The 44,038-nt window shown below is 61.0% G+C and carries 50 protein-coding genes (1 of these 50 running past the window's edge); 26 read left to right on the top strand and 24 right to left on the bottom strand.

Annotated elements, in window-relative coordinates:
* Both SFU85_03915 and SFU85_03920 read right to left on the bottom strand, forming a co-directional pair.
* A protein-coding gene (locus tag SFU85_03915; GenBank protein MDX6765916.1) for a cation acetate symporter crosses the window boundary here: on the bottom strand, positions 1 to 78 show its start. 1,653 nt of this gene lie to the left of the window's left edge; 78 of the gene's 1,731 nt are visible here — the first part of the coding sequence; its start codon is at positions 76 to 78; its stop codon lies beyond the left edge, outside the window.
* Complete coding sequence (locus tag SFU85_03920; protein MDX6765917.1) at positions 75 to 398, bottom strand: DUF485 domain-containing protein; 324 nt, start codon at positions 396 to 398, stop codon at positions 75 to 77. The genes SFU85_03915 and SFU85_03920 overlap by 4 nt, the downstream gene beginning before the upstream one ends.
* A gap of 123 nt (positions 399 to 521) precedes the next feature.
* Between SFU85_03920 and SFU85_03925 the strand changes: the two genes are divergently transcribed.
* The 3 genes from SFU85_03925 to SFU85_03935 are packed head-to-tail and all read left to right on the top strand — an operon-like array spanning position 522 to position 3,083.
* Entirely contained in the window at positions 522 to 1,112 is a 591-nt protein-coding gene (locus SFU85_03925; protein ID MDX6765918.1) for a DUF1287 domain-containing protein, read from the top strand.
* Entirely contained in the window at positions 1,109 to 1,852 is a 744-nt protein-coding gene (locus tag SFU85_03930) for a phosphodiester glycosidase family protein (protein MDX6765919.1), read from the top strand. Before SFU85_03925 ends, SFU85_03930 begins: the two co-directional genes overlap by 4 nt.
* Before the next feature lie 58 nt (positions 1,853 to 1,910).
* On the top strand, positions 1,911 to 3,083 hold the full coding sequence (locus tag SFU85_03935) for an aminotransferase class V-fold PLP-dependent enzyme (GenBank protein MDX6765920.1): 1,173 nt from the start codon (positions 1,911 to 1,913) through the stop codon (positions 3,081 to 3,083).
* Positions 3,084 to 3,086: 3 nt separating this feature from the next.
* Here SFU85_03935 and SFU85_03940 read toward each other — a convergent pair whose 3' ends face one another.
* Positions 3,087 to 3,533, bottom strand: a complete 447-nt coding sequence (locus SFU85_03940; GenBank protein ID MDX6765921.1) for a peptidoglycan-binding domain-containing protein — start codon at positions 3,531 to 3,533, stop codon at positions 3,087 to 3,089.
* 61 nt (positions 3,534 to 3,594) lie between these two features.
* The gene (locus SFU85_03945) at positions 3,595 to 5,613 is read right to left on the bottom strand and encodes a UvrD-helicase domain-containing protein (protein ID MDX6765922.1); all 2,019 of its coding nucleotides are present in this window, start codon (positions 5,611 to 5,613) and stop codon (positions 3,595 to 3,597) included.
* 64 nt (positions 5,614 to 5,677) lie between these two features.
* Here SFU85_03945 and aat point away from each other — a divergent pair, with 64 nt between their 5' ends.
* Positions 5,678 to 6,352: a leucyl/phenylalanyl-tRNA--protein transferase gene (gene aat, locus SFU85_03950; GenBank protein ID MDX6765923.1), complete on the top strand. Its 675-nt coding sequence runs from the start codon at positions 5,678 to 5,680 to the stop codon at positions 6,350 to 6,352.
* Between the two features lie 140 nt (positions 6,353 to 6,492).
* Here the strand turns inward: aat and SFU85_03955 are convergent, their stop codons facing one another.
* Entirely contained in the window at positions 6,493 to 7,191 is a 699-nt protein-coding gene (locus SFU85_03955; protein MDX6765924.1) for a cation diffusion facilitator family transporter, read from the bottom strand.
* Positions 7,192 to 7,306: 115 nt separating this feature from the next.
* On the opposite strand from SFU85_03955, the gene SFU85_03960 reads away from it, so the two are divergent.
* From SFU85_03960 to SFU85_03970, 3 genes are read left to right on the top strand one after another with little or no spacing between them, the layout of a single operon-like run.
* Positions 7,307 to 8,791 (top strand): DUF4388 domain-containing protein, encoded by a 1,485-nt coding sequence (locus tag SFU85_03960; protein ID MDX6765925.1) that lies wholly within the window; start codon positions 7,307 to 7,309, stop codon positions 8,789 to 8,791.
* 46 nt (positions 8,792 to 8,837) lie between these two features.
* Positions 8,838 to 9,353 (top strand): 5-(carboxyamino)imidazole ribonucleotide mutase, encoded by a 516-nt coding sequence (gene purE / locus SFU85_03965; protein ID MDX6765926.1) that lies wholly within the window; start codon positions 8,838 to 8,840, stop codon positions 9,351 to 9,353.
* Positions 9,354 to 9,389: 36 nt separating this feature from the next.
* The gene (locus SFU85_03970; protein MDX6765927.1) at positions 9,390 to 10,523 is read left to right on the top strand and encodes a 5-(carboxyamino)imidazole ribonucleotide synthase; all 1,134 of its coding nucleotides are present in this window, start codon (positions 9,390 to 9,392) and stop codon (positions 10,521 to 10,523) included.
* On the opposite strand, the gene cofG is transcribed toward SFU85_03970, so the two are convergent.
* On the bottom strand, positions 10,520 to 11,482 hold the full coding sequence (gene cofG / locus SFU85_03975; protein ID MDX6765928.1) for a 7,8-didemethyl-8-hydroxy-5-deazariboflavin synthase subunit CofG: 963 nt from the start codon (positions 11,480 to 11,482) through the stop codon (positions 10,520 to 10,522). The two genes, SFU85_03970 and cofG, sit on opposite strands and share 4 nt — an antisense overlap.
* Before the next feature lie 50 nt (positions 11,483 to 11,532).
* On the opposite strand from cofG, the gene SFU85_03980 reads away from it, so the two are divergent.
* From SFU85_03980 to SFU85_04000, 5 genes are all read left to right on the top strand, one after another.
* Positions 11,533 to 12,171: a phosphatidylserine decarboxylase family protein gene (locus SFU85_03980; GenBank protein ID MDX6765929.1), complete on the top strand. Its 639-nt coding sequence runs from the start codon at positions 11,533 to 11,535 to the stop codon at positions 12,169 to 12,171.
* A 4-nt stretch (positions 12,172 to 12,175) separates the two neighbouring features.
* Entirely contained in the window at positions 12,176 to 13,021 is an 846-nt protein-coding gene (gene pssA, locus SFU85_03985; GenBank protein MDX6765930.1) for a CDP-diacylglycerol--serine O-phosphatidyltransferase, read from the top strand.
* Positions 13,022 to 13,096: 75 nt separating this feature from the next.
* Positions 13,097 to 13,510: a hypothetical protein gene (locus tag SFU85_03990; protein MDX6765931.1), complete on the top strand. Its 414-nt coding sequence runs from the start codon at positions 13,097 to 13,099 to the stop codon at positions 13,508 to 13,510.
* A 25-nt stretch (positions 13,511 to 13,535) separates the two neighbouring features.
* The gene (locus tag SFU85_03995; GenBank protein MDX6765932.1) at positions 13,536 to 14,201 is read left to right on the top strand and encodes a hypothetical protein; all 666 of its coding nucleotides are present in this window, start codon (positions 13,536 to 13,538) and stop codon (positions 14,199 to 14,201) included.
* A complete protein-coding gene (locus SFU85_04000; GenBank protein MDX6765933.1) occupies positions 14,191 to 14,982 on the top strand; it encodes a hypothetical protein in 792 nt (263 codons plus the stop codon). The genes SFU85_03995 and SFU85_04000 overlap by 11 nt, the downstream gene beginning before the upstream one ends.
* 12 nt (positions 14,983 to 14,994) lie before the next feature.
* Here SFU85_04000 and SFU85_04005 read toward each other — a convergent pair whose 3' ends face one another.
* The 5 genes from SFU85_04005 to SFU85_04025 are packed head-to-tail and all read right to left on the bottom strand — an operon-like array spanning position 14,995 to position 17,505.
* A complete protein-coding gene (locus SFU85_04005; GenBank protein ID MDX6765934.1) occupies positions 14,995 to 15,411 on the bottom strand; it encodes a SufE family protein in 417 nt (138 codons plus the stop codon).
* Positions 15,412 to 15,442: 31 nt separating this feature from the next.
* Complete coding sequence (locus SFU85_04010; GenBank protein MDX6765935.1) at positions 15,443 to 15,820, bottom strand: hypothetical protein; 378 nt, start codon at positions 15,818 to 15,820, stop codon at positions 15,443 to 15,445.
* Between the two features lie 49 nt (positions 15,821 to 15,869).
* Complete coding sequence (locus tag SFU85_04015; protein ID MDX6765936.1) at positions 15,870 to 16,634, bottom strand: MBL fold metallo-hydrolase; 765 nt, start codon at positions 16,632 to 16,634, stop codon at positions 15,870 to 15,872.
* A 5-nt stretch (positions 16,635 to 16,639) separates the two neighbouring features.
* A complete protein-coding gene (gene tadA, locus SFU85_04020) occupies positions 16,640 to 17,167 on the bottom strand; it encodes a tRNA adenosine(34) deaminase TadA (protein ID MDX6765937.1) in 528 nt (175 codons plus the stop codon).
* Positions 17,164 to 17,505 (bottom strand): DUF971 domain-containing protein, encoded by a 342-nt coding sequence (locus SFU85_04025; protein ID MDX6765938.1) that lies wholly within the window; start codon positions 17,503 to 17,505, stop codon positions 17,164 to 17,166. Before SFU85_04025 ends, tadA begins: the two co-directional genes overlap by 4 nt.
* Positions 17,506 to 17,553: 48 nt before the next feature.
* Between SFU85_04025 and msrB the strand changes: the two genes are divergently transcribed.
* Positions 17,554 to 18,090, top strand: a complete 537-nt coding sequence (gene msrB / locus SFU85_04030; GenBank protein ID MDX6765939.1) for a peptide-methionine (R)-S-oxide reductase MsrB — start codon at positions 17,554 to 17,556, stop codon at positions 18,088 to 18,090.
* Between the two features lie 27 nt (positions 18,091 to 18,117).
* On the opposite strand, the gene SFU85_04035 is transcribed toward msrB, so the two are convergent.
* Genes SFU85_04035 through yidD form a run of 3 tightly spaced genes read right to left on the bottom strand, consistent with a single transcriptional unit; the run spans position 18,118 to position 19,286 of the window.
* Positions 18,118 to 18,609, bottom strand: coding sequence for a nucleoside deaminase (locus SFU85_04035; protein MDX6765940.1), 492 nt, complete (start codon positions 18,607 to 18,609; stop codon positions 18,118 to 18,120).
* Positions 18,590 to 19,030: a nucleoside deaminase gene (locus SFU85_04040; GenBank protein MDX6765941.1), complete on the bottom strand. Its 441-nt coding sequence runs from the start codon at positions 19,028 to 19,030 to the stop codon at positions 18,590 to 18,592. Before SFU85_04040 ends, SFU85_04035 begins: the two co-directional genes overlap by 20 nt.
* Before the next feature lie 19 nt (positions 19,031 to 19,049).
* The gene (yidD, locus tag SFU85_04045) at positions 19,050 to 19,286 is read right to left on the bottom strand and encodes a membrane protein insertion efficiency factor YidD (GenBank protein MDX6765942.1); all 237 of its coding nucleotides are present in this window, start codon (positions 19,284 to 19,286) and stop codon (positions 19,050 to 19,052) included.
* A 166-nt stretch (positions 19,287 to 19,452) separates the two neighbouring features.
* On the opposite strand from yidD, the gene mazG reads away from it, so the two are divergent.
* Positions 19,453 to 20,229 (top strand): nucleoside triphosphate pyrophosphohydrolase, encoded by a 777-nt coding sequence (gene mazG / locus SFU85_04050; protein ID MDX6765943.1) that lies wholly within the window; start codon positions 19,453 to 19,455, stop codon positions 20,227 to 20,229.
* On the opposite strand, the gene SFU85_04055 is transcribed toward mazG, so the two are convergent.
* Both SFU85_04055 and SFU85_04060 read right to left on the bottom strand, forming a co-directional pair.
* Complete coding sequence (locus SFU85_04055; GenBank protein MDX6765944.1) at positions 20,222 to 20,587, bottom strand: DUF4870 domain-containing protein; 366 nt, start codon at positions 20,585 to 20,587, stop codon at positions 20,222 to 20,224. The genes mazG and SFU85_04055 overlap by 8 nt on opposite strands.
* Before the next feature lie 38 nt (positions 20,588 to 20,625).
* On the bottom strand, positions 20,626 to 20,871 hold the full coding sequence (locus tag SFU85_04060) for a TM2 domain-containing protein (protein MDX6765945.1): 246 nt from the start codon (positions 20,869 to 20,871) through the stop codon (positions 20,626 to 20,628).
* Positions 20,872 to 20,960: 89 nt separating this feature from the next.
* On the opposite strand from SFU85_04060, the gene SFU85_04065 reads away from it, so the two are divergent.
* The 3 genes from SFU85_04065 to murA are packed head-to-tail and all read left to right on the top strand — an operon-like array spanning position 20,961 to position 24,517.
* Complete coding sequence (locus SFU85_04065; GenBank protein ID MDX6765946.1) at positions 20,961 to 22,445, top strand: hypothetical protein; 1,485 nt, start codon at positions 20,961 to 20,963, stop codon at positions 22,443 to 22,445.
* Positions 22,429 to 23,145 carry a hypothetical protein gene (locus tag SFU85_04070; protein MDX6765947.1) on the top strand — a complete coding sequence of 239 codons (717 nt, stop codon included), beginning with the start codon at positions 22,429 to 22,431 and terminating at the stop codon, positions 23,143 to 23,145. Before SFU85_04065 ends, SFU85_04070 begins: the two co-directional genes overlap by 17 nt.
* Before the next feature lie 49 nt (positions 23,146 to 23,194).
* Entirely contained in the window at positions 23,195 to 24,517 is a 1,323-nt protein-coding gene (gene murA, locus SFU85_04075) for a UDP-N-acetylglucosamine 1-carboxyvinyltransferase (protein ID MDX6765948.1), read from the top strand.
* 53 nt (positions 24,518 to 24,570) lie between these two features.
* Here murA and SFU85_04080 read toward each other — a convergent pair whose 3' ends face one another.
* Positions 24,571 to 26,100 (bottom strand): hypothetical protein, encoded by a 1,530-nt coding sequence (locus SFU85_04080; protein ID MDX6765949.1) that lies wholly within the window; start codon positions 26,098 to 26,100, stop codon positions 24,571 to 24,573.
* Positions 26,081 to 27,250: a hypothetical protein gene (locus SFU85_04085; GenBank protein ID MDX6765950.1), complete on the bottom strand. Its 1,170-nt coding sequence runs from the start codon at positions 27,248 to 27,250 to the stop codon at positions 26,081 to 26,083. The genes SFU85_04080 and SFU85_04085 overlap by 20 nt, the downstream gene beginning before the upstream one ends.
* Positions 27,251 to 27,444: 194 nt before the next feature.
* Between SFU85_04085 and SFU85_04090 the strand changes: the two genes are divergently transcribed.
* Together SFU85_04090 and SFU85_04095 are read left to right on the top strand one after the other, a co-directional pair.
* Positions 27,445 to 28,317 (top strand): mechanosensitive ion channel, encoded by an 873-nt coding sequence (locus SFU85_04090; GenBank protein MDX6765951.1) that lies wholly within the window; start codon positions 27,445 to 27,447, stop codon positions 28,315 to 28,317.
* On the top strand, positions 28,314 to 28,919 hold the full coding sequence (locus SFU85_04095) for an MBL fold metallo-hydrolase (GenBank protein ID MDX6765952.1): 606 nt from the start codon (positions 28,314 to 28,316) through the stop codon (positions 28,917 to 28,919). The genes SFU85_04090 and SFU85_04095 overlap by 4 nt, the downstream gene beginning before the upstream one ends.
* A 42-nt stretch (positions 28,920 to 28,961) precedes the next feature.
* On the opposite strand, the gene trpD is transcribed toward SFU85_04095, so the two are convergent.
* The 6 genes from trpD to SFU85_04125 all read right to left on the bottom strand — a co-directional run bounded on the left by trpD (position 28,962) and on the right by SFU85_04125 (position 35,859).
* Positions 28,962 to 29,993 (bottom strand): anthranilate phosphoribosyltransferase, encoded by a 1,032-nt coding sequence (gene trpD / locus SFU85_04100; protein MDX6765953.1) that lies wholly within the window; start codon positions 29,991 to 29,993, stop codon positions 28,962 to 28,964.
* Between the two features lie 71 nt (positions 29,994 to 30,064).
* Positions 30,065 to 31,144 carry a PilT/PilU family type 4a pilus ATPase gene (locus SFU85_04105; GenBank protein MDX6765954.1) on the bottom strand — a complete coding sequence of 360 codons (1,080 nt, stop codon included), beginning with the start codon at positions 31,142 to 31,144 and terminating at the stop codon, positions 30,065 to 30,067.
* Between the two features lie 20 nt (positions 31,145 to 31,164).
* Positions 31,165 to 32,544 carry a type IV pilus twitching motility protein PilT gene (locus SFU85_04110; protein MDX6765955.1) on the bottom strand — a complete coding sequence of 460 codons (1,380 nt, stop codon included), beginning with the start codon at positions 32,542 to 32,544 and terminating at the stop codon, positions 31,165 to 31,167.
* 5 nt (positions 32,545 to 32,549) lie between these two features.
* Positions 32,550 to 33,872, bottom strand: coding sequence for an ABC transporter permease (locus tag SFU85_04115; GenBank protein MDX6765956.1), 1,323 nt, complete (start codon positions 33,870 to 33,872; stop codon positions 32,550 to 32,552).
* A gap of 14 nt (positions 33,873 to 33,886) precedes the next feature.
* On the bottom strand, positions 33,887 to 35,131 hold the full coding sequence (locus SFU85_04120) for an ABC transporter permease (protein MDX6765957.1): 1,245 nt from the start codon (positions 35,129 to 35,131) through the stop codon (positions 33,887 to 33,889).
* Positions 35,128 to 35,859 (bottom strand): ABC transporter ATP-binding protein, encoded by a 732-nt coding sequence (locus SFU85_04125; GenBank protein ID MDX6765958.1) that lies wholly within the window; start codon positions 35,857 to 35,859, stop codon positions 35,128 to 35,130. The genes SFU85_04120 and SFU85_04125 overlap by 4 nt, the downstream gene beginning before the upstream one ends.
* A 159-nt stretch (positions 35,860 to 36,018) precedes the next feature.
* Between SFU85_04125 and SFU85_04130 the strand changes: the two genes are divergently transcribed.
* The 7 genes from SFU85_04130 to SFU85_04160 all read left to right on the top strand — a co-directional run bounded on the left by SFU85_04130 (position 36,019) and on the right by SFU85_04160 (position 43,308).
* On the top strand, positions 36,019 to 36,510 hold the full coding sequence (locus SFU85_04130) for a TadE family protein (GenBank protein ID MDX6765959.1): 492 nt from the start codon (positions 36,019 to 36,021) through the stop codon (positions 36,508 to 36,510).
* Positions 36,511 to 36,515: 5 nt separating this feature from the next.
* Entirely contained in the window at positions 36,516 to 37,565 is a 1,050-nt protein-coding gene (locus SFU85_04135) for a pilus assembly protein TadG-related protein (protein ID MDX6765960.1), read from the top strand.
* The gene (locus SFU85_04140) at positions 37,552 to 39,285 is read left to right on the top strand and encodes a CHASE4 domain-containing protein (protein ID MDX6765961.1); all 1,734 of its coding nucleotides are present in this window, start codon (positions 37,552 to 37,554) and stop codon (positions 39,283 to 39,285) included. The genes SFU85_04135 and SFU85_04140 overlap by 14 nt, the downstream gene beginning before the upstream one ends.
* Positions 39,282 to 40,010, top strand: a complete 729-nt coding sequence (locus tag SFU85_04145) for a response regulator transcription factor (GenBank protein MDX6765962.1) — start codon at positions 39,282 to 39,284, stop codon at positions 40,008 to 40,010. Before SFU85_04140 ends, SFU85_04145 begins: the two co-directional genes overlap by 4 nt.
* Positions 40,011 to 40,627: 617 nt before the next feature.
* A complete protein-coding gene (locus SFU85_04150; protein ID MDX6765963.1) occupies positions 40,628 to 41,077 on the top strand; it encodes a TadE/TadG family type IV pilus assembly protein in 450 nt (149 codons plus the stop codon).
* A 35-nt stretch (positions 41,078 to 41,112) separates the two neighbouring features.
* Positions 41,113 to 42,225, top strand: a complete 1,113-nt coding sequence (locus SFU85_04155) for a pilus assembly protein TadG-related protein (protein MDX6765964.1) — start codon at positions 41,113 to 41,115, stop codon at positions 42,223 to 42,225.
* A complete protein-coding gene (locus SFU85_04160) occupies positions 42,226 to 43,308 on the top strand; it encodes a hypothetical protein (GenBank protein MDX6765965.1) in 1,083 nt (360 codons plus the stop codon).
* Positions 43,309 to 44,038 lie beyond the last annotated feature (730 nt).

The following is a 44,038-nucleotide window of genomic DNA, read 5'->3' on the forward strand; positions in this document are numbered from 1 at the left end:
AGTGGCCGCCACCGTCACAAAGGAAAAGGCCAGAATCCAAGGGTCGGTCGCGCGGAGGATGGCAAGGATCTCGTTCATACCTGTTCTCCACGCCGGGACGCTTCAACTTCCCGCACCTCGTCCTCCTCCAGCGCGATGGAACGCCGGATAAAAACCGCGGAAATGATCCATACCAAGGGAAAGACCAGAACGCCCAGGAACAACCAGGTCATGGTGAAACCGAATATCGAGGTCGCCATGAAGTCGGGCAGGAAATAATTCAACAGGGGCAGGCCGAACAGGATGAGGACAAAGGCAAGGGCACAACCGGTCGACAATTTCAGCTGGCGCCGCATCAACTCGTGCAGAAAAGATTCACTGTGGATATCGATGGGTTCCCGCGTTCGCTTGTCGGCCATCCAAGGCAATTATCAGAAACCCGCATCGGGCGCAACCGGGATTGACGGAACCTGCCTCGCGGGCGGATGATTCCGTCCAACGGGTCTCCCATGTCGTTTCTGCCCAAAATGCTTCTTCCTGCCTTGATCTCCCTGGTTGGGGTCGCCACGACCGCACTGTCCCAGTCCCCGGCCGGACGATTTCCAGCACCCGGGGCCTGGATCGAAGCCGCCCGGGCACAGATCGGTGTCACCGTCTCCTACGATCCGGCCTACGTGGCCCTCGAATACCCCGGCGGTGATGTCCCGCGCGACCGCGGGGTCTGCACCGACGTCATCATCCGGGCCCTGCGCGACTGTGGCGGACCCGACCTCCAGCAGGCGGTCCATGAGGATATGCGGACCCACTTTGGCGACTACCCCCAGATTTGGGGACTTCGAAAACCGGACAAAAACATCGACCACCGCCGGGTACCCAACCTTCAAACTTGGTTCCGCCGCCGGGGCTCCGCTCTTCCGGTGACTTCCTCGGCGGGAGACTACCGACCGGGCGATATCGTCACCTCCCGGCTTCCCGGAAACCTGCCCCACATCATGATTGTCAGCGACCGGCGCACCACCACGGGCGTGCCTTTTGTGATCCACAATATCGGCCGCGGCTCACAGGAGGAGGACCGGCTCTTCGCCTTTCCCCTTACGGGCCACTACCGCCTTACCCCCTCTGTTACACCATGAAGATGGTTCCTCTCGTCATTTTATTCCTCGTGGCATCCACCGCCCGCGCCGCGGATGCCCCGCCCATCCTATCGGTGACCACCCACTCAGGGAAAAAACAGCGGGAGGTCCGCCTGGTCCGCTTCGACAACGCCGCTTACACCCTCCGGGTCGTGGTGGATGCGGACGCGAACGGCCGCGTCGTTTCGGGCAATCTGGCCCGCGTGCTGGAAGCGACCGGGGGTCTGGCCGGCTGCAACGGCGGTTTTTTCAATCACCAACCCTTCGAGCCCTGTGCCCTGCTCATCCGTGGGGGAAAAACGCTGCGCGGGCCCATCAACGATGCGGCCAATTGGATGCATGGCGTCATCGCCGCGGAAGCCGGTCGCTTGCGTTTGATCCCCGTGACTTCCTTCGATCCCGCCCACCCTCCGGATGAGGCCCTCCAATCCGGGCCCTGGTTGATCCGGAACGGACGTCCTGTGGCCGGCCTGGACCGGCAGCGTTCGGCCCGTCGCAGCTTCATCCTCCATGATGGCGCAACCGGCTGGGCCCTGGGTGTGGCCGACGCCTGCACCCTGGCCGAACTTCCCGATGTTCTGCTCGATCCCGCGGTGACGGCCGTCCTGCCCACCCAATCGGCCCTCAATCTCGACGGCGGCCCCTCCTGCGCCCTCTGGAGCCGTGACCCCGCCTCGGCTCCGCTCCGCATCCGGTCCTTCGACTCGGTCCACAATTACCTGGTCATCTTCCCCCGCTGATTCCCCGGCTATTTCATCATTTCCGTGCCTTCCGGGAGAACGGCGTTAAAATCCCCTCATGTCGTTATCCATCGCCGATCTCGCCCGCGACGAATCCCTGCGGCGCACCCATTTTCCAGTCACCGCCCACCGCACCTTCCTCTCCCACGCCGCCGTCTCCCCGCTGCCCGCCTGCGCCACCCAAGCCCTGGACTGGTTCGGCCAACAGGCTTCTGAAGACCAACAGGAAGGACCGGCCGTTTTCCACCGCGTCCTCGGCACCCGGGTCGTCGCCGCCCAACTGCTCGGCTGCCAGGCTCAGGAAATCGCCCTCCTCGGCCCCACCGCCATGGGACTCAACCTCGTGGCTGACGGCCTCGACTGGCAACCCGGCGACGAAGTGGTTTATTACCGCGACGATTATCCCGCCAATGTCTACCCTTGGACCAAGCTGGCCGCCCGCGGGGTCCGGCCGGTTTCCGTCCGGCCGGAGCGTCCCGGGGAAATCACCTGGGAGGTGGTCGAGGCTTCCCTCACACCCCGCACGCGCTTGGTCGCCCTGGCCTCGGCCCACTTCCTCACCGGCTTCCGCATCGATGTCGACACCATCGGCCGCCGCCTCCACGAACGCGGCATCCTCTTCTGCCTCGACGCCATCCAAACCCTGGGGGCCTTCCCGCTCTCGGTGGAACACGTGGACTTCCTCAGCGCCGACTCCCATAAGTGGATGCTCGGCCCGCTCGGGGCCGGGATTTTTTATGTTAGGGAAAGCCTCTTCGACCGCCTCCGCCCGACCCACCTCGGGTCCTGGAATGTCTGGTCACCGAACTTCATCGCCCAGGAGGATCTGAACCGCTTTTATGAAGGCGGGAGACGGTACGAATGCGGTTCGCTCAACCTCCCCGGCATCCTCGGGATGCGAGCACCGTTGGAAATGATCCTCGCTCTGGGGGTGGGGGCGATCGCCGCGCGCATAAGGGAATTACGAAACCACACCCTGCTCAGGCTCGGCGCGGCGGATTGGCACCCGGTCTGGGGACCGGATCTGCCGGAGGCACATGTTTCGGGGATCATCACATTCCCCCTCGATGGCCGAAACCCCGAAGCCCTGGTGGCGAAGCTGGCAGCGGCCAGGGTCAGTGTGGCCGTGCGCCACAATCGCGAGGGCGCACCCCACCTGCGTGTGGCCCCGCATTTTTATTCCACCGAGGCCGAAATTGACCGTCTGGCCGAAGTGCTCGAGAGCTCCTGAACCTCAAATCAAACCAAGGGCGCGCAGGGTGGCGTGGTTGATTTCGCCTGTCGGGCGGAGGCCGCGGTCGTATTGGAATGCGGCCAAGGCAGCGCGGGTCCGGGGACCGGCCACTCCATCGACCCCGCCCACCACATAGCCCCGGCGGGACAAAGCCACCTGCACATCGGCGACCAGATTGGTGCGATAGACTGGCGCCCGCCGCACGGGAACGGCGTAATAGGGCTGCGGCGCCAGATTGAAGAAAAGGGAAAATCCCGAAGACCGGTGGTGGTCTCGGTCGCGGTCCCGGCGATGGCACTCTTGGTGACCATGACGACGTCCATCCCCACGGTGATCCTTGCCGTCCCGATCGCGATCTCCGTCGCGGCCCGCCTGGAGCGGGGAGGCGGGGAGCAGCACCAGGGCAACAATCGACAGAACCAAGGCCAGAGTGGATAGGGGTTTCACAGGTTGTATGACGCCGGCAGTGCTTCGGTGATTCACTCCTTACGGAAGACAGCCGCCCGGCTCAGGTTTCGGCTGGGGCCGCTCCCAGCCGCGCACGCAATGCGCTCAACCGGCTGGAAGCCACCTCCCCTTCCACCTTGACCCGTGTCGAGGCGGTGGTCTGGTGCTCGACGCCCTCTTCGGGCAGCTCATCCAGGAAGACCGAAGGATGGCGGGGCTCCTCCTTGCCATAACGACGGCGTGACTGGCAACGGGTCAGGGTCAGCCATTTCTTGGCCCGGGTGATGCCGACATAAAACAGGCGCCGTTCCTCTTCCAGATTGCCTTCCAGCTTCACGCGGTCATGCGGCAGCAACCCCTCTTCAACCCCGACCAGATAGACCCGGGTGAACTCCAGTCCCTTGGCCCCGTGCAGGGTCATGAGGGTGACGCCATAGCCGTCGTCTTCTTTTTCCTCCTCCTTGTCCGCACTGTCCAACAACATGGTGTCGATAAAGGCGTTCAGGTCGCCCAATTCCTTGGCCTGGTGTTCGGCCAGGGCGTTGACCAGGCCCTGCACGTTCTCACTGCGCGAGGCGTGTTCTTCGGGATCTTTGCTCGTGCGCTTGAGGTCCTCCTCGTAACCGATGTCCTTGAGCAGGGCTTTGAGCACCCCGGCCCAATCACCGGGCAGGGCGAATTTTCCCTGGTACTCATGGATGATGGTGCGGAACGAGGTCAGGCCGGGATAGGCCCGCGGGAAAACCAGGGAAAGGTCGCCCTGCATGACCCGCCAGATGGAACTTCCGGCCTCGCGGCTGCGCCGGGTCAGTTCTTCCATGGTGGTCGTGCCCACGCCCCGCGCGGGAAGGTTGACCACCCGCAGGAGGGCGCCGTCGTTGTCAGGATTGGCGATGACCTGGAGATAGGCCAGGATGTCCTTTACTTCCCGGCGTTCGTAGAAGTTCTGTCCACCGATGATGCGGTAGGGGATGCGGAGCTTGCGCAATTCCATTTCAAACAACCGCGACATGTGGTTGGCGCGGTAAAGCAGGGCCATGTCCTCCCAGCGCAGGACATGTTCCTCGCGCGCGCGCAGGATGTCCGCGGCCACCCAGGAGGCCTCATCCTCGTCGTTCTGCGCCAGCATGACCCGGATGGGGTCGCCCGGAAGCCCTTCGGCCCAGAGTTTTTTGTCGTGCCTCCGGGCGTTGTGGGCGATGACCTGGTTGGCCGCGGCCAGAATCCGCGGGGTGCAGCGGTAGTTCTGCTCCAGCTTGATGGACTTCCCCCCCGGAAAACGCTGGGAAAACTCCATGATGTGGCTGTTTTCCGCCCCGCGCCAGCTGTAGATGCTCTGGTCGTCGTCACCGACCACGCAGACATCGTGGTCGTCGGAAGCGAGCTGGCGGACGATGTCGAACTGGAGCCGGTTGGTGTCCTGATACTCGTCGACCATGAGAAAACGGTGCCGGGCCCGCAGTTCCCCGCGCACCTCCGGGAAGCCCTCCAGGAGATCGACCATCAACAAAAGCAGGTCGTCGAAGTCCACGGCGTTGCGCGCCTTGCACTCTTCCTGGTAGCGGCGGTAGACCCGGGCCAGCAGGGCATCACTCCCGGCGGTCTGTTCGGGACGCAGCCCGCGGTTCTTGGCCAGGCCGATGAGGAATTTGATCTTGTTCATCTCCTGGTCGCCGCCCTTGACCGCGGCCCCGAGGATTTTTTTGAGGATGCCCGCCTGGTCGCCCTCGTCGAGGATGGTGAAGTTCTTTTTGTAATCCAGCTTCTCAATGTGCTCGCGCAACACCCGGACGCAGAAAGAATGGAATGTCCCCGCGAACAACAACCGGGTTTCCTCCGGCGGGCGCATCCCCTGGACCAGCTTCTGGTAGCGTTCCTTCATCTCCCGCGCCGCTTTGTTGGTGAAAGTAAGCGCCAGAATATGCCGCGGCTCCACACCCTCGGCGATGAGGTGGGCCATGCGGTGGGTGATGACTTTGGTCTTGCCCGTGCCCGCCCCGGCCAGGATCAGGACCGGGCCGCGCAAGGTCGTCACGGCTTCACGCTGCTGGGGATTGAGGCCTTGGAGGAGTCGGGACACGCGGCGAGGCTAAGGGCAGGCAAGCTCTTGTCAAAAGGCGAGTGGACGATAAAATCCCCTTCGCATGAAGCGGAGCCGTGGCATCGCCATCATCGACTCCCGCTTGGATTTCCCCCCGGTGGAAGAAGCGCGACCCGATGGGCTCCTGGCCGTCGGGGGCGACCTCTCTCCCGAGCGCCTGCTGTTGGCCTACCAAAGCGGAATTTTCCCCTGGTCATCCGATCCCATCACTTGGTGGTCGCCCAATCCCCGTTCCATCCTGCCGGTCGGTGGCTTGCACGTCTCCCGTTCGCTGGCCCGAACCCTGCGCAGGCAAATTTGGCAATACACCTTTGACACCGCTTTCGAATCCGTGGTGCGGGCCTGCGCTTCCCCGGCCCCCGGCCGGGAAGAAACCTGGATCGAGGAAGCCATCATCCGGGCCTACACCGCCCTGCACCACCGGGGACATGCCCACAGCATTGAAGTCTGGCAGGACAGAACGCTTGTCGGCGGCATCTATGGCGTGGCCTTGGGTGGTTTTTTCGCGGGCGAGTCCATGTTCCACCGTGCCGACGATGCCTCAAAGGCCGCTTTGGTGGTGCTCATGGAACATCTCGAGAAACTGGGGTTTTCTTTGTTCGATACCCAGGTCGCCAGCCCGCTGACCCGACAGATGGGGGCGGTTGACATCCCACGACCGGAGTACCTCGTCCGTCTCCAACAGGCCCTGACGGCTAACGTGGCCTTCCGGGCCTGATCCTAGCCTCCCCGAGCCGTAAGTATGCAGTTGCTCACCGCGAAGAGATTCGGGGTTGGATCACTTCTTAAGATCTTCAATGCCAAAAGTTTCTGCTTCGTGCTCTTCGCGTCCTTTGCGGTGAACGGCTTTGATCCGGCTCAGACGTCATCCTCCCGGCGGATGTCGTCGACCGACTCGGCCACGCGCCGCATTTCATCCGGAGCCAGACGGCCGGCATCGGCCACCCTGTCCACGGTTTCAGAAATGATTTGATAGGCCGAGCGGGCGATCAAGCACACGATCAAAACCGCGCAGACGGTGTCCAGCATGGGCCATCCCAACTTGGGCGTGAACAGACCGAGACAGGCCAGCAATGTGGTCAGGATGTCCGAGCGGGTATGGGCGGCATCCGCGGCCAGGATCGGACTGTCCAGTTCGGCCGCACGCGAAGACTCGAAGCGCGACAGCCAGAAATTCACCCCCAGGGTAGACAGGAGAAAGAGAACGCCCCCCCAGGAAAAGTGCGGCATCGGCGAAGGACGGGTCAGACGGGTGAAGGCCGATCCCAGGATTTCCCAGCAACTCAACAACAACAATCCGGCCAGCAACAATGTACCCAGCACCTCGAATTTGCGGTGCCCGCAGGGATGCCGCGGATCGGGCGGCAACGCCGCCACGTGGATGGCAATGAGCCCGACCACGCTTCCGGCCCCGTCCATCACCGAATGCAGACCGTCGGACATCACCCCCAGACTACCCAGGCTCCATCCCAACAGCAGTTTGCCCGCGGCCAGGACGAGGTTGACCGCCAGCGCGATGAAAAGCACACGCTGGATACGCGGATAGCGGGCCTCCATGCCCCGATCTTTCCGAGCCCCGGGCTGGCTGGCAACCTTATTCCAAACCCATCCCTCCCGGCCCCACTCCCATCTCGCCTTGAATCCTGCACAACCCCCTGTGTAGGCTCCCTCCGTGGCTTCCGTCAGCAGCACCCGCGCCCAGGATCTGGTCTACACTTCGAATTACGTCGAAGGCGAGATGACCATCGGCGATGTGAAATCGTGGTTCCAAGCCCAGATCTCCGTGGTCAGCCTCGGCGTCATCACCAAGAGCGGTGGATTCGGCCTCATCACCCGCAGCCACCTAGGCCAACAACTCATCGGCCAGTCCCAAAAACCCGCATTCCTCCAGCAGGCGATTTCCGAAATCATGATCACCTCGCCCCTCGTGGTCAACGCCTCCCACGAACTCGACACGGTGGTCATGAGGCTGTTCACCGAAAAATCACGCGATGAGGAGTTTTTCCACGACATCCTGGTGCGCGAGGGCAACCGTTTCATCGGCCTGATCTCGGTCCGCGACCTGCTGGTCAGTCACTTTGAGAACCTGGCCCACAAACTCACCGCCATGGAGGCCCAGCTCCAGGCGCTGGCCCAAAAAAACAAGGAACTCTTCGCCAACAGCTTCCGCGTCGGCCACCAAGAGGGTCTTTACAAACAGGCGCTCGAGTCCGTCCCTGTCCCGGTTGCCCTTTTTTCCGAGGAGGGAAAAATCGTCCTCTGCAATCCGCGTTTCCTCGAACTTCTGGAATACACCCCCAAGACCCTCGAACCCGGCATCCGTTTCAAGCAACTCTTCGACGAACAGTTCAGCACCATCTACGACAAGGCGGTCAAGAATTGGGAGGACGCCGTGCACGACGACCAGAGCGGAAGCATCCAGTTGACCGCGCGCAACCGCAGCGGGGAAAGCATCCCCGCTGGAGCCTACGTCGAATTGATGCCCGACGGGCGCAATCTCAGCATCAGCCTCATCAGCCTGGCCGGGGGAACCATCGCCCTCACAGCCAGCTCGCCAGCAAACATCACCTCCCCCACCACCCCGGGAGGCAAGCCCATGGGCAAGGTCACGCAGGCCATCCGCATGAAACTGACCAACGAAAACGCCATGGGCCTGGCCCGCACCGTGGCGACCAACCTCATCGACCGCGACGAATCCCTCGACCGCCTGATGAAAAAGGTCGATGCCATCATCAAAGTCAGTGAACAGATCGAGGAATCCGACGCCGCCTCCGGCCCTCTTCCCACCACTCTGGCCAGCGCACTGCATGCCCCCGCCCCCACGCCCGAACGCCCCCCCTTGCGCGGCAATCTGGCCGACTTCTCGGTCATCGATCTCTGCCAGATCCTCGTCCAAGGCACCAAGACCGGCCATCTCCGCCTAGAGGCCCCTTCGACCGAGGTCGCAGGCGATATCTTTTTCTATTGTGGTTCCATCATCCACGCCATGACCGATGCCGGCTACCAGGGCCCCGACGCCATCCCCGATCTCTTGCGCGCCCAAAGCGGGAACTTCGAATTCCACTTCGATGTGCCCAGCCCGGTCAGAACGATTGAAGGGGACGCCATGGGCATCCTCATGGACGCCTGCCGCCTGGCCGACGAACGCCGGCACTGAGGCGCATTTTTTTCTCAACACTCATTTCTATTCTCCCACTATTCTTATGCCCCCCAAAAACAAACGCCCCGTCGTCGGCCTCATCATGGGCAGCACCTCCGACTGGGATACCATGCAACACGCCGCCTCCACCCTCGACGATTTCGGCATCCCCTACGAAAAGAAAGTCGTCAGCGCCCACCGCACCCCCGGCCTCCTGTTTGAATATGCCGAGTCCGCACTCGGCCGCGGCCTCAAGTGCCTCATTGCCGGCGCGGGCGGTGCCGCCCACCTGCCGGGCATGACCGCGTCCCTGACCACCCTCCCGGTCCTCGGGGTGCCCGTGGAATCCAAGGCCCTCAAAGGCCTCGATTCACTCCTCTCCATCGCCCAGATGCCGGCAGGCATCCCCGTGGCCACCTTCGCCATCGGCAAGGCCGGCGCCATCAACGCCGCCCTCTTCGCCGCCTCCCTCCTCGCCAACGACCACACCCCCACCGCCGGCAAACTCCGCCGCTTCCGCAAATCCCAGACCGCCAAAGTCCTCAAGGCCAAACTGCCAAACGGACTCCGCCTACCGTAATCTGTCTTCTGTCATTTGCTGGCATCATCCATTCCCATGATCCTCCCCCCCTCCAACCTTGGCGTCATCGGCGGAGGACAACTCGGGCGCATGATCGGCCTCGCCGCCCGGCGCCTCGGATACGGATTCCAGGTCTACGAACCCACCCCGGGTTGCCCCGCCGGTCAGATCGCCGACCGCCAAAGCAACAGACCGTACACCGATCTGGAGGCCTTGACCGCTTTCGCTTCGGCGGTTGACGTCGTCACCTTCGAGTTCGAGAACATCCCCGCCGATGTGCTCCAGCACGTCGCCCGCTCCGCGCCCATCTACCCCGACTGGACCGTCCTCCATACCTGCCAGAACCGCGAGCGGGAAAAAAACTTCCTCAAAATCCGCGGCTACCCCCACGCTCCCTTTGCCGTGGTCGATTCCGCGGAAAGCCTGGCCCGCGCCATCGACACGCTCGGCAAACCCTGCGTGCTCAAAACCGCCGACTTCGGCTACGATGGCAAAGGCCAGTGCAAAATCACCGCTGACACCCTCCCTGCCTCCGCTTGGGCCGCCCTCGCCGCCCCGCGCGGCGTTCTTGAGGGCTGGATCGACTACGCGTGCGAACTCTCCGTCGTCTGCGCCCGCACCCGGAACGGCGAGGTCCGCACCTTTCCCGTTTCAGAAAACATCCACTCCCACCACATCCTTGACCTCTCCATTGTGCCCGCCCGCATCGATCCCCGCATCGAGAAGGAAGCCCTGCAAATCGCCTCTTCCATCGCGGATGACCTGAAGGTCGTCGGCCTCCTGGCGGTCGAACTCTTCCTCCAGCGCGATGGGAAACTCCTCGTCAATGAAATGGCCCCCCGCCCCCACAACTCGGGCCATTACACCCTCGACGCCTGCGCCACCAGCCAGTTCGAACAGCAGATCCGCGCCGTTTGCGGACTGCCTCTGGGTTCGACAGAATTGTTAAGTCCCGTCGTCATGGCCAACCTGTTGGGTGATCTCTGGTCCGGCGGCACTCCGGCCTGGGACGCCATCCTGGCCCACCCCACGGCCAAACTCCACTTGTACGGCAAAGCCGAGGCGCGCCCCGGACGCAAGATGGGCCACTTCTGCGTCCTGGGGAACACCGCGGAATCCGCCCTGGCGGAAGCGCGCGTCATCCAACGGGAACTGGCTGCCCATTCCTAACTTTCCCGCACCGCCCGCAGCATTTCCCCATCCAACCAGACCGGATCGATGAACCGGGGATAAACGGCCAACCGCTCCCTTAATTCCCTCCCCGCCGCTTCCGCCGCATGGCGGTAGGCTTCCGCCGCCCTCCACGGACTCTGCGGGTTCACCTCGTCCCGCTCCGTTGATATCCCCCCGAAGTCATCGGCCCAGGGGATCAACTCTCTCCAGCAAGGATTCAGGTTCGGTGGGATTTGCACCGGCACATCGGGACAAAGTCCGCGCCAGACTTCGATCAGACGGATGTATTCATCCAAGCCCAACGGCACTTTCGCCAGGCGTGCGGCGGAGCCGTTGTTGGGGACGTAATTCTGGATGAGGATTTCCTGCAAATGACCGTATTTCCGGTGCAGGGCGGCCAGCGCCTCCAATGAGCGCACCCGGCTGTCCGGGCCCTCCCCGAGTCCGATGAGGATGCCACTGGTGAAGGGAATGCGGCAGCGACCCGCTGCGGCCAGGGTGGCCAGCCGGCCTGCGGCCTTTTTTTCCGGAGCCACTTCCGGCAGGTCCTCGACATTCTCCAACATCACCCCCATGGAGACATGCACCGGTCGCAGCCGCCGGAGCACCGGTTCTGGGATGGCCCCGTAATTCCCATGCGGCAGCAGGCCGGCCTCGAGGACACGGCGGGCCACATGGATGGCAAAATCCCAGAAGTCCCCGAATCCGCGCGCCGCCAGTTCCTTCCGGATGTGCGGCATCGTCCCCGGATGTTCCCCGCTGATCAGCAGGGCCTCTTTCGCTCCCTGCGCCATTGCCACCGCAATCAGACGGTCGACTTCTTCCTCTGAAATCAACCCTTCCCGGTCCGTACGAAAGCCGCAGTAGGCACAATGCCACGGGCAGTCATGGGTCAGCGTGAAGGTGACCGACGAGGACCAAGTCAGTGGGCGCTTATGGTGGGCATCGGAAGCCATGGTGCGGAAAGCCTTTCCAAAGTGGCCCGGGACGGCTATCCCGTCAAACCATGGCATTGCACGAAGCCAGACCCTTCCTCATCGTCACCGGACTCATCACAGTGCTGGCCGCTTGGATCAGCCTGCCTTTCGCCCTCCTGCCAGGGCTGGCTTTCGCCTACATTCTCTACTTCTTCCGCGACCCCGAACGCCCCATCCCCCCCGACCCTCTGGACATTGTCAGCCCCGCCGACGGCCGGGTCATTTCGGTCGAAATTCTGGAAGAGACCGCCTTCCAACACGGCCCGATGCGACGTATCGCCGTCTTCCTCTCGGTCTTCGACGTCCATGTCAACCGCATGCCTGTGGCCGGCCGCATCATCAAATCCCACCACCATGCCGGAGAATTCCTCGACGCCCGCAATCCGGAGATCGACGTCCGCAATGAAGCCCAGAACTGGCTCATCGAAACCGATCGCGGCCCGGTGGTCGTCCGCCAGATCGCCGGGCTCATCGCCCGCCGCATCGTCGCCTGGGCCCGCGAGGGCGATAGCCTGGATAAGGGCCAGCGCTTCGGCATGATCCGCTTCGGCTCCCGCACCGATGTCTATCTGCCAGTGGATTGCGAGGTGGCGGTCAAGGCCGGCGACCGCGTCCAGGGCGGTTCCTCGGTCATCGCCCGTTGGCCCGCCGCCCCGCAAAAGTCCTGACACCATGAACGAATCCAACAAGAAGAAGGTTTACGTCTACCTCCTGCCCAACCTCATGACGGCGGGCAACCTGTTCTTCGGCTTCATGGCCATTCTCAACATCTTTGAAGGCACCATCATCCGCCGGGCCGGCGACACGGGTTGGGAACACTATTACGAGATGAGTCTCTACTGCATCCTCGGCGCTTTCATCTGCGACATGCTCGACGGCCGCCTGGCCCGGCTGGGCGGCCAGGAAAGCCCCTTCGGGCGGGAATTCGACTCCCTGGCCGATGTCGTTTCCTTCGGGGTGGCGCCCGCTCTTCTTCTCTTCAAGATCGTCCTGTACGAATTGCCCAATCGTGTGGGCTGGTTCATCGCCTTCATTTATCTGGCCTGCGGGGCTCTGCGCCTGGCCCGTTTCAATGTCCTGGCCGCCGATCCGGAAAACAAATCACTCAAGGAATTCAAGGGCTTCCCCATCCCCGCCGCCGCCGGCCTCATCGCTTCGATCACGCTCCTTCTCCTCCACATTTACGAGAAAGTGGACCAGATCGGGAATTGGAAATACCTGCTGGCCGTGCTGATGATCTTTCTCAGCTTCATGATGTTCAGCGGGGTCTCCTACCCCAGCTTCAAGGCCCTCGATTGGAAGACCCGCCGGCCCTTCCGCCAGGTCGTTCTCCTCATTCTCCTGCTCGGGGTCGCCCTGCTCAATTACACCTACAGCCTGGCCCTTTTCTTCACCGGCTACCTTCTCTACGGCTTCCTCCGTCCCTACCTCTCGCGCAAATGGCGCCCGGGGCCGGACATCGAGGAATCAAGCGACGACGACGAATCGGCCCCCCCGTCCACCGCGCCGGCCCCCTGATCCTGGAATCCGGGCCCGTTCTTGCCCACCGGCTCCTTCCATTTCCCGTCGACGGCCCGCAAGGCTGTGCTAATCATGAAGGCCATGCCAGAAATCGCCCAGTTTGTCGCCCACGGTGGCCATCGCATCACCCCGCAGATCGTGGAGGGGCTCCTGCACCAACTCCCGTTGCTCAAGGCCGAATTCACCCAGATCAAAGCACCCCAATTCCCCCACCTCGTGGACCAATTGGCCTTCCTCGCCGACTTGGTCGAGGACTTTGCCGAGGGGGCCGATAAAAACATCCCCTACGTGGCAGCCTCCGAGGCCACCTTCGCCCTCATCTACGCCCACGGTGCCGTGGGCCTGATTCCCGACGTTCTGGGCGAGATCGGCCGGGCGGACGATTCCAGCGTGGTCCGGGCGGTGCTGATCCGCCATGAGGCCATCCTGCAACGCTACGCCGACAGGCGGGGGCTGGACTGGAAGCACATCACCAGCAATCCCTGAGCCCCCAACGCCTCGCGCCCGCCTGATGGAAACACCCGCCTGGATCGAAGCCCTCGAACGCCGTCTCGGTGGCTGGTCGGTCCCCCACCTTGTCCGCGGACTGGTTGTTCTCAATGCCCTCGCCTTCCTGCTGGAAATGAGCAGCCCGGGCTTCACCAATGTCCTGCTCCTCGACCGCAGCGGCCTGCTGCAAGGGGAGTGGTGGCGTGCGCTCACTTTTCTCTTCGCCGCCGGCGGCACCAAAGAAAGCCTCGGTATTCTCTTCTTCGGTCTGTGGATGATGGTCACCTGGATGTTTGGCGAGGGCCTGGAATCGGCCTGGGGATCGTTCAAACTCACCCTTTATCTGGCCATCCCCGTTGTCCTGCTGGTGGCCGTGGTCTGGTTCCTGCCCCCGGGCTACGCTTCCCACACCATCCTCCTGACCAGCCTCTTTCTCGCCTTCGCCACCCTCTACCCCGACCTCGAGTTGATGCTCTTTTTCATCCTTCCGGTGAAATGCAAGTGGCTGGCCTGGGTTTCCGCGGCCTTCATTCTTCTGGAATTCCTCGGCTCGCCCGCCTCGCGCCCGATGATCCTGGCCAGCCTTTCGAGCTACTTCCTCTTCTTTTTCCCCGGCTGGTGGGGCAACCTCCGCCTCCAGTGGGAGGCCCGCAGTCGGAGGGAACGTTTCCGGGGGGATGATGAATGAACCGCGCTTGAGTCCGCCCTGGCGGATGTTGTGGGGCTGCCTGGCCCTCACCCTCACCCTCACTCTCAGCCCGGCCGTTGTCCCGGACGCCCGCTCCGCCTCTTTTTCCCTGCCTTCCACCACCCGCCAACTCATCACCGCCCGGGCCTCCACCTGGGACGACAGTTCGGCCACCCTCCAGTGTTGGGAAAAATCCCCGCAGGGCTGGAAATCGGTCGGCCAACCCGTTCCGGTACGCCTCGGCAAAAGCGGCCTGGCCTGGGGCCGCGGGCTCCATCCCGAAGGCCTGCCCGGGCCGTTGAAAAAAGAAAACGACGGACGCGCTCCCGCCGGGGTCTTCGCCCTCGGCGGGGCCTACGGATATGCCGCGGAAATCCAACGGCGACCGGCCCTTTCCTATCAAGTGGTTACTGCTTCCGACCTCTGGGTCGAGGACACCGCTTCACCCGATTACAACCGCCACCTCCGGCTCCCCGGCGGGCGCGGCCCGGCCAACGATTGGGAAAAGCAGCAGCAAATGAAACAGGACGACCCGGCCCACAGCCTCAAACTCTTCATCGCCCACAACGCGGGCAACCAGACCCTCGCCGGGGCGGGCAGTGCGATCTTCTTCCATATCTGGCGTGACGGTGGCGCCAAGGCCAGCACCGGTTGCACCGTCATGGCCGGCGACCGCCTGAGGGAAATCATCGCCTGGGTCGATCCCGCCGCCGCGCCTCTCTACGTCCTGCTGCCCGAGGCGGTTTACCAGGAACGGAAGACGGCGTGGCAGCTTCCCTGAAGCCGCCCCGCCTCAAACTTGCAGGCAATTCTGCGCAAATCCGTGGATCCGCTTGCCCAGTTGGGACAGGCCGTTGGAACGGTTGGGGGAAAGGTGCTGGGTGATGCCCGCTTCTTCCATGAAGGACACCGGCAAGTCGACGATCTCCCGCGGCGGCGACCCACTGTAAACCTGGCACATGATCGACGCCACGCCCTTGGTGATGAAGGCATCGGAATCGCAGCGGAAAAAACAGATCCCGTCCTTGAATTCCGGCACCAACCAGAGCATCGACTGACATCCCTCGATGCGGAACTCTTCGCGCTTCAACTCCTCGGGCAGACCCTCGCCCTTCTTACCCCGGCTGATGATCTGGAGGAAGCGCTCCTGCGCATCCGGCAGCAGGTTCATGGACTCAATCAATTCTTGGGCGCGTTCGCGGGCGGTCATCGGGAGAAACATAGGCCACGATCGGCGGCTTTCAATCTAACGCTTCCACCCGGGCGCGCAACCGGCCCAGACAGGCTTTCCACAAGGCCGGCGAAAGCGGCACGAACGTCTTCTCCCCGTCCTCCAAGGTGATCTGTTCGAAGATGTTGCTCGGCTGCTGGATCAGTTCCTCATAGAGCCCGGACATGTGGAAGCCGGAGACATCCGACCCAAAATCGGTATTCCCACGGCCCTCCGCCTCTTCCAAAGCACGGTCGATCACCTCGAGCACCTGGCCGGTATCCAGAGACAGGCCCAGCTTTTCCCCCCCTTCCAAGTAGGTGGCCATCACGTCTTCCACTTTTTCCACCACCCGTTCGATCTGGGCCAGGTTGGGTTCGCCGGGGGATGCGGGCAAATCGGGCGTCATACCGGGATTTTCCATGAAGCCGTTTCTGAGGCAAGGCCGGGTAGGCCGGTCATACCTCCACCCTCAGTCCGTCATACGGCAGGCAAACACCTGCGGGCAATCCTGCGGAGACCTTGGCATGGTCGACGTGGTGGGTCAGGTGGGTCAGATATGTCTTCCGCGCCCCCAGATCCGCCGCCACGGCTAGTGCTTCATCGATACAGAGATGGGTTGGGTGGGGCTCGGGTCGCAATCCATCGATCACCAAAACATCCACCTCACGCGCGATTTTTCGTGCCTCGGCCCCGACTTCTTTGCAATCGGTGTAGTAAGCCAAGCGGCGTCCAGAGGATTTTTCCTCGAAGACCAGGCCCAGAACCTCAATGCGCCCGTGGGGCAGGGAGCAGGAACGGACCCATCCTCCCGGCAGTTCCAACACCTCCGGCATGCGGTGCAGTCGGAACGCGGCATATCCCTTGAACCGGGCTTTCTCCCCCACCGCGTAGGGAAAGATGGCCCGCACCCGCTCCTCTCCCTCCTCCGAGGTGTAGACATCCAGCGCATCCCCGCCCCGCTGGTCGCAGAAGCGGCGCAGATCGTCCATCCCCAGCACATGGTCGGCATGGCCATGGGTGAGAATAAACGTGTCGATACTTCGAATGTCATTCGCCAGGCACTGCGCCCGGAATTCGGGACCGGCATCGATCTGGATGTGGTGGCCGTCCATGACCACATGCGCACTGGTCCGGGAGCGGTGGTTGCGCGGATCGGACAAGTCGCAGTGGTGGTGGTCGAAGGCGATCATCGGCACACCCTGCGAGGTGCCCGTGCCCATGAAGATTAGTTCCACCGCGGATCACCCCCGCCTTCCTGCTTGCGCTTCATCTGGAAAAAAGCCTGGAGCAGTTTCACGCAGTCCGCCTCCATCACGCCCTTGGTCACTTGCACCAGGTGGTTCAAGGTCGGGACTTCATGGACCGAAAGCGCCCCGCCGAGGAATCCCATCTTGGGATCCGGCACTGCGTAAACCACCCGCCCCAGGCGCGCCATGATGGCCGCCCCGCTGCACATCGGGCAGGGCTCCTTGGTCACGTAAAGCGTGCATTCGTTCAAGCGCCAGTCCCCCAACTTTTCGGTGGCGGAAGTGATGGCGAGGATTTCCGCGTGGGCCGTGGGGTCCTTGAGGGCTTCCACCCGGTTGTGCGCGGCGGCAACCGCCAACTCCCCGTGGGCGATCACCGCCCCGATCGGCACTTCATCTTCGCCCCAGGCCTCCACCGCTTGGTTGTAGGCCAGGGTCATGAAATACTCATCGTCCCGCCGCAGTTCGGAAGGATAGCGCTTGGGGAAAGGACAGGGCGTGCTCAAGCAATCAGCCCCGCCAGTTTCTTCAGATAATCGTAGCTGAAAAGGCCGGTGTTGTGGCCATCGCTGAAATGGAACTGCACCGCGTAACCCCCGACCAGATTCCACCCCTTCACGGTCACCCCGGGGAACTTGGCCGTGCCGTCCCCGCCGTAACGGTTGCCCAAAAGGTCGGTCTCTCCCATGTTGTCGGCACTGGGGGATTTTTCCCGCAGGAAGGACATGGGGTAGTAATCCTCACTCCCGTCCTGCCAGCGGATCGCCACTTCCTGGCCGACGAGGGCGATTTGTTCAGGGGCGGTCACGGGTTTGATCGTTTCAAGGATTGCGCTACCATTCAAACAGGAAATGAAACGGAAATAATTCTCCCGTCCACACCTCCCACCCCCATGAATCGATCGTCCTTCTTCCTGACCCCGCTCCTCGCCCTGGCCTGCACCTTCAGCGCCTGCGGCAATGCTTCCACTTCCAACTCCACCCACACCCCCAAACCCCCCATGAGCCTCGACGAACTGAAAAAGAAACTGACCCCCGAACAATTCCGCATCGCTTACCAGGACGGCACGGAACCTCCGTTCCGCAACGCCTACCACGACAACAAGAAGCCGGGCCTCTACGTGGACATCGTCACGGGCAAGCCCCTATTCAGTTCGAAGGACAAGTTCGACTCCGGAACCGGTTGGCCCAGTTTCACCAAGCCCATCGACGCCAAGGAAGTCACGGAACACAGCGACACACAATTCGGCATGGTCCGCACCGAAGTCCGGTCATCCAGCAGCGATGCCCATCTGGGCCACGTCTTCCCCGACGGTCCGGCCCCCACCGGGCAGCGGTATTGCATGAATTCCGCCGTGCTCAAGTTCATCCCGGTGGAAGATCTGGAGAAAGAAGGCTACGGCGAATACAAAAAGCTCTTCCTACCCTGATAGCCTCCGTCCCTGTCCCCTACCGTTTCAATAGGGGGTTTTGTCCGCTTTGCCCGCCCACTCCCGGAAGACCCCGCGCGCTTCCGGACTGGGCCGGCAAACGGCACACAGTTTTCTTTTGCGCGGCGGACGGTCCAGCTCGTCATAGATGAACTGGTCGGCAAAGCCGATTTTCGCCGCCTCCCGGGCGGTGTTGGCATAAACCACCCGGCGGATACCTGACCAATAAATCGCAGACAAACACATCGGGCAGGGCTGGCAACTGGCGTAAATCACGCAGTCGGACAAATCGAAACGCTTCAACCGCTTCGCGGCCGCACGGATGGCCTCGACCTCGGCATGGGCCGTGGGGTCGTGGGATTTCAACACCCGGTTCCACCCCCGTCCCACCACCCGGCCCCCGCAGACCACCACGGAACCGAACGGCCCGCCTTCGTTGGCCCTCATCCCCTTGCGCGAAAGCCGGATGGCCTGATCCAGAAACACCGCATCCCGGGCTTCAGACCGCGATGTCTTCATTCCAAAGCTCCGGCTTTTCTTGGATGAATTCGCGCATCAAGCGGATGCATTCCTCATCCTGCACCACCTCGATCTCCATCCCATGGGCGCGGTTTTCTTCCTCCGGCCCACGGAAGGTGATGTTTTCCCCCACCAACACGCGGGGGATTTTGAACAGCCGGGCCGCCCCACTGCACAACGGACAGGGCGAAAGGGTGGAAACCAGCAGGCACTCGCGGTAAACCGCCGCCGGCTGCCGCCCGGCATTTTGCAGACAATGGATCTCGGCATGCAATATGGGGTCCCCCTGCTGCACCCTCTGGTTGTGCCCACGTCCGATGATTTTGTCGCGATACACCAAGACCGATCCGATGGGAATCCCGCCGGCATCCCGCCCTTTCTTCGCTTCCTCAATCGCTGCCTGTAAAAATAGGTGCTTCATAAATCCAATCCTGTTCTTCTTACTTCCTCGGAGGCACGGGGTCAAAGCCCTGGCCCCCCCAAGGATGGCAGCGGCACATCCGTTTTACGGTCAGCGCTGAACCCCGCCAGGCCCCATGGACCTCCAGCGCCTCGACCGCGTAACGCGAGCAGGTCGGGGTGAAACGGCAACCCGTCACCGCACCACCGAACAGGGTATACACCGGCGCGGAAAGCAGCTGGTAGGTCCGGATCAGACCGATTAAAAGTTGTTTCACGCCAGTTTTCCAGGATGCAGACCTCGGGTAGATTAACCTGCCCGGCTTAAAATCCCAAGTTTCAAATCCCAAGAAGACGATCTTCTCTCCAGCGCCCGCCCACCGCAGCCTTGGCGAAGGTGGGTTTCCTTCTGTTCAATCGGTTCCATTCGGTTAAATCCCTTGCATGCAGACCATCGACGAACTCAAGGCCATCGTGGCCCGCCTGCGCGGCCCCGGCGGTTGCCCCTGGGACCAGGAACAAACCCACCAGTCCATCCGTTCCCAGTTGCTGGAAGAATGCTACGAAGTCCTCGAGGCCATCGACGAGGGCAACGACTCCCTCTTGGAAGAGGAACTGGGCGACGTCCTCCTGCACATTGTTTTTCACGCCCAATTGGCGGAGGAGGAAGGGAAGTTCAGCCTTGATGACGTGGCCCGCGGCATCAACGAAAAACTCATCCGCCGCCACCCCCACGTCTTCGGGGAGGGGGGCAAACTCGGCAGCGCGGCCGAGGTGCTGCAAAAGTGGGACGAATTGAAAAAGGTGGAAAAGCCCGAGCGCACCGGTGCCCTCCATGGGATTCCTCCGATCCTCCCCGCCCTCATGCTGGCCCAGGAAACCCAGAAGAAAGCCGCCAAGGCCGGCTTTGATTGGAAGGAAGTCCGCCCGGTGCTGGACAAACTCAAGGAAGAGATCGCCGAACTGGAAAAAGACCTGGAACATCCGCAGCGGGCGGCGGACGAACTCGGGGACGTGTTTTTTTCCCTGGTCAACCTGGCCCGCCACTTGAAGGTCGATGCGGAACAATCCTGCCGGGATGCCACCCGGAAGTTCACCCGGCGCTTCGAACACGCAGAAGCCGAAGCGGCCCGTCAGGGCCGCGCACTCAAGGACAGAAGTCCGGAGGAACTCGACCGCCTATGGGAGACCGCCAAGGAAGCGGCCCAAAAGGCTACTTGATCAGATTGAAGTTGATCGGGTAGCGGAATTCCACGCCATTGTTGGCTTGGATTCCGGCGTAGACGGAAAGACCGATGGCGGCCAGCCAGGCCAATCCAATGAGCGGGAAAAGCAACATCCCAATAACGACGATCGTCAGGATGAAGGCCACCACCAGGGCGGCGAAGAGGATCAACGTCGCGGTGATCTGGAAGTTGAGAGCGTCTTTCCCGTGTTTTTCCACACTGGGAATCTCGGCTTTCTTGATCTGCCAGACCAACAGCGGCCCGATGATGTTGCCAAAGGGGATCATCAGGCCCGCCAGGGCGGAAAGGTGGGCCAGCATGTTCCAAGTTTTGACTTCAGATTCGTTGGCCATGGTTTTTATCCCTTCCGGTGGGGCTGCTATGCGTTGATTTAGAACCAACCCTTTTTCGCCGTCACGTAGGTGGCCACGAATTCCTCGTCGGTTTTGGTCAGGTAAATGATGCCTTCAATCAGCCCAATGATGCTGCTGATCGAACCGCAGGTCACAATCGAGAGGCCAAGCATGATCAGCCCCTCGGTGGTGTAGCCCAGAATAAATTTGTGAATTCCGAATGCTCCGAGAAGGATGCCACAAATGCCCGCGGGAAGTTTTTTGTCTGCTCCTGGAATCGCCATATAATGCCTCCTAGTTGGTGGGCCTAGGCTTAAAGTTTCCGCATAGACAAGGCAAGCTTAATGCTCAACAAATCCTGTTCAACCATGTCATGAAGCCGCCACACATCCGCGCCACTTTCCCATCCATGCCGCGTTTCTTTCTCATCCTGCCCTTGCTCCTGGCCCTGGCGGCCGGTTGCGGGAGCCACTCCTCCTCTCCCGAACTCATCATTCTGCAAACCGGACGCATCTTCGGAAATGTCTACCCGCTCGATACCAAGTCGATCGCCCCTCTCCAACACTATCCCTATCTGGCCGGTTATGTGAAAAAAATACGCCAAGAGGCTGCCGCCTCCGGTGCCCAGGTCCTCCTCATCGATTCCGGTGACAGCCTCGGGGGCTCCTTCGCCAGCCACGCCACCCATGGTGCCAATATGGTCCGTTTCTTCAACCAACTGGGATATGATGCGGTTCTGCTCGGCAACCTCGATGCCAGCGTCGACCCCGCCATCCTGGCCCAGCTCCGTATGCCGGTCCTCGTCCCTTTCCAGAAAGAGGACGGCACCAGCCCCCTCCCGAACACCAGTGCCGCCCTCTCACTCCCCAAGGGCCCCCTCACCGTCCGCCTGATGGCCAATTTCTACGGTGACACCGCTTCCTCGGAATTCCCCCACCGCTTTCCCGTCTGGTTCGGTGCCGTCCCCCGGGGCATCCAACCCGTCCGCGATTATGAAGCCTTTTTGAATGCTCCCCTGCCCGCCGGCTCCATCCCGGTCACCCTTTTCCACTGGATGAAATTTGAACCCAGCGCCATCCCACCGTCGTTCGTGGAAAAGCTCAAAACGGACGGCGTCGACGCCATCCTCGCGCACCGCATCTACAACTCCGGTGTCCGCGACACCTGGGAGCGACAGACGCTCGACCAGTGGCCCGTGCCGGTGTCCGAAAACATCCTCCGGCAAAATGGTGGGTTCACCATCGCCCGCCTCGACCTGGCCCGCAAGGGCGGCAAGTGGGCCCCCGTCGCGCCCTCCACTCTGGTGCAAATGAATGCCAACACCGCCCCGGCCGACCCGGACATCATCCGGGAAATCAACCTATTGGCGCCCACCATCAAATCGGCCGACGAAACCCTCGCCACCTTGGACAAAACCCTCCTCGAGGACCAAATCCTCCCCGCCTACATGAAGATGCTGGCCGCCCGATTCAAGGCCGACACCGTCCTTTTCTCCACCGGGGCCATCCGCAGTGAACTGCCTTCCGGCCCCCTCACCGCCAACCGCCTTTACGCCTCCCTACCTTGGAACAATCCCCTCGTCTTCGTCCGGCTCGACGCCACCCAGGCGGCCCAAGCCGCCACCATGAGCGGCCACGCCGTCCTCCGTAAATCTGGCGCCGGGGCCCCCACCCGTCTCCTCACCTCGCTCTTCTTCGCCCGCCTGCTCCAGGACCAGTTCCACCTGCCGGATCAGGCCCTGGAAATCATCCCCGGCTCGAACGAATTTGAAAACGCCAAGGCCATGGTCAAAGCATCGCCGTCGTCCCTGGCCGACGCGTCCATCCCGGAGGGCTGGTCCTATGCCACCGCGCCTTGATGACTCCAGACAGGCCCGCCTCCGCCAAGCTGGCATCTCGCGCAACGAGATCATCGCCGCCTTCGCCGTCTTCTTCATCGTGGTGGCCGTGACCGTGCCCTACCTCCAACACCGTGCCCGCGCCGCCAACCGCACCGCCGCCCTCCAGAACCTCCGCCAGTGGGGCATCGCCCTCAACCTCTATCTGGTCGAAAACGACAACACCCTTCCCGCGGTCGGCACAGGGCCGGCCGATCCCGCCGCCTGGCAGAACACGCTTCCGGTCTACCTTTCCCTCAAACCCCTTGCCGGTCAGTCGACCCAAGCCATCCTCGATGCCGGCATCTGGACCGACCCGTCCGTCCCGGTCAAGCCCTCCGGCCCGCCCGAATCCGCCGTCACCTACGGCATCAACGCCTGGCTCCAGCCCGACCCCGCCTCCCCCCCCTACCGCATCTACGAGGTCGAGGACCCCACCGCCACCTTCTTCCTGGTTTCCGCCCCACCGGGCCACCTGAGTGTCCTTCCCGGTGGAATGGCCTACCGCCACGGAGGCAAATCCGGCAGTCCCCAGGCCCGCGGCCAGGCCCTCTTCTGCGACGGCCACGTTGAAGAAGTCGACCCCGCCTCCGGCAACCGTCCCGAGGCCGCCAAGCCCGACGCCAATCCACCCGCCCGCCCGACCTGGATACCCCTCTTCAACGCCCGCCCGCCCCAGTAGCGGTCATTAGGGCTGGACCTGATCGGAGGGCAAATTATGCTCGCCTCCCATGTCCGATTCCGCCAGCCACGCTTCTTTCCGGGTCACCGGCCGTTCCCCACTCCGTGGCACGATACGCCCGCAAGGCAACAAGAATGAAGCCATGCCCCTTCTGGCCGCCTGCTGCCTGACCGACGAACCCGTCACCCTGGAAAACCTGCCCCCCATTGAGGACGTCCATATCCTCCTCGATATCCTCCGCGCCCTCGGCGTCCAGATCCGGACCGAAGAACATGAACAGGACGACACGGTCACCGTCCACGCCGCCAAAAAACCCGGCCACGATCTGCCCCCCGCCCTATCCAGTCGGCTACGCGGTTCGGTCACACTCGCCGGCCCCCTCCTGGCCCGCTGCGGCTCGGTCTTCCTCCCACAACCCGGTGGTGATAAAATCGGGCGGCGGCGCCTCGATACCCACATCCTCGCCCTTGAAGCCCTGGGGGCGAAAATCAAAGCCCACAAAAACGGATTTGAAATCCGTGCCCGCAAACTCACCGGCGCCGACATCCTCCTCGACGAGACCTCCGTCACCGCCACGGAAAATGCCGTCTGCGCCGCGGTCCTGGCCGAGGGCGAAACCATCCTCCGCAACGCCGCCAGCGAGCCCCATGTCCAGGGCCTTTGCAACCTGCTGGTCCGGATGGGGGCCAAAATCGACGGCATCGGCTCCAATATTCTCCAGATCAAAGGGGTGAAAAAACTCCACGGCGCCAAGCACCGCATCGGTCCGGATTATCTCGAAGTCGGCAGCTTCATCGCCCTGGCCGCCGTCACCCGCGGGGAAATCCTCATCCAGGACGCCGACCTCCCCAACCTGCGCATGATCCGCCTCATGTTCTCCCGCCTTGGAATCGAATGCATCGACCAGGGCCGCGATCTCCTCGTCCCGGCCAAACAAAAGATGCGCGTCGTCACCGACCTGGGGGGGGCCACCCCGCGCATTGAGGACGCCCCCTGGCCCGGCTTCCCCGCCGACATGACCTCGGTCGCCCTCGTCACCGCCACCCAGTGCCGCGGCACCATGCTCATCCACGAGAAGATGTTCGAATCCCGCCTCTATTTCACCGACGGCCTCATCGGCATGGGCGCGCGCATCGTCCTCTGCGATCCCCACCGCGCCGTCGTCATCGGCCCCGAGCGTCTCCGCGGTTCCAAACTCGTCAGTCCCGACATCCGCGCCGGCATGGCCATGCTCATCGCCGCCTTGTGCGCAGAGGGAGAGTCCGAAATCCACAACATCGGCCAGATCGACCGTGGCTTTTCCCACATCGACACCCGTCTGCGCAGCCTCGGGGCCCGCATCGAACGGGTGGTTCCCCATTTAGTCGATTAAGCAACGCGTCTCGGGCCTCGGCGGACCCGCTTCACCCTCCGCTCCACCACACTTTATCTATCTTTCATTTTCCACAAGCTGGCACTCCAACCATTCGTCCGGACTTGGGCAATCCATTCATAGTATTCCCGGATCACGCCGGGGTCATCATCTCCCAGCAAAAGAACGTAATCGGGATAAAAGCCACTGGACCTTTGATAGGCCCTGAAATTCAACCCCTGCACACCCGATTCGGCATATCCCAACGATCGATGCGGATTCATGCTCGCACGGAAGCGGACGGGAAAACCATGGACCCTGGCCTGGTAATGGTTGAGGCAGGCGATGCGTTTGCCGTTGGCCGCCACATTCAAGTAGGCATGTTCCCAGAAGTTGGTCCGCATGCCCAGGTGCTCCCGGAAACCCACGGACGTCACCACCAAGAGACTCCGGTTATCCGGAATAGGGTCGAGCAGTTTCTGGAAAGCCCCGGAAGGCTGTTGGTAGTCGCTGAAAACCCCCCAGATCCGCAGCCAAAGCACCATTGCCACCACGACGGACAGCACCGCACCCGTCGACGACAAATACGGCATCGACTCCACCCTGCAGGCGAGCCAGACTAGGAACAACAGCCAGGGAACCAGGAGCAACCGATACTGGATGAGGGATCCGCCGGCTGATTTGTCGGGCATCAGCACCACCAGGGCAAACGCCAGCACGGCGTAAACCAGGAACAAGTCCGGACGTGCAGCCGGAGACTTCCACACCTTCCAGATGACCCAGACGGAACAGATTAAAACAAAAACAGCGAAGCAGACCACCGCCGCCGAATCCACCAAACCCGGGAACGGAAGGGCCACTCCCAGAAACAATCCATTAAACAATAACTGGCCCGCTGGATTTCTGTCCCCCATTCCGATCTGGGGAGAGACCGATAGATACCAAAGCATCAACAAAGCGGAGGGAATCCACCCCGCCATAAAATGCCACACCCGCGTCCATCTTTGGCGGGGTTCGATGCCGATCAGGCCCAAGCCCATCCCCAATGCCAAAATCCATGCCAGGGGATGGCAAAAATAGAGGACCAGGGTGAGGACCACGAAAAACAACCAGGCTTTGAAACTGAAGCTGTCCCGTCCGGTCCAGTAACCCAACAACAACATCATCAGTGCCAGACCCCAGATGAAATTCAAAAATCCCAGATAAAGAAGATGGTGGTGAACCAAGGGCAGGACCCAGAATGCCGGAATCGGGGAAGCCACCCCCAGGCGCTGAAGCAGGTAGCGGAAGGACAGGGGGATAGCCAGACAAGTGGCGGCCATCATGATTTTTCCCGCCCACACCCAGCCCACCACTTGCTGGAGGATCCCCAACACCACGCAGCTCAACCCATTCGGCCAGGGCTTCCAGACCGCTTCGAAGACACGCCCCAGCGGCCCCCCACCGCCCTGCAGCAAGTGCCCGATCAAATACGCAGTGTATTGGTGGGCCGGAACATCGACCGCTGGAATCTGATCGAACCAAAAAAAAGGAACGACGGACCAAACCAAAAGGCCCGCCCAAATCCACTCCTCGCGGCCCGTTCTAGACAGTCGTTTGAACATTTTCCTGCTCCCGCGCCTTCCTGGATTTCAACAGCGCTTCCAAGGCCAAGGACCAGACCGGCAAAAAGAGCAGGACGGCCACAAGCACAAATCGATCACCCCCCGAGCCAAACCAATAACTGTATCCCAGATGCAAAACGACCGAGGCAGACCCGGCGCCCAACAGCGCCAGGGCCTGTCTTTGGTTTTTTCTGGCGCACACCACACCCCAAAGGGCCAGAGGAAGCAACACCATGACCGGATAGGTATGAAATACCGACTCGCGTCCGCCCCACAGCCGGGCGGCGAACTCCCGGTAATAAGTCCAGGAAAAATGCATCGAGTTTCCATCCAATAGCTCCACCCCGGCCCGGTAAGTAGGCACCCGGGCGTAGGCCCCCATCACGGCATCACCGAAGAGCATGAAGTTCTGCCACAACAACGGAACCACCATCACGGCCCCCCCCACACCACACCAGACCCAGGCCTTCCAGTTGGTGCGGAAAGCCGGCAGATAACCCCAAAGCAAAATCGGGAAGAGGATGACATGGGTGACCCGAAAATGCAGGGACAAACCCCAGAGCAACCCCGCAACCAGCGGACGCCGGGGCAACACAACCACGCCCGCCAGCACCAATCCCGCCCCCATCAAATCATAGGAAAAGGTGTAGGCGTAATACCACACCAGATTGGTGCCAAGGACCGCCATCACCCCCACCACATCCGCAGCGGGCGGAGCGGAGAGCCTCGAAGCCAGGGCATAAACCGAGGCCAGCACCCCCACCAGCACCAACTGCTCCGCCAGCCAGATCCCCGGCATGCCTAACATTCCATAAAAAGGGGCCCCGAAGAGACTGGCCATGAGCGGATGTTTCGGCAGCAACCGGCCATCCAGCGCCCTGGAATAGACATCCTGTCGGTAGGTGACATCGGGCCGGTTTTTGCTCAGGTCCATGAGATGCCCGTGCAGCACCGCGAAGTGCGGCCTTTGCCATGTTCCTCTGGTCCAGATATCCTTGGCTGTTTCCGCGGTGGAAATATACGGGTTGAAGGGATAATCCACGCCTTCCAGTTTTCCCACCGGGAGAAATGCGATGCCAATAACCCGATAGCCCGCTCCCATCATGACCAGCAAAGCCACCAACATCCATATCCGGTGGGCGGGTTTCATCCTGGCCCCCAATCTCCCGGAAGCCCTCCGATTGACAACCGATAAATTCACCCGGCCCTTCCGGTCCCCGTTCATCCTTTTTCTTCCTGGGACAAAAAAGGGTGTGTTTTTGTCTTTCCAGCCATAGCTTCACTGCTGTTCCCGATTCTGGTATTCTGCCACCTCAGTTTGACCGCGCTTTGGAATAATCTGCCATGAAGCCTCCCGACACTCTGCTGGCCAGCCTCATCACGGACATGCCCGGATGGCTGTCTTCCCATCTGACCGAGACCGGCTGGTTGCTCGGTCTTCGTGTTTTGGGCTCCCTTCTGATTTTCTTTACCGGCATATGGTTTTCCCGGTGGTTCGCCCGCTGGTTGCGCCAAATCCTCGATCATGCGGGCGTCCAGCAGATCGTGGCTTCCTTCACCACCAATTTGCTCAAGGCCGTTTTCATCGTGCTGATCCTGGTGGCCGCCGTGGCCAATCTGGGATTTCCCATCACTCCCGTGCTGGCCGTCCTCGGCGCCGCCGGCCTGGCGGTGGGCCTCGCCCTCCAAGGCACCCTCTCCAACCTCGCCTCCGGCGTCCTCCTCGCCATCCTCCGCCCGTTCAATGTCGGCGACTTCATCGAGATCCCCGGACATGCGGGCACGGTCGAGGCCGTCCACATCTTCCAGACCCGCCTCGTCACCCTCGATCACCGTGTCGTCATCCTGCCCAATTCACTTCTCACCAACCAACCCCTGGTCAACTGCACCACCAAGGGCACCCGGCGTCTCGACCTGGTCATCGACATCGCTTACGACGAGGACCTCCCCCGGGTCAAAGACACCCTCCTGCAAATCGTGACCGCCAACAAACGTGTCCTGGCCCATCCCGCCCCCGTCATCGGCGTCCTCGCCCTCGCCGCCCACAGCGTGCAGATCGCCGTCCGTCCCTGGGTGGCGGCCGGCGACATCGTCCCCGCCCAATTCGAATTGCTCGAGGCCATCAAGCTGCGCTTCGATGCCGAGGGCGTTGAAATCCCTTTCCCCCAGCGCGTCGTCCACCACGTCGGCAAACCGCCCTCGCCCAAAACCCCATGAAGATCGAAACCTACACCGGCGGACTCGCCGAAACCAACGGCTACCTCATCCAACACGACACGGGTTGGCTGGCCATCGACGCCCCCGAGGGCATGGCGGAATTCTGCTCCGGTAAAACCATCACCGGCCTCGTCCTGACCCACGGCCACTGGGACCACATCTGGGATGGGGCGGAGATCGCCCGTTCCCACCGCTGCCCCGTCTACGGGCATGCCGACGATGCCGACCTCTTTGCCAACCCCAACATGATGTCCGCCTACGGACTTCCGGAAGCGTTGGAAGAAATCGAGCCTGTCCGTTTTCTCAAGGAGGGTGAAACCCTGGACGTCGCGCCATGGGCGTTTTCCATCCTGCACATCCCCGGCCACTGCCCGGGCAGCATCCTGCTCTACGAAAAATCAGCTGGAGTGGTTTTCGGCGGCGATGTGCTCTTTGCCGGGGCGGTGGGGCGGTGGGACCTCCCGCGCGGCAACCAGAAGCTGCTGCTGGATGGGATCAAAAAGAAGCTCCTTGTCCTGCCTGACAACACGATCCTCTACCCCGGCCACGGCCCCGACACCACCCTCGGCCAGGAAAAACGCACCAATCCGTTTTGTCAGTGATTGATTCTGGGGATGATCTGTAGCGGTGGTCATAGACCGCCGCTAGAGTTTTACTTCCCGCCAGGCCTTGAGCTTTTCGTGGGCCCGTCCGGAATCGAGGGCCTCGGCTGCCAGGGCCTCGGCTTCTTCGTTGTCTGAGCAGGAGCCATGGACGCGCAGAGCACAGGCCGCGTTCCAGACCAACATTTCCCGCAGGGCGGGATCCGTCGAAGCCGGACCGCGCAGGACGGCATCGATCCTTCCCGCGCTTTGATCGGGCGATTCCACCAAAAGTTCCGCCGTGTCATGGAAGGTCTGGCGTCCGATTTTTTCTTCCAGCCCGGCATTGCCCCGCGTCCAGGTGAACCCGTCCACACTGGCTTCACCCAACGGCCTGCCCGTGGCGTCCTCCCCGTAAATGGCCGAGTAAGATTCGCGACCCAATGCCGCCAAAGCACCGGCAAAGAGGTCGAGGTGTTCTTTTTTGAATACACCGATCATCTGTGAAGCCGGACGGGAGGGATTCAAAAGCGGGCCGAGCAGGTTGAAGACCGTGCGACGCCCTTCGGCGGCCAGTTTCTGTCGCAGCGGGGCCAAATGCTTGAACGCGGGGTGGAAGACCGGTGCGGCCACGAAGGTCAGGCCCAGGGTTTCCAGTTGCCGGCTGAGATGTTCCGGATTCTGCGCCACCGGCACGCCCAGGGCGGCCAACACATCGGCACTTCCCGATTTCTTGGTCACGCCACGGTTCCCGTGTTTGACCACGGGCACCCCGCAGGCGGCCAGGATGAACATCATGCCGGTGGAGATGTTGACCAGGTTGAGCCCGCCACCGCCCGTCCCACAGCAGTCGAAGAGGCGTTGACCCTGCCAGTGCCGGTGCAGACCCGGGTCGAGGGAAAGGGGGAGCAGGGCCCGGACAAAGGCCGCCAGTTCTCCCGGGGTTTCCCCTTTGTCCGTCAAGGCCCGCAAAAAATCCGCCTTCTCCGCTTCATCCACCGCAGAATCGAGCAAGGAGGGAACAGCTGCGGCAATTTGATCCGCCGTAAGTTCCCCGCCTTCACGGCAATGCTGGGTAAGATCGAAAAGCTTCATCGCCATCATTTCACAAGGGACACCCCACCCGCTGCTACCCACTTAAAACTTAATACCTAAAACTAAAAACTTTAATGCCCCTTGCCGTGCTCTTTTTCGAAGTAGGGCAGGAAGCGGTTTTTATCGATGCCCTTCATGTAGGCTTCCTGGCCGGTGATCAGTCCCTGGTCGTAGTAATACTGCACCGCATCGTCCATCAACTGCATGCCATCGGCACGGCCGGACTTGATGACGTCCTTCAGTTTAAACGTGTTGCCCTCGCGCACGATGGCCGCCACGGCGGAGTTGGCCACCAGGATCTCGTTGATGGCGATACGGCCGGCCCCGTCCTTGCGCTTGAGCAGCAACTGGGCCACCACCCCCCGCAAGGAGGTGGAGAGCATGGTGCGGATCAGTTCCTGCTGGTCGGCGGGGAAGGCGTCGATGACGCGGTCGATGGTTTTCTGCGCGTTGTTGGTGTGGAGGGTGCCGAATACCAGCAGACCGGTTTCGGCCGCGGTCAGGGCCAGCGAAATCGTTTCCAGGTCGCGCATTTCCCCGACGAGGACGACGTCCGAGTCTTCGCGCAGGGCGTTCTTGAGACCGTGGGCGAAGGAGGGGGTCTCATTCGGCACCTCGCGCTGGGTGATGACGCTCTGTTTATTCGGGTGCACGAACTCGATCGGCTCTTCGATGGTGATGATGTGCCGTGAATACTTCGTATTCATGTAATCGATGATCGCGGCCAGGGTGGTTGATTTCCCGGAGCCGGTCGGGCCGGTGACCAGCACCAATCCCGAGCGGAGATCCCCGAATTTTTCCAAAACCTTGGGCAGGGCCAGTTCGTCGATGGTTTTGATGCGGTTGGGGATGAGCCGGAAGATCGCCCCCATGCCGTTGAGGTGTTTGTGGTAGTTGCAGCGGAAACGGGATTCCGCGTCCATTTCGTAGGCGAAATCGAGGTCGCCGGTCTTGAGGAATTTTTCCCAGGCTTTCGGGCGGCAGATCTCGGAAAGGAGTTCCTCCATCTCGGCCCGCGTAAGGGCGCCTTCGCGGATGGGTTGGATCTCCCCATGGCGGCGGAACTTGGGTGGCTGGCCTTCGGAAAGGTGGAGGTCGGACCCCCCTTGTTCGACCAGGACCTGGAACAACGGATCGATTTTGTGCGCCATAACAAATTTCTAGAGCTTGCTCAGACCCCGGCCAGCGAGGCCGCCATGGTTTTCTGGTTGGAGGAGCGCTGGTAGGCCTCTTCCTTGGTGATGAGCTTTTTCTGCACCAGATCCAGCAGGGAATCGTCCATGAGGGACATGCCCTGCTTCTTGCCGATCTGGATCTGGCCGGGGAGGAGGTGGTTGTTGCCCTCGCGGATGAGGTTGGCCACGGCCGGGTTGTTGACCATGATTTCCATGGCCATGACCCGTCCCTTGCCATCGGCCCGCGGCACGAGCTGCTGGCAGACCACTCCGCGGATGGATTCGCTCACCATGGTCCGGATCTGGGCCTGTTGCTCGACCGGGAAGACATCGAGCAGGCGTTGCATGGTCCGCGCCGCGCTGCTGGTGTGCAGGGTGGCCAGGACCAAGTGACCGGTTTCCGACGCGGTGATGGCGAGGGAGATGGTTTCCAGATCGCGCATTTCCCCGACCATGATGACGTCCGGGTCTTCGCGCAAAGAGGCGCGCAGGGCGGTGGCGAAGGACTCGGTGTGGGTGTGCACTTCGCGCTGGGTGATCTGGCAACCCTGGGAGGAGAAGACGTATTCGATCGGGTCTTCCAGGGTGATGATGTGATCGCGGCGCTCACCGTTGATCTGGTTGATCATGGCCGCCATCGTGGTCGTCTTCCCGCTGCCGACCGAACCGGTGACGAGGATGAGCCCGTTGTGGTATTTGATGAGTTCGTAGAGCACCGGGGGCAGGCCGAGTTCGGCCATGGTGCGGACACGGCTGTTGATGACACGGAAGACAGACTCCCAGCCGCGGCGCTGGCGGACGACACTGGTGCGGAAGCGGGCCAGTCCGGGGGCTTCATAACAGAAGTCGACCGCCCCCCCCTCTTCAACCTGGTGCTGTTGTTCCGCCGTGAGAAATTGCCGGGCCAGGCGCTCGGTTAGCGCCGGGCTCAGGGGCTCGGCATCGGGGGCGATGGGAACCAGTTGCCCGTTGTAGCGCAAGAGCGGAGGAAAGTCGGGTCCGAGGTGGAGGTCGGAGGCCTCCACTTCGACGGCGTGGCGGAGGAAGGATTGGATGTCGGCCCCGCCGTGGTCGAGGCCCGGATCATGGGGTTCGTGGAAGCCATGTGTCTGGACCGCGACCTTGGTTCCGGCAGGAACAGGGGTCGACTCAGGAGCCGGGGCGGTGCCGTGGGTGCCGGTGGCATCGGCGATGAGTTTGAGGAACGTGGCCGTCCGTTCTGCGGGGAGAATTCCCTGTTCACTCATCAAATCGAGGGCGGAAAGGTGGGGCATCTGTCCCAGGGCTTGGCGCACCAACTGGGCCTGCTCGTCGCTGATCCATCCGGCCTTGACTGATTCATCCAGCACGTAGTCGTTGTAGGGTCGGGTATCCATGAAAATCAGTCGGCTTTGAGGGCTTGCACGGGCTGGAGGCGGGCGGCTTTGAACGAAGGGTAAAGTCCGGCGATGATACCGGTGGCGAGGGCGAATGCAAAACTTAATCCCACTCCGGCCCCTTCCACAATCGGCTCGTTCGGGATGCGCAGGACATCGTCCAGAAGGTAGACCATTCCATAACCGCAGGCCACGCCCAGCACCCCCCCGACCAGAGCAAGGAGGAAGGCCTCCATCAGGACTTGGACAAACACATCCACGGGCGTGGCTCCCAGGGCCAGGCGCACCCCGATCTCCCGGATGCGCTCGACGATCCCGGCCAGCATGATGTTGCAGATGCCAAGGCCGCCCACTACCAGGCCGATCCCCGCGATGATTCCCCCGCTCAACCGGGCGGCCCGCACGGATTTTTCCACATCGCCCACGGTTTCTTCATAAGTCTCGATCTCCACATCGTCAATGCCCCGGTGGGTGACCCGCAGGACATTGCGCAATTGCTCGGCCACCACGGGCTTGTGAACCGGGTCGCTCAGGCCGACCTGGAAGTAATCGAGCTTCAGGTCCGGCCCGACCTCGTTTTGCACCGCGACCGCCGATTTGAAAATCCCCTGCATGGTGGTGATGGGGATGATCACCACTTGGTTTTTCCAAGGATAGGGGTCGTAACCCCGGCTGCCGCCCCGCCCCCCCGCGCGGCTCTTGCGCCGGGCCTCCTGCACACTCATTTTGCCCTGGGCCCGGGCCCGTTCCATCTCGCGGTTGAGGTATTCCGGAAACGTCCCCACAACCTCGAAGGATACGCCCTGGATTTTGATGGTTTGCCCGACGGCAGTGGCCGGTCCACCGGGGAAAAGTTCGGACCAGAACCGGCTTCCCAGAACGGCCACCCGCGCGCGGTTGGCCTGGTCGAGTTCGCTCAGGAACCGTCCATGCTGGACCGACATTTTTTCCATTTCCAGGTAGCCCTCCTCGGTGCCGATGATGTTCCCGTTCAGCCCCTTGTTGCCAAAGGACACCCAGGTGTTGTGGCTGGCCACCGGACAGATCCAGGTGATCCAGGGTGACACGCCTCGCAGGGCCCTCACATCCCGGTATGTGATACCCGGGCTGCGTTGCGCGATGTCGCGCTGGCGGGCCGGTGGGGCCGAGGGGTTCACTTTCAGCTTTTGCGCCTCGCCCGAACTCAGGCTGTTGGTCCTCATGCTGGCGGCCATGCCCGCGGTGATGGCAAACATGGTCATGAGCGAAGACACCCCGAAAACCACCCCGAGGATGGTCAGGAAAGAACGGAACTTGTGCGCGGCGATGTCGCGCACGCCTTCGTTCATGGCCCAGAACACATTCATTCGTAGCGCAGGGCCTCGATGGGATTCATGCGCGCCGCCCGCACCGCTGGAATGAAGCCCCCGAGCAGGCCCACGGCCACTCCGGCCAGGAGGCTGGCCCAGACATGGCCCGCCCGCAACAGCGGGGCGTTTTCCGTGGTGGCGATCTCCTTGATCACATGCACCAGGATCCAGCCCGCCACCACCCCGAGCACCCCGCCCAACAACGCGAGGAGGAAAACCTCGATGGTGATCTGGACAAAAATGTCGGCCGGCCGGGCCCCGATGGCCCGCCGCACCCCGATTTCCCGGGTCCGCTCGCGGATGCTCGCCAGCATGATGTTGGTGATCCCGACCGCCCCGGCCATCAGGCAGACACCGGCCACCATCCCCCCGCTCAAGCGGGCCCCCAGGACCTGCGACTCGATGGCATCGAACCAATCTTCCCGGGTCTGGAAACCGAAATCCTGCACACCACGGTGGGTGGCCTCCAGCACCGTCCGCATCTGCTCGAGGGCGGGGGCGAAATACCGGAAATCCCGCACCCGGATGTTGATCTGGTCGAGCGTGGGGTCCGCGCCCTGGTCCACGCCCCCCACCAGTTTGACCCCGAAAAACAGATCCATCATGGTGGAGAGCGGGATGAAAGAGCGTCCGTTGATGTGGCGGAAGGGGGATTCCCGCAACAGGCCGACCACGATAAAATCCATCCCATCCACCAGGATTTTGCTGCCCAGGGCGCCGCCTTGTGGAAACAGATCACGGGCATGGTCCGCCCCCAGGATGATCACCCGGTTGCGGAATTCGTTGTCCAGATCGGCCACAAACCGGCCCGCGGCCATTTCATTCCAGGTGTCCACCTGGAGGTATTCATCCTCCACCCCGCGCAATCCAAAAACCTGCGTCTGGCGATTTCCACACGACAGGGTGATCACCCGGTTGAGCCGTTTTTCCGGTGAAACCACCGCCACCAGGGTCGCCTGCCGGCGCAGGGCTTCCACGTCCCGGTAGGTCCGGCCCCGGCTCAGGTCCTTCATCGATTCCTGCTCGGGCGGGATTTCCACCCGGTCGATGCCCACCCGCTCGACCCCGCCGAATTTGTTCAGGTAGAAACGCATCCCCGCCGTCATGCCTTCAACCACCGCGAACATGGCCATGAGCGAGGCCACTCCCAGCACCACGCCGGAGACGGTCAAGAGGGAACGGAACTTGTGCGAAAGGATTTCCTGGACCCCTTCAACCAGGCCGCGACCCACATTCATGCACTCCCGCCCCCGCCAGTGGATGAGGTGGAAGATTCGTCGTCATGGATACGCCCATCGCGGATGTGGATGCGCCGGTTCGTTTCCCGGGCAATGTCCGGATCGTGCGTCACCAACAGAACGGTGTTGCCCCTTGCATTCAGCTCCCGGAACAACTGCATGACCTGCTCGCCGGTCTGCGAATCCAGCGCCCCGGTGGGCTCGTCGGCCAGGAGGAGTTTGGGGTCGTTGACCAGGGCGCGGGCGATGGCCACCCGCTGGTTCTGTCCACCGGAAAGTTCATTGGGACGGTGCCCGATGCGGTCCGCCAGACCGACGGCCTCGAGGGCGGCCCGCACCTTGCGCCGCCGCTCGGTCGCCCCCACCCCGGCATAGACCAGGGGCAGGGCCACATTCTCCTCGACGTTCAATTTCGGCAGCAGATTGAATGTTTGGAAGACGAAGCCGATTTTTTCATTGCGGATGCGGGCCAGACGGGTCGCGCCGGCCCGGCTGGCATCCAGGCCATCGATCACCACGGTGCCCTCGGTCGGCGTGTCCAGACAGCCGAGCAGATGCATGAGGGTCGACTTGCCACTGCCCGAAGGACCGATGATGGCGGCATAATCCCCTGAGTGGATTTGCAAATTGATCCCGTCCAAGGCCCGCACTTCCTGGTTGCCCAAGCGGTAGATCTTACGCACACCGCTCAGTTCAATGAGCGCTTGGGTTGCCGGGTAATCGCTCATGGACTTCCAATCTAGAAAATCCCACCCTGTTGTCCATCCCCACATCAGACACGCTACGCCGATATAGTGCCTTATGGCCCTAATCTGTAGGGAAAATCAGCACTGTCGGACTTTGCTATGAAAAGCACATCCATTGCTATAAGATCGGCATTTATGCTTATGGAGGGTTCCCCATGCAAACAAGGCCACCGGGCATCTGCCCGTTCCCGCCGGGGACAATCCACCATTGAGTTTGCTTTGACGGTGCCTTTGCTGGTTTTCATCATGCTCTTTTGTTTGGAGATCGGGTTCTTCATCAACGGGCATGTCATGGTGGCCACGGCGGCCAGAGAGGGCGCCCGGGCGGCCGCTCTCGGGCAGGACATCCCGCGCGTCCAGAGCCATATCATCTCGATTGCCGGACGCCTGGCATTGTCCAATTCCAACATCCGCATCGAACGTTCCACTGATAACGGCCAAACGTGGAGCGTCATGACGCCCCCGGTGGGCACCGTCCAGTCCGGCGGGGCCAGCTCCTACAACGCAGCAGATTCCGGAGACCTGATACGCGTCACCATCGCTGTTCCCTATCAACAATTGACCAATTTCGTGCCGGGATTGACCGGCCTGCCCATCAGCAAGTCCGTGACCATGCGGCGCGAACCGACCTGATTTCCATGAACACCCCGTGGAAAAACCGGCATCCCAAGCGTGGGGGAAGCACGCTTCTGCTGTCCGTTTTTTTCATCCTAACCCTTCTCATGGGCGGGGCATTGACGGTGGACATTTCCCTTCTGGCTCTGGAAGCCCACTCCACACAGTCCGCCTGTGATGCCGCGGCCTTGGCCGGGGCGGTGAAACTGGTGGTGCAAAAGACAGGGACCACTTACGCCAACACCGCAGCATCCGAGTTGGCGGCCCGCAATGAGGCCATCTTTATCAGTTCCCAGAACGGGGTCACGCTCGACAGCAGCGGCATCACCTTCCCCCTCCCCGGGCGTATTCGCGTGCAAGCACGGGTCAATTCCGGCCTTTTCCTGGCCCGGGTCATCGGGCTGACCTCCACTTCGATCTCCCGCTCCGCCGCGGCAGAAATCTCCTCCCTGCGGGGACTCAACCGGGTCGGCCCGCTCGGCCTTTCCCTATCCGATTACCAAACCTACGCCATGGGGCAGAACCTTTTCACCGTGACCCTGGCCCGCAACACCTCCGACGCCTTCAGTTCGGGCCATGCTCTGGCACTGAGTTTCGACGGCAATGCCAGCAAGCCGGTTTCGGTCTTTGAGAACGAATTGCGCAATGGCTACGCGGAGAAAATACTCGTCGGCCAGACGGTCAATTCCCTCAACGGGGCCACCGCACAGCAAAACGCCCTTCGCGACGCCATGAATGCCCGCCTTTCCGCGAAGCAATACTTCCTACCCGTGGTCATCATTCCCGACAAAGACCCCACCGTGGGCACCTCCACCCATGTGATCCAAACCATCGCCATGGTCCGTGTGCGCAGTGTGACCACGGTCACCACCATGACAACCCCTTCTCCGGGCAACAACGGCAACGGCAAGGGTCAGGGGGCCGCAGGCGGCGGCACCAGCGAGGACAGGACCCAGCTGACACTCCAGTTTGTTCCCGATTATTTGATCAGCAGTGACACCTTCAAGATCACGCTCGGCGCCAATGGCGACACCCCCCTCAGGACCATAAGGCTTGTTGATGAATCCCGATAAGAGTCCTGCGAACGAATCCACCGCGCAAAGCCTGCCGGGGCAGATGGCCAGAGTCCCGCTGGCCACGCTCAACTCAAACCGATTCCGGTGGCAAACCGGCCTGGATCTGGGCATCCGCCTGCTGCTCCTCGCCCTCGGATTCGGGGGCGGTTGTGTGCTCATGCTTTTGGTGGTCCATCATCACCAAACGAGCCAGTTTTTGGGCGTCTTTCAACAACAGCAGCAGGAGGAGGAAATCCGTCTGAATGCACAGATCGAGCTCACGGGACAAACCTTGCGAAATTTTGTCCACGACTACAGCTATTGGGACGAGATGGTGGCTTTCACCCTCAAACCCAATCCTGTCTGGGCCAGGGAGAATCTCGATGTCACGCTGGATTCCTTCCAGCTGGATGCGGTTTGGGTCATGAATCCCAACTGTGAGTTGGTTCACAGTTCGGTCCGCGAAAACAACCTGACCCTTCCCCTTCGAAGGGACGAACTGAGGGCCTGCATCGCCAAGGGTTATTTTTCCCATTTTTTCGTGTGGAGTCCCGCTGGCTTGATGGAGATTCGCGTGGCCCCCATCCAGCCCTCCGCGGACTCCAGCCGGCTGAGTTCACCACGTGGATGGCTGATCGGCGGCAGATTGTGGACTGCCGCCCGCATGGATGAGCTGCAAAAAACCTCCGGCCTGCGTCTGGAAATCACCCAGCCCGGGGCACCCTTCCTGGCCGGCGACCTTTCCGACTCCCGCATCGCCTTCACCTCCCAGCTGGTCAACTGGGAGGGCCAGGCCATAGCCGAAATCCAGGCTCAGCGGTTTGTTCCCATGCTCTCGGGCTTCGCCCGTCTGGCCAGCCGCACGTTCTGGCTCACCGGTGCCATTTGCTTTGTTCTTTTTTCCCTGCTGTTGGCGGCGCTTCATTTCAGCTACAATCGTCCCTTGCAGCTCCTCACGGCCGCCGCCCTGGATCCGGAAGTTGACGTCGATCTCACCCGCTTGCTGGCCCGCTCGGACGAAATCGGCCACCTTGCGGCCGTGGTCAAATCCCTGAGGGAACACCATGACAGAATGGCCCAGGAGATCAGGCGCCGGGAGCAGGCGGAATACGAATTGAAACAGGCGATTACCGAACAGGATCTTTTCGCCCGTGAACTCCACGACGACATCCTCCAGACACTCTACGCCATGGGGATGGCCATCGATGCGGCAGAGCGCAACAAAGCCGTCAAACCACAGGAAATCCGCCGCCTCCTCTCACAGATCGTTCCCGAAATCAACCGTGCCATAGCCGCCTTGCGCATCGCCATCGCCGGACTGGAGTCGCGTCGAACAGAACCCGCGCGACTGCGGCAGGTTTTGTTGCGCATTCTGGACAGCACGCTGGGTCACTGCGGCGTCGCCGTGGCGACCCAGATCGACGAAGCCGCAATCTCCCGCCTGGACCGCAACCAGATTTTCCATTTGATCCGTCTGATCCGAGAAGTGGCGACCAATACCGCCAAACACGCAAAGGCCGGGCATTTCCGTCTTGAAATCGTGCCGTCCGCGGATGCCATCCAGATCATCGCCGAAGATGACGGCGTTGGACTCCCGGCCCATTCCGCAGAAACAGGCGGCAGCGGCCTGAATAATCTCATGCTGCGGGCGGAACAAATGGGAGCCCGCCTGGCGTGGGAAACCAACCAGCCCAGCGGACTCCGGGTCCGCATCGATATCCCGACCCAACCCTTATGAAAAAAAACAGCCCCTTGATCCGTATCCTTCTGGTAGACGACCATGCCATGGTCCGGCTCGGACTACGCACCCTGATTGAAGCCTCCCCCGGCCTGGCCGTGGTGGGCGAGGCGGAGTCCATCGAACAGGCCATGTCCAGTTTGAAGCAACACAAACCCCATCTCGTGCTGCTCGATCTCCGCCTGAAGGATGGCTCGGGGATCGATCTTTGCCGCCGCATCAAATCCGAGCCCGCCTCGCCCAAGGTCCTGGTTCTGACCTCCTATGCCAGCGATACCCACCTCATCGATGCGGTCGAGGCGGGAGCCGAGGGTTATGTGCTCAAGGACGTCGACGGCACCTACCTGGTGGATGCCATCCACCGGGTGATGACCGGGGAGAACATCTTTGATCCCTCCAGCACCCTTAAAATCCTCCGGAAGGCCATCACCCCGGGCGGGGCCAGTTCACCGCTGCAAAAGTTGCGCCTGCTTTCCATCCAGGAACGCCGTGTGCTGGAGATTCTGGCCCAGGGGAAAACCAACAAAGAAATCGGGACACAACTGGGACTGAGCCACCGGACGGTGAAGAATTACATTTTCAATCTCATGGGCAAACTGGGGCTCTCCCGCCGCACGGAGGCCGCCGCTTTTTTCCTCACACACCAGAGGGATGCCTTTTCAGCGGGACTTGAGCGGGCATCGTCTACCGACCCAGACCACCCATCATCTTCTCCCGCCCCTTGACCCTAGCCGTGACTATGCAGTTGCTTATCCGCCTGAGGCGGAAAGATGCAGTTGGTTTACCACGAAGAACGTCCCGTGACCGCGTTGGTCACGCCGAACGGGACCTCACGCGGCGAAGTTCGCGAAGACATACGATTCTGGGCTGCGAACAACTCCAATCACCCATTGGTCAGTTGAATCCAAGGGCCGTGAAATTATACTAGAGCATTGTGTATTTAATCAGCTACTCGTTCTCATACTCTTTCTCATTCTCGTGCTCTCTGAATGGGAGAGAACGAGCACGAGAGCGAGTAAGAGAAACGAGATGAAGCCACTGCTAAGTAAACGCAAAGCGCTCTAAATTAAACTGACTGAGCGACAGAATAAACGGGGGAGCCAGGAGCTTCGCCCTCCCATAAGGCACTTTACGCCCACTCAATTCAATTTGGAATTAAACTGTTCTGTATTTTATTCATAGCCAACTGTTTCGGCTTCGCGAACTTTGCGGTGAACTACATTGATCCGGCTTAACCGCCGCCCTCGGCAACTGGACAGTGCCATTCGTCCCTGACCCCTAGGGACTTTTTTGGGGCTTGGCGCTTCTACTGAAAAAGTGCCGTTTCCGATAGTTTGGAAACATGAAAGGCACACTGCACAGACTCCGTCCGGGCTCCCGCCGCGGACAGGGTGTCGTTGAATTCGCCCTCCTGGTTCCGGTGCTCCTCCTGCTTCTGATGGGGATCATCGAGTTGGGATGGCTCATGAATGTCAACCTACAGGTCACCAACGCCGCCCGTGAAGGGGCACGCGCGGCTTCGGTCGGCAAGACCACGACCAACGTCAACACCCGTGTGACCAATTTTCTGAACACCTACAACATCACCCCGGTGGTCACGATCCAATACAGCCAAAACAACGGCAGCTCCTGGACCACGGTGGGTGACGCCAGCGGCAAAAACAATGCGCCCAACGGCAGTTTGATCCGCGTGAATCTCCAGGTCACCCACAAGCAGTTGACCAACTTCATCCCCGGCCTCAACAACTTCACTTTCAACAAAAGTGTCACCATGACACGCGAGCCCACCTAGTCCCCGCTATCCACATCCCCAACCCGAGGTTTACTATGAAACACACCCATCGAACCAAGCGTCAGGCCCGAAAAGGCCAATCCATCATGTTGGTGATGCTGGCTTTGGTCATCCTTTGCATCATGGCGGCGCTCACGGTCGATTACGGCCTGATGGTCATCCGCGCCAACCAACTCCAGCGGGCCTGTGACGCCGCCGCCTTGACCGCTGCATGGAGTTACTACAATGATTACGTAAAAGTTGCCGGAACTATCAACAGCAACCAGCAAAAAGCCACATTGTCAGCCACTGCGGAAACCACGGCTAAATCCCAGGCTGTTACTGTTGCTGACTCTAATGGAGTCACCATAACTTCCTCGAATGTCACATTCAATGGCACGGTAGGAAGCAACAACCCTAGACGAGTAACAGTAGTAGCTTCAGGCAGTCACTCTTATTTCATAGCGCGAGTCATGGGTGCCGGCAGCTCCGTCATGACTAGACGCGCTACCGCAGAGATAACTCCAGTCGCGGGAATCGGTAAAAGTGATGTGGACGGCTCCAGTGGTGGTGTTGCCCCATTGGGAATTACCGTTGATGACTTTAAAAACTATTACAACAGTGGTTCCAATCTCACGGTCACATTGGAAAGGCTACAAACAGGAGATTTTACCAACGGGGAAATACTGGGAATGGATATCAGGCCCCAAAACGGCAAATCTCCGAGCCAGTGGGAGGACGAAGTTGCCACGGGAGCGGATCTTAATTTTTACAGTGATAATCCTAGCAATACTGCGATCAACGCCAGCAGAGGCAATCAATCAGGGCGCCTACAAAATGCGATCAACACACGAATCGCGAATGGGCAAAAGACCCTCTACATTATGGTCACTGACCCCAGAAGCCAAAACAATGGCACATCCAATATGCCCTTGCGAGGCGTAGCCAAGGTGGAGATTCAGAGTATCTCGCTCAACGGCCAAGGCAACAATGCGCTGGCGTCATTTACCATGAAAGTTGTCGGAGGCTGGCTCGATGGGGACTCTAACTATATCACAACCGTGAGCTCAGTCGACGTCGATTCGCTCGAAGGCATTCCCAGCAGTGAAATAAATAACAATGAAAATACCAACTTCATGTTCACGGTGCGCTTGATTGATGATATATAAATGTCCTATGCCAAGCAGCCTTATTTTTTAGCAAAAGCAATCTGCATGAATTCTTTGATAACAGGCAAGAATCCGTTCTTACTCTTCTTACTGTTGTTATGCATTTTACCCAACTATTTCGCTTTCGGGGCTGCGATTGATATTTCAAATTTGAGTCAAAGCACTAATTCTGATGTCTTTGAAGTAAATTCTTCGCCGGATAGTTATATAGGGGCGGCTTTCAAAACCCCGACAGGTGTGGTCACGCTACAGAGTGTTGTGTTGCCCATTAAAGTCATCAACAACAGCGCTCCTATGGTGCTGTATCTTTACAAAGTGAACGGCGAGCCGGATGCAGACTTCAATCAACCTGGCACCGGCGATGACCCCATTCTTCTCGCTTCTCCTTCATTCACCACAAACTCGACCAATTTTGTGAATTATTCGTTTTCCGGAGGGGGCATCACCTTGGCCCCGGATAGTTGGTACTGGATCACTGCTCAGTCTTCCGGAGGAGGTAGGTATGTGTGGTCGTTCACCAGCTCCCTTGCATCCACTCCTAACCCAATCTTCGCGGGTTTTTCACAATACAGCGATTTTGATGCCATTTGGGCTAACTATCCTTACACTGCACCATTTACTCCTTCCATCCCGCAATTTTCTGTCGTGGGGACAACTTCTACGGGTTTGACATTCAACACTTGGTCCGGCAACGCATCCCAGACGGCCGATGCCAACAACGATGGTATCAACAATCTCATGGCTTACGCCCTCGGAGCGGGCAACGCCACCGTGAACGCCCGGGCCCTGCTTCCCGTGCTCTCTCCCGTTTCCGGTGGTTACAAATACACCGTGGGCAACGCCACACGCTCCGATGTCACCTACCAGGTGCAAATGTCGACCTCGACTTCCCTGGCCAACGCAACGTGGACCGCCAACACCACCGCCGGCGGGGTGTTGGCCTCCAAGACAGGGGGCGGTTCCTGGGCCGCCGGTCCCGTCACGTCGGGCATCACTCTCAACGCCACCAGCACCGGGATTGAAATCATCGACACCAATAACACCATCAGGCGTTTCTGGCGTCTTTCTGTGACGTCCCCCTGAGCTGGAACGATCCAGTTGGTTTACCGCGAAGAACGCTAAGTTCGCGAAGTTATACGGATTTTGGTTGGCAAAAACTCCATTCACCGATCGGTGAACCCGAAGCCAAATGTCATGCCGTAGGATGACTTCATCATGTATTCCCAATCATGTGTTTCTGCTTCGCGTTCTTCGCCGCGTGAGGTCCCGTTCGGCGTGACCAACGCGGTCACGGGACGTCCTTCGTGGTGAACTGAATTGATCCGGCTGACACCAAATCAAAATGACTGAGCGACAGAATAAACGGGAGGGCGAGGCTCCGCCGAGCCGGTTTGATGTCTCTATTCCAAGGGCGGCTCAGCCCCGAATGCTTACGGGGGAGCCTGGAGCTTCGCCCTCCCATAAGGCACTTTTACGCCCACTCCATTCCATTTGGTATAAGTGCCTATCCGTGAGTCTTATATCAAATCATATTGAATGAGCCTGTTTCAATCGGAGGGTCGCCGCGTGAAACGCGGTCGCAAGACAGGTCCCGTTTGCCTGCATCACGGGCGACCAAGCCGCACAGCGTGCGGCCCTCCGGGGCGCTTTCGCGCCTAAGCAATCGGATTAGGTATTAGAAGTCATCTCAAAAATAGGGCAAGTCCGCGTTGCGAGTGCCACCGGCCCGAACCCGAGGAGGAACGACCGAGCATATATGAAGTATATACGTGAGGAAGTGACGACGAAGGGAGCGGGTCGGTGCCGCCGCAAC

The organism is Candidatus Methylacidiphilales bacterium (assembly GCA_033875315.1).
In the GTDB taxonomy this organism is placed as follows: Bacteria; Verrucomicrobiota; Verrucomicrobiia; order Methylacidiphilales; family CAZTYG01; genus JANRJG01.

Coding starts and splice junctions, on each gene's coding strand:
- SFU85_04000 (MDX6765933.1), top strand. CDS start 14,191: ATGATGAATGAACCGCGCTTGAGTCCGCCCTGGCGGATGTTGTGGGGC.
- SFU85_04125 (MDX6765958.1), bottom strand. CDS start 35,859: ATGAGCGATTACCCGGCAACCCAAGCGCTCATTGAACTGAGCGGTGTG.
- SFU85_04070 (MDX6765947.1), top strand. CDS start 22,429: ATGCCACCGCGCCTTGATGACTCCAGACAGGCCCGCCTCCGCCAAGCT.
- SFU85_04160 (MDX6765965.1), top strand. CDS start 42,226: ATGTCCTATGCCAAGCAGCCTTATTTTTTAGCAAAAGCAATCTGCATG.
- murA (MDX6765948.1), top strand. CDS start 23,195: ATGTCCGATTCCGCCAGCCACGCTTCTTTCCGGGTCACCGGCCGTTCC.
- mazG (MDX6765943.1), top strand. CDS start 19,453: ATGCAGACCATCGACGAACTCAAGGCCATCGTGGCCCGCCTGCGCGGC.
- SFU85_03935 (MDX6765920.1), top strand. CDS start 1,911: ATGTCGTTATCCATCGCCGATCTCGCCCGCGACGAATCCCTGCGGCGC.
- SFU85_04015 (MDX6765936.1), bottom strand. CDS start 16,634: ATGGGCACGGGCACCTCGCAGGGTGTGCCGATGATCGCCTTCGACCAC.
- SFU85_03930 (MDX6765919.1), top strand. CDS start 1,109: ATGAAGATGGTTCCTCTCGTCATTTTATTCCTCGTGGCATCCACCGCC.
- SFU85_04140 (MDX6765961.1), top strand. CDS start 37,552: ATGAATCCCGATAAGAGTCCTGCGAACGAATCCACCGCGCAAAGCCTG.
- SFU85_04120 (MDX6765957.1), bottom strand. CDS start 35,131: ATGAATGTGGGTCGCGGCCTGGTTGAAGGGGTCCAGGAAATCCTTTCG.
- SFU85_04135 (MDX6765960.1), top strand. CDS start 36,516: ATGAACACCCCGTGGAAAAACCGGCATCCCAAGCGTGGGGGAAGCACG.
- cofG (MDX6765928.1), bottom strand. CDS start 11,482: ATGGCTTCCGATGCCCACCATAAGCGCCCACTGACTTGGTCCTCGTCG.
- SFU85_04130 (MDX6765959.1), top strand. CDS start 36,019: ATGGAGGGTTCCCCATGCAAACAAGGCCACCGGGCATCTGCCCGTTCC.
- SFU85_04115 (MDX6765956.1), bottom strand. CDS start 33,872: ATGAACGAAGGCGTGCGCGACATCGCCGCGCACAAGTTCCGTTCTTTC.
- SFU85_03990 (MDX6765931.1), top strand. CDS start 13,097: ATGAAGGCCATGCCAGAAATCGCCCAGTTTGTCGCCCACGGTGGCCAT.
- SFU85_04010 (MDX6765935.1), bottom strand. CDS start 15,820: ATGACGCCCGATTTGCCCGCATCCCCCGGCGAACCCAACCTGGCCCAG.
- SFU85_04090 (MDX6765951.1), top strand. CDS start 27,445: ATGAAGCCTCCCGACACTCTGCTGGCCAGCCTCATCACGGACATGCCC.
- SFU85_04155 (MDX6765964.1), top strand. CDS start 41,113: ATGAAACACACCCATCGAACCAAGCGTCAGGCCCGAAAAGGCCAATCC.
- SFU85_03980 (MDX6765929.1), top strand. CDS start 11,533: ATGGCATTGCACGAAGCCAGACCCTTCCTCATCGTCACCGGACTCATC.
- SFU85_03955 (MDX6765924.1), bottom strand. CDS start 7,191: ATGGAGGCCCGCTATCCGCGTATCCAGCGTGTGCTTTTCATCGCGCTG.
- SFU85_04105 (MDX6765954.1), bottom strand. CDS start 31,144: ATGGCGCACAAAATCGATCCGTTGTTCCAGGTCCTGGTCGAACAAGGG.
- SFU85_03920 (MDX6765917.1), bottom strand. CDS start 398: ATGGCCGACAAGCGAACGCGGGAACCCATCGATATCCACAGTGAATCT.
- aat (MDX6765923.1), top strand. CDS start 5,678: ATGAAGCGGAGCCGTGGCATCGCCATCATCGACTCCCGCTTGGATTTC.
- SFU85_03995 (MDX6765932.1), top strand. CDS start 13,536: ATGGAAACACCCGCCTGGATCGAAGCCCTCGAACGCCGTCTCGGTGGC.
- SFU85_04040 (MDX6765941.1), bottom strand. CDS start 19,030: ATGAAGCACCTATTTTTACAGGCAGCGATTGAGGAAGCGAAGAAAGGG.
- SFU85_04055 (MDX6765944.1), bottom strand. CDS start 20,587: ATGGCCAACGAATCTGAAGTCAAAACTTGGAACATGCTGGCCCACCTT.
- msrB (MDX6765939.1), top strand. CDS start 17,554: ATGAATCGATCGTCCTTCTTCCTGACCCCGCTCCTCGCCCTGGCCTGC.
- SFU85_04060 (MDX6765945.1), bottom strand. CDS start 20,871: ATGGCGATTCCAGGAGCAGACAAAAAACTTCCCGCGGGCATTTGTGGC.
- SFU85_04065 (MDX6765946.1), top strand. CDS start 20,961: ATGAAGCCGCCACACATCCGCGCCACTTTCCCATCCATGCCGCGTTTC.
- SFU85_04085 (MDX6765950.1), bottom strand. CDS start 27,250: ATGAAACCCGCCCACCGGATATGGATGTTGGTGGCTTTGCTGGTCATG.
- SFU85_04005 (MDX6765934.1), bottom strand. CDS start 15,411: ATGACCGCCCGCGAACGCGCCCAAGAATTGATTGAGTCCATGAACCTG.
- SFU85_03970 (MDX6765927.1), top strand. CDS start 9,390: ATGATCCTCCCCCCCTCCAACCTTGGCGTCATCGGCGGAGGACAACTC.
- SFU85_04110 (MDX6765955.1), bottom strand. CDS start 32,544: ATGGATACCCGACCCTACAACGACTACGTGCTGGATGAATCAGTCAAG.
- pssA (MDX6765930.1), top strand. CDS start 12,176: ATGAACGAATCCAACAAGAAGAAGGTTTACGTCTACCTCCTGCCCAAC.
- SFU85_04035 (MDX6765940.1), bottom strand. CDS start 18,609: ATGAAGACATCGCGGTCTGAAGCCCGGGATGCGGTGTTTCTGGATCAG.
- purE (MDX6765926.1), top strand. CDS start 8,838: ATGCCCCCCAAAAACAAACGCCCCGTCGTCGGCCTCATCATGGGCAGC.
- SFU85_04080 (MDX6765949.1), bottom strand. CDS start 26,100: ATGTTCAAACGACTGTCTAGAACGGGCCGCGAGGAGTGGATTTGGGCG.
- SFU85_04145 (MDX6765962.1), top strand. CDS start 39,282: ATGAAAAAAAACAGCCCCTTGATCCGTATCCTTCTGGTAGACGACCAT.
- SFU85_04150 (MDX6765963.1), top strand. CDS start 40,628: ATGAAAGGCACACTGCACAGACTCCGTCCGGGCTCCCGCCGCGGACAG.
- SFU85_04095 (MDX6765952.1), top strand. CDS start 28,314: ATGAAGATCGAAACCTACACCGGCGGACTCGCCGAAACCAACGGCTAC.
- trpD (MDX6765953.1), bottom strand. CDS start 29,993: ATGAAGCTTTTCGATCTTACCCAGCATTGCCGTGAAGGCGGGGAACTT.